49 protein-coding genes and 1 pseudogene (1 of these 50 running past the window's edge) are annotated in these 57,671 nt (G+C 65.4%); 20 read left to right on the forward strand and 30 right to left on the reverse strand.

Going from position 1 to position 57,671, the window contains the following annotated elements; translation table 11 throughout:
• The first annotated feature begins 571 nt into the window (after nt 1-571).
• Genes HH308_RS25905 through HH308_RS25920 form a run of 4 tightly spaced genes read left to right on the forward strand, consistent with a single transcriptional unit; the run spans nt 572 to nt 7,678 of the window.
• Nucleotides 572-2,203 (forward strand): flavin-containing monooxygenase, encoded by a 1,632-nt coding sequence (locus HH308_RS25905; RefSeq protein ID WP_170197167.1) that lies wholly within the window; start codon nt 572-574, stop codon nt 2,201-2,203.
• A gap of 55 nt (nt 2,204-2,258) precedes the next feature.
• A complete protein-coding gene (gene lipP1, locus HH308_RS25910; RefSeq protein WP_170197168.1) occupies nt 2,259-3,203 on the forward strand; it encodes a LipP1 family hormone-sensitive lipase in 945 nt (314 codons plus the stop codon).
• 54 nt (nt 3,204-3,257) lie between these two features.
• Nucleotides 3,258-5,996 carry a winged helix-turn-helix domain-containing protein gene (locus tag HH308_RS25915; protein ID WP_170197169.1) on the forward strand — a complete coding sequence of 913 codons (2,739 nt, stop codon included), beginning with the start codon at nt 3,258-3,260 and terminating at the stop codon, nt 5,994-5,996.
• A 53-nt stretch (nt 5,997-6,049) separates the two neighbouring features.
• A complete protein-coding gene (locus tag HH308_RS25920) occupies nt 6,050-7,678 on the forward strand; it encodes an AMP-binding protein (protein WP_170197170.1) in 1,629 nt (542 codons plus the stop codon).
• Between the two features lie 320 nt (nt 7,679-7,998).
• Here the strand turns inward: HH308_RS25920 and HH308_RS25925 are convergent, their stop codons facing one another.
• Genes HH308_RS25925 through HH308_RS25940 form a run of 4 tightly spaced genes read right to left on the reverse strand, consistent with a single transcriptional unit; the run spans nt 7,999 to nt 12,804 of the window.
• Nucleotides 7,999-9,165: an acyl-CoA dehydrogenase family protein gene (locus HH308_RS25925; protein WP_170197171.1), complete on the reverse strand. Its 1,167-nt coding sequence runs from the start codon at nt 9,163-9,165 to the stop codon at nt 7,999-8,001.
• Nucleotides 9,166-9,171: 6 nt separating this feature from the next.
• Nucleotides 9,172-9,945, reverse strand: coding sequence for an enoyl-CoA hydratase/isomerase family protein (locus HH308_RS25930; RefSeq protein ID WP_170197172.1), 774 nt, complete (start codon nt 9,943-9,945; stop codon nt 9,172-9,174).
• On the reverse strand, nt 9,945-11,606 hold the full coding sequence (locus tag HH308_RS25935) for a long-chain-fatty-acid--CoA ligase (protein ID WP_170197173.1): 1,662 nt from the start codon (nt 11,604-11,606) through the stop codon (nt 9,945-9,947). Before HH308_RS25935 ends, HH308_RS25930 begins: the two co-directional genes overlap by 1 nt.
• 7 nt (nt 11,607-11,613) lie before the next feature.
• Nucleotides 11,614-12,804: a thiolase family protein gene (locus HH308_RS25940; RefSeq protein ID WP_170197174.1), complete on the reverse strand. Its 1,191-nt coding sequence runs from the start codon at nt 12,802-12,804 to the stop codon at nt 11,614-11,616.
• 100 nt (nt 12,805-12,904) lie between these two features.
• Here HH308_RS25940 and HH308_RS25945 point away from each other — a divergent pair, with 100 nt between their 5' ends.
• The gene (locus HH308_RS25945) at nt 12,905-13,498 is read left to right on the forward strand and encodes a TetR/AcrR family transcriptional regulator (protein WP_170197175.1); all 594 of its coding nucleotides are present in this window, start codon (nt 12,905-12,907) and stop codon (nt 13,496-13,498) included.
• Nucleotides 13,499-13,679: 181 nt separating this feature from the next.
• Here the strand turns inward: HH308_RS25945 and HH308_RS25950 are convergent, their stop codons facing one another.
• Nucleotides 13,680-14,864, reverse strand: coding sequence for an alpha/beta fold hydrolase (locus tag HH308_RS25950; RefSeq protein WP_170197176.1), 1,185 nt, complete (start codon nt 14,862-14,864; stop codon nt 13,680-13,682).
• Between the two features lie 104 nt (nt 14,865-14,968).
• Here HH308_RS25950 and HH308_RS25955 point away from each other — a divergent pair, with 104 nt between their 5' ends.
• Entirely contained in the window at nt 14,969-15,325 is a 357-nt protein-coding gene (locus tag HH308_RS25955) for a helix-turn-helix domain-containing protein (protein WP_312870857.1), read from the forward strand.
• 1 nt (nt 15,326) lies between these two features.
• Here HH308_RS25955 and HH308_RS25960 read toward each other — a convergent pair whose 3' ends face one another.
• Nucleotides 15,327-17,027 carry a PHA/PHB synthase family protein gene (locus tag HH308_RS25960; RefSeq protein ID WP_170197177.1) on the reverse strand — a complete coding sequence of 567 codons (1,701 nt, stop codon included), beginning with the start codon at nt 17,025-17,027 and terminating at the stop codon, nt 15,327-15,329.
• A 986-nt stretch (nt 17,028-18,013) separates the two neighbouring features.
• On the opposite strand from HH308_RS25960, the gene HH308_RS25965 reads away from it, so the two are divergent.
• Genes HH308_RS25965 through HH308_RS30590 form a run of 4 tightly spaced genes read left to right on the forward strand, consistent with a single transcriptional unit; the run spans nt 18,014 to nt 21,053 of the window.
• Nucleotides 18,014-18,553 carry a hypothetical protein gene (locus tag HH308_RS25965; protein WP_170197178.1) on the forward strand — a complete coding sequence of 180 codons (540 nt, stop codon included), beginning with the start codon at nt 18,014-18,016 and terminating at the stop codon, nt 18,551-18,553.
• Nucleotides 18,550-19,500: an alpha/beta hydrolase gene (locus HH308_RS25970; protein ID WP_246284856.1), complete on the forward strand. Its 951-nt coding sequence runs from the start codon at nt 18,550-18,552 to the stop codon at nt 19,498-19,500. Before HH308_RS25965 ends, HH308_RS25970 begins: the two co-directional genes overlap by 4 nt.
• 26 nt (nt 19,501-19,526) lie before the next feature.
• Nucleotides 19,527-20,396, forward strand: coding sequence for an SDR family NAD(P)-dependent oxidoreductase (locus tag HH308_RS25975; RefSeq protein ID WP_170197179.1), 870 nt, complete (start codon nt 19,527-19,529; stop codon nt 20,394-20,396).
• 54 nt (nt 20,397-20,450) lie between these two features.
• Nucleotides 20,451-21,053, forward strand: coding sequence for a TetR/AcrR family transcriptional regulator (locus HH308_RS30590; RefSeq protein ID WP_170197180.1), 603 nt, complete (start codon nt 20,451-20,453; stop codon nt 21,051-21,053).
• Here the strand turns inward: HH308_RS30590 and HH308_RS25985 are convergent.
• From HH308_RS25985 to HH308_RS25995, 3 genes are read right to left on the reverse strand one after another with little or no spacing between them, the layout of a single operon-like run.
• Nucleotides 21,025-22,092, reverse strand: coding sequence for an NAD-dependent epimerase/dehydratase family protein (locus HH308_RS25985; RefSeq protein WP_170197181.1), 1,068 nt, complete (start codon nt 22,090-22,092; stop codon nt 21,025-21,027). The two genes, HH308_RS30590 and HH308_RS25985, sit on opposite strands and share 29 nt — an antisense overlap.
• Before the next feature lie 8 nt (nt 22,093-22,100).
• The gene (locus HH308_RS25990) at nt 22,101-23,684 is read right to left on the reverse strand and encodes an FAD-dependent oxidoreductase (protein WP_170197182.1); all 1,584 of its coding nucleotides are present in this window, start codon (nt 23,682-23,684) and stop codon (nt 22,101-22,103) included.
• The gene (locus HH308_RS25995; protein WP_170197183.1) at nt 23,681-25,009 is read right to left on the reverse strand and encodes a cytochrome P450; all 1,329 of its coding nucleotides are present in this window, start codon (nt 25,007-25,009) and stop codon (nt 23,681-23,683) included. The genes HH308_RS25990 and HH308_RS25995 overlap by 4 nt, the downstream gene beginning before the upstream one ends.
• A 128-nt stretch (nt 25,010-25,137) precedes the next feature.
• On the opposite strand from HH308_RS25995, the gene HH308_RS26000 reads away from it, so the two are divergent.
• Nucleotides 25,138-26,370, forward strand: a complete 1,233-nt coding sequence (locus HH308_RS26000) for a PucR family transcriptional regulator (protein WP_170197184.1) — start codon at nt 25,138-25,140, stop codon at nt 26,368-26,370.
• 117 nt (nt 26,371-26,487) lie between these two features.
• Complete coding sequence (locus HH308_RS26005) at nt 26,488-27,051, forward strand: hypothetical protein (RefSeq protein ID WP_170197185.1); 564 nt, start codon at nt 26,488-26,490, stop codon at nt 27,049-27,051.
• A 1,020-nt stretch (nt 27,052-28,071) separates the two neighbouring features.
• Here HH308_RS26005 and HH308_RS26010 read toward each other — a convergent pair.
• The 4 genes from HH308_RS26010 to HH308_RS26025 all read right to left on the reverse strand — a co-directional run bounded on the left by HH308_RS26010 (nt 28,072) and on the right by HH308_RS26025 (nt 32,339).
• A complete protein-coding gene (locus HH308_RS26010; RefSeq protein ID WP_170197186.1) occupies nt 28,072-29,739 on the reverse strand; it encodes an AMP-binding protein in 1,668 nt (555 codons plus the stop codon).
• On the reverse strand, nt 29,736-30,203 hold the full coding sequence (locus tag HH308_RS26015) for a MaoC family dehydratase (RefSeq protein ID WP_170197187.1): 468 nt from the start codon (nt 30,201-30,203) through the stop codon (nt 29,736-29,738). Before HH308_RS26015 ends, HH308_RS26010 begins: the two co-directional genes overlap by 4 nt.
• 107 nt (nt 30,204-30,310) lie before the next feature.
• A complete protein-coding gene (locus HH308_RS26020) occupies nt 30,311-30,625 on the reverse strand; it encodes an EthD family reductase (protein ID WP_170197188.1) in 315 nt (104 codons plus the stop codon).
• A gap of 79 nt (nt 30,626-30,704) precedes the next feature.
• Nucleotides 30,705-32,339, reverse strand: coding sequence for a flavin-containing monooxygenase (locus HH308_RS26025; RefSeq protein WP_170197189.1), 1,635 nt, complete (start codon nt 32,337-32,339; stop codon nt 30,705-30,707).
• 422 nt (nt 32,340-32,761) lie between these two features.
• Here HH308_RS26025 and HH308_RS26030 point away from each other — a divergent pair, with 422 nt between their 5' ends.
• Nucleotides 32,762-33,694, forward strand: coding sequence for a LysR family transcriptional regulator (locus tag HH308_RS26030; RefSeq protein ID WP_170197190.1), 933 nt, complete (start codon nt 32,762-32,764; stop codon nt 33,692-33,694).
• A 77-nt stretch (nt 33,695-33,771) separates the two neighbouring features.
• Here HH308_RS26030 and HH308_RS26035 read toward each other — a convergent pair whose 3' ends face one another.
• Nucleotides 33,772-34,428, reverse strand: a complete 657-nt coding sequence (locus HH308_RS26035) for a TetR/AcrR family transcriptional regulator (RefSeq protein WP_312870858.1) — start codon at nt 34,426-34,428, stop codon at nt 33,772-33,774.
• A 392-nt stretch (nt 34,429-34,820) separates the two neighbouring features.
• Here HH308_RS26035 and HH308_RS26040 point away from each other — a divergent pair, with 392 nt between their 5' ends.
• Both HH308_RS26040 and HH308_RS26045 read left to right on the forward strand, forming a co-directional pair.
• Complete coding sequence (locus tag HH308_RS26040; RefSeq protein ID WP_170197192.1) at nt 34,821-35,732, forward strand: alpha/beta hydrolase; 912 nt, start codon at nt 34,821-34,823, stop codon at nt 35,730-35,732.
• 45 nt (nt 35,733-35,777) lie between these two features.
• Nucleotides 35,778-36,266, forward strand: a complete 489-nt coding sequence (locus HH308_RS26045; protein WP_170197193.1) for a VOC family protein — start codon at nt 35,778-35,780, stop codon at nt 36,264-36,266.
• A 945-nt stretch (nt 36,267-37,211) separates the two neighbouring features.
• Here the strand turns inward: HH308_RS26045 and HH308_RS26050 are convergent.
• The 4 genes from HH308_RS26050 to HH308_RS26065 are packed head-to-tail and all read right to left on the reverse strand — an operon-like array spanning nt 37,212 to nt 40,638.
• Nucleotides 37,212-37,652 (reverse strand): nitroreductase family deazaflavin-dependent oxidoreductase, encoded by a 441-nt coding sequence (locus HH308_RS26050; protein ID WP_170197194.1) that lies wholly within the window; start codon nt 37,650-37,652, stop codon nt 37,212-37,214.
• Nucleotides 37,649-38,449, reverse strand: coding sequence for an alpha/beta fold hydrolase (locus tag HH308_RS26055; RefSeq protein WP_312870859.1), 801 nt, complete (start codon nt 38,447-38,449; stop codon nt 37,649-37,651). The genes HH308_RS26050 and HH308_RS26055 overlap by 4 nt, the downstream gene beginning before the upstream one ends.
• The gene (locus HH308_RS26060) at nt 38,442-39,380 is read right to left on the reverse strand and encodes an oxidoreductase (RefSeq protein WP_170197195.1); all 939 of its coding nucleotides are present in this window, start codon (nt 39,378-39,380) and stop codon (nt 38,442-38,444) included. The genes HH308_RS26055 and HH308_RS26060 overlap by 8 nt, the downstream gene beginning before the upstream one ends.
• Nucleotides 39,381-39,399: 19 nt before the next feature.
• Entirely contained in the window at nt 39,400-40,638 is a 1,239-nt protein-coding gene (locus HH308_RS26065) for an NADH:flavin oxidoreductase/NADH oxidase family protein (RefSeq protein ID WP_170197196.1), read from the reverse strand.
• 79 nt (nt 40,639-40,717) lie between these two features.
• Here HH308_RS26065 and HH308_RS26070 point away from each other — a divergent pair, with 79 nt between their 5' ends.
• Nucleotides 40,718-41,743: an adenylate/guanylate cyclase domain-containing protein gene (locus tag HH308_RS26070; RefSeq protein ID WP_312870860.1), complete on the forward strand. Its 1,026-nt coding sequence runs from the start codon at nt 40,718-40,720 to the stop codon at nt 41,741-41,743.
• 4 nt (nt 41,744-41,747) lie between these two features.
• Here the strand turns inward: HH308_RS26070 and HH308_RS26075 are convergent, their stop codons facing one another.
• Together HH308_RS26075 and HH308_RS26080 are read right to left on the reverse strand one after the other, a co-directional pair.
• Nucleotides 41,748-42,176, reverse strand: coding sequence for a PNPOx family protein (locus tag HH308_RS26075; RefSeq protein WP_170197197.1), 429 nt, complete (start codon nt 42,174-42,176; stop codon nt 41,748-41,750).
• A gap of 131 nt (nt 42,177-42,307) precedes the next feature.
• On the reverse strand, nt 42,308-43,798 hold the full coding sequence (locus tag HH308_RS26080) for an MFS transporter (protein WP_170197198.1): 1,491 nt from the start codon (nt 43,796-43,798) through the stop codon (nt 42,308-42,310).
• Between the two features lie 135 nt (nt 43,799-43,933).
• Here HH308_RS26080 and HH308_RS26085 point away from each other — a divergent pair, with 135 nt between their 5' ends.
• Entirely contained in the window at nt 43,934-44,455 is a 522-nt protein-coding gene (locus HH308_RS26085; RefSeq protein WP_211188866.1) for a TetR/AcrR family transcriptional regulator, read from the forward strand.
• Between the two features lie 294 nt (nt 44,456-44,749).
• Nucleotides 44,750-45,454 (forward strand): DUF3800 domain-containing protein, encoded by a 705-nt coding sequence (locus tag HH308_RS26090; RefSeq protein ID WP_170197199.1) that lies wholly within the window; start codon nt 44,750-44,752, stop codon nt 45,452-45,454.
• Between the two features lie 315 nt (nt 45,455-45,769).
• On the opposite strand, the gene HH308_RS26095 is transcribed toward HH308_RS26090, so the two are convergent.
• Nucleotides 45,770-46,888: an acyl-CoA dehydrogenase family protein gene (locus HH308_RS26095; RefSeq protein ID WP_170197200.1), complete on the reverse strand. Its 1,119-nt coding sequence runs from the start codon at nt 46,886-46,888 to the stop codon at nt 45,770-45,772.
• A gap of 18 nt (nt 46,889-46,906) precedes the next feature.
• On the reverse strand, nt 46,907-48,079 hold the full coding sequence (locus HH308_RS26100; RefSeq protein WP_170197201.1) for an acyl-CoA dehydrogenase family protein: 1,173 nt from the start codon (nt 48,077-48,079) through the stop codon (nt 46,907-46,909).
• Between the two features lie 66 nt (nt 48,080-48,145).
• Between HH308_RS26100 and HH308_RS26105 the strand changes: the two genes are divergently transcribed.
• Nucleotides 48,146-48,745, forward strand: coding sequence for a QsdR family transcriptional regulator (locus tag HH308_RS26105; RefSeq protein ID WP_170197202.1), 600 nt, complete (start codon nt 48,146-48,148; stop codon nt 48,743-48,745).
• On the opposite strand, the gene HH308_RS26110 is transcribed toward HH308_RS26105, so the two are convergent.
• From HH308_RS26110 to HH308_RS26120, 3 genes are read right to left on the reverse strand one after another with little or no spacing between them, the layout of a single operon-like run.
• Entirely contained in the window at nt 48,721-49,440 is a 720-nt protein-coding gene (locus HH308_RS26110; protein ID WP_170197203.1) for a hypothetical protein, read from the reverse strand. The genes HH308_RS26105 and HH308_RS26110 overlap by 25 nt on opposite strands.
• A 58-nt stretch (nt 49,441-49,498) precedes the next feature.
• Nucleotides 49,499-49,837 (reverse strand): DUF1801 domain-containing protein, encoded by a 339-nt coding sequence (locus tag HH308_RS26115; protein ID WP_170197204.1) that lies wholly within the window; start codon nt 49,835-49,837, stop codon nt 49,499-49,501.
• Between the two features lie 28 nt (nt 49,838-49,865).
• Nucleotides 49,866-50,870, reverse strand: coding sequence for an isopenicillin N synthase family dioxygenase (locus tag HH308_RS26120; RefSeq protein ID WP_170197205.1), 1,005 nt, complete (start codon nt 50,868-50,870; stop codon nt 49,866-49,868).
• Between the two features lie 55 nt (nt 50,871-50,925).
• On the opposite strand from HH308_RS26120, the pseudogene HH308_RS30750 reads away from it, so the two are divergent.
• Nucleotides 50,926-51,057 (forward strand): annotated as a pseudogene (locus tag HH308_RS30750) (VapC toxin family PIN domain ribonuclease); the annotation flags it as partial.
• Here the strand turns inward: HH308_RS30750 and HH308_RS26125 are convergent.
• From HH308_RS26125 to HH308_RS26145, 5 genes are all read right to left on the reverse strand, one after another.
• Nucleotides 51,054-51,785, reverse strand: coding sequence for a TetR/AcrR family transcriptional regulator (locus tag HH308_RS26125; protein WP_170197206.1), 732 nt, complete (start codon nt 51,783-51,785; stop codon nt 51,054-51,056). The pseudogene HH308_RS30750 and the gene HH308_RS26125 sit on opposite strands and share 4 nt — an antisense overlap.
• Nucleotides 51,786-51,790: 5 nt before the next feature.
• Complete coding sequence (locus HH308_RS26130) at nt 51,791-53,284, reverse strand: FAD-dependent monooxygenase (RefSeq protein WP_170197207.1); 1,494 nt, start codon at nt 53,282-53,284, stop codon at nt 51,791-51,793.
• Nucleotides 53,281-54,933: a (2,3-dihydroxybenzoyl)adenylate synthase gene (locus tag HH308_RS26135; protein ID WP_170197208.1), complete on the reverse strand. Its 1,653-nt coding sequence runs from the start codon at nt 54,931-54,933 to the stop codon at nt 53,281-53,283. Before HH308_RS26135 ends, HH308_RS26130 begins: the two co-directional genes overlap by 4 nt.
• A 289-nt stretch (nt 54,934-55,222) precedes the next feature.
• Nucleotides 55,223-57,544 (reverse strand): hydantoinase B/oxoprolinase family protein, encoded by a 2,322-nt coding sequence (locus HH308_RS26140; protein WP_170197209.1) that lies wholly within the window; start codon nt 57,542-57,544, stop codon nt 55,223-55,225.
• Nucleotides 57,545-57,563: 19 nt separating this feature from the next.
• Nucleotides 57,564-57,671, reverse strand: the final stretch of a protein-coding gene (locus HH308_RS26145; RefSeq protein ID WP_170197210.1) for a hydantoinase/oxoprolinase family protein. Its footprint extends 2,046 nt past the window's final position; only the last 108 of its 2,154 coding nucleotides appear in the window; its start codon lies beyond the right edge, outside the window — the gene reads right to left on this strand; the stop codon is at nt 57,564-57,566.

Genomic DNA, 57,671 nt, shown 5'->3' on the forward strand with positions numbered 1-57,671 from the left:
AGCGGAGCGGGTGCCATCGGTGGATCCAGGTTGAGCGAGGCGAAGCCCACCCCCTGCCGGTTGAGCGAGGCGATGCCCACCCCCCCCGCTGGTTGAGCCACCCCTGCCGGTTGAGCGAGGCGAAGCCCACCCCTGCCGGTTGAGCGAGGCGAAGCCGAGTCGAAACCCCGATCCGACGACAACGAGCGTGCGAGTCGAAACCACAGCGGCACAACGGGTTTCGACTCGCTGCGCTCGCTCAACCAGCGGGAAAGGGCCCCCTCAACCAGCGGCAGCTTCGCTCGCCCAACCAGCGGCAGCTTCGCTCGCTCAACCAACGGTAAAGGGCCCTCAGCCAGCGGCTGCGCTCGCTCAACCAGCGGTAACGGGCCCCCTCAACCAGCGGCAGCCGGCCCCCACAACCGACCCCCAACAACCCGACCCCCGACGACGGACCTACCCACCCACCCCGCCGCAAATGACTACCCGAGGGGGTGGGTGACCGGCATTACATCTTCCTAGTGTTTGTGACGCACCAATCAAGCGGCGGCGGATCCGACCTTCCCCGGCTGCATCACCTAGGAGGATACGAATGACCAGTGTGCAAGAGACCGCACCGACCGCAGGCACCGTCGACGTCGACGCCGTGGTCGTCGGCGCCGGCTTCTCCGGCCTCTTCGAACTGCACCGGCTGCGCCAGCTCGGTATGTCGGTCAAGGGCTTCGAGGCGGGATCCGACGTCGGCGGCACCTGGTACTGGAACCGCTACCCCGGCGCACGCTCCGACTCCGACAGCACCGTCTACAGCTTCTCGGACCTGTTCGACGCCGATCTGCTGCCGCAGTGGCGCTGGAGCGAACGGTACCCGTCGCAGGCGGAGATCCTGCGCTACCTGAACTGGGTCGCCGACCGCAAGGACCTGCGCCGCGACATCAGCTTCGGCACGCGTGTCACCGGTGCGGAGTTCGACGCCGCGACACATCGCTGGACCATCACCACCGACGACGGCGAGACCGTCACCGCGCGGTACTTCATCCCCTCGGTCGGCGTGCTCTCCAAGCCCAACCTACCGAGCTTTCCGGGCCTCGATTCCTATGGCGGACAGTGGTTCCACACCTCCCGGATGCCCGCCGAGCCGCTCGACTACACCGGCAAGCGCGTCGCCGTGATCGGCAACGGCGCCACCGCGGTCCAGATCATCCCGGTCGTCGCGCACACCGCAGAGACCGTCTACGAGTTCTCCCGCAATCCGTATCACTGCCTCCCCGGGCGGAACCACGAACTCGACGAGGAGGATTGGAAGACGATCGAGTCCAATCATCTCGAGATCTTCGACCACGCACGCCAGAATTTCGGCGGCTTCCCCTACGCGGAGGGCGTCGAGGGAGCATCGCTGTCGGAGCAGGAGCGCCGCGACGCTCTCGAGGCGGCATGGCGCAAGGGCGGTCTGGCCATCGCGTTCTCGACCTTCGCCGACGTCGCGGTCGACAAGAGCGTCAACGACTCCGCGCTGGCCTTCATCCGGGAGAAGATCGCCGGGATCGTCCGCGACCCGCAGCGTGCCGACCGCCTCACCCCGACGTCGCCGTTCGTCGGCAAGCGTCCTCCCATCGAGCACGGTTACTACGCGGCATTCAACCGTGACAACGTCGGTCTGGTGGACATGAAGGACAACCCGATCGAACGGATCTCGGAGTCCGGCATCGTCCTGGCCGACGGCACCGAGTACCCGGTCGACATCATCATCTTCGCCACCGGCTTCGACGCCTTCACCGGTGCGCTGTACGAGATGAACATCCGCGGCGCCGACGGCCGTGACCTGCGGGAACGCTGGGAGCAGGGACCCAGCACCTACCTCGGTATGGCGGTGCCGGGATTCCCGAACATGCTGCTGCACTACTGCGGCCCGCACAATCCCGCGATCCTGACCAACGGCCCGACGCTCATCGAGCAGCAGGGGACGTGGATCGGCGACTTCCTCGCCCGGATGAACGACGCCGGCCACACCTACTTCGACGCCACGTCCGAGGCGGAAGCGGGCTTCATGGATCTGCACAACCAGATCTCCGACATGACGCTCATCCCCGGCACCGCGTCGTGGTGGACCGGTACGAACGTCGACGGCAAGCCCACCGGGCTGCTCTCGTGGGCCGGCGGTTTCCCCGAATACCGCCGCGTCTGCGACGAGGCCGCCGCCGACTACGCCGGATTCCAGTTCGCCTGATTCCCCGCTCGACCATCGAACACAATCAATCGCAGCACAGAATCGAGGACTAGAAATGCCTTTGGATCCGCAAGCGCAAGCATGGCTGGCGGGACTCGCCGGAGTCCCAGCGCTCAACGAGATGTCGGTCGACGACGCCCGCGCCACCTATCGGGCCGTCGTCGAGCAGTGCGGGCTGGCGCCCGAAGAGGTCGCCGACATCACCGAGCGTGTCGCCCCCGGCCCGCGCGGCGACGTCCCGGTGCGCGTCTACACCCCGAAGGGCAGCGGACTGTTCCCCGTACTCGTCTACTACCACGGGGGCGGCTGGGTGATCGGCGACCCCGACGTCGTGCATGGGCCGTCGACCGTGATCGCCAACCGCGCGCACGCCGTCGTGGTGTCCGTCGACTACCGGATGGGTCCGGAGGATCCGTTCCCGGCCGCGGTCGACGATTCCATCGCGGTACTCGAGTGGGTGCGTGCGAACGCGGCCGAGCTCAACATCGACCAGGATCGCATCGCCGTCGGCGGTGACAGCGCGGGTGGCAACCTGTCGGCGGTCGTCGCACTCGACGCGCGTGACAAGGGAATTCCGCTGGTGGGTCAGGTGCTGATCTATCCCGCCGTCGACTTCGACCTCGAGACCGACTCGATGCGCGAGAACGGCGACGGCTACTTCCTCACACTCGACCTGCTGAAGTGGTTCGTCGAACGCTACGCCCCGAACCCCGCCGACTGGCGGGCCGCGCCGATGGCCGCCGACGACGTCAGCGGCGTCGCATCCGCGTATGTCATCACCGCTGAGTTCGATCCGCTGCGCGATGCCGGTGAGGCCTACACCGCGCGGCTGCGCGACGCCGGGGTCCCGGTGATCCACAAGCGCTACGACGGACAGATCCACGGTTTCGCCGCCAACCTGGCGGGCGTGATGGATCAGGGCCGCGCGGCGGTCGAGAGCATCGGCGAGCACCTGCGCGAGGTGTTCCGGCTCGGCTGGACGCCCCGACTCTGGGAGTGAGAGAGCGACCAGCACGACGATGACGGGTCGAACGGGTAAGCGAGGAGAACATCGATGATCAGCTCCGACACAGGTTCGGACACGACGGTGACCGGCGGGCAGGCGACGCCGAGGTTGCTCCTCGAAACCCGATTCGCACCGTCGGCGCCGGCCCGCAAGACGATCCGTCGCGGCCGCCTGCTCGACATCCTGCGCGCGGCCGCCGACGTCCCGCTCACCCTGATCCACGCGCCCGCCGGCTTCGGCAAGAGCACGCTCGCCGTTCAGTGGTATCGGCATCTGCGTGAGTCCGGCGCCGACGTCGCGTGGCTGAGCATCGTCGGCGACGAGGGTGCCGAGTCCTTCCTCGCCCACCTGATCGCGAGTATCGGTCTCGGCGACCCCGACGTCGTCGGCGATCTCGCCGACCTGCTCGACCAGCAGGGCCCGGGCATCGAACGGATCGTCGCGACTGCGCTGATCAACGCCATATCCGAGCGCGGCAGACCGTTCACGCTGATCATCGACGACTGGCATCGGATCACGCGCACCGAAACGATCGATCTGGTGGAGTTCCTGATCGACAACGGTGGCGCTCACCTGCACGTGATGGTGACCAGCCGCGTCCGGTCGGGTCTCCCGCTGAGTCGGCTGCGACTGCACGAGAAGCTCTGTGAAGTCGACACCACCGACCTGCGGTTCGACACCGGCGAGTCCCGGGAACTGCTGGTCGACATCTGTGGTCTGCCGCTGCCCGACAGCTCCGTCGCCTCGCTGGCCAAATCCACCGACGGGTGGGCGGCGGCACTGCATCTGGCCGCGTTGTCGCTGCGCGGCAGCCCGTCGTCGTCGCTCATCGGCGACATCGCCGGCGGCCAACGTGCCGTCGGGGAGTTTCTGGCGGACAACGTCGTCAACGCACTCGACGACGACCTGCTCGACTTTCTCATGGTCACCAGCCTCACCGAGCGGATCTGCGGCTCGCTCGCGGTGGCGTTGAGCGGGCGCTCCGACGGCCCTGACGTCCTCGACGAAGTGGAACGGCGCGACCTGTTCCTGGAACGACTCGACGATCACCGCCAGTGGTTCCGCTACCACCACCTGTTCGCCGACTTCTTGCGCCACCGCCTGGCCATGGCCGACCCCGACCGGGTGGTCCGGCTGCACGCGATCGCAACGGACTGGTTCGCCGAGCGGGGAATGCTGACCGACGCACTCGACCATGCGCTGGCCGGGGGCCAGGTCGACGTCGCGGCGGATCTCGTCGAAGCCGAGGCGATGGCACTGATCGAGAACAGCCGGATGGCCGCGGTCCTCGAACTGATCGGCCGGCTTCCGGTCGGCGCGGTGGCCGAGCGGCCGCGGCTGCTGATGGCCAGCGCGTGGGCGAACTGCCTGCTGCAGCGATTGGCGCCCGCGCAGCAGTCGCTGGATCAGTTGCGCTACTCGTTCTCGCTGATCGCCGCCGACGACGGGGCGCAGGAGCTCGAATCGGAGGCCGACGTCGTGCAGGCGTGCATCGACGTGTTCGCCGACCGCATCGACCGTGCCGACCGGCTCGTCGACCAGACGATCGCCGAGCCGACTCGGGTACGGGCATTCGTCGTGGCGGTCGCCGCGAACATCCGCACCGTCGTGCTGGTCCGCAACGCCGAGTTCTCCTCGGCACGACAACTGCAGGGCTGGGCGCGGATTTTCCAGGACCGCATCACGGGCCAGTTCCCCGGGGTGTACGGACGGTGTCTGGCGGGAATCGCGGCAACCGACGAACTCGACACCGACGCGGGCGAGGCACACCTGCGCGAGGCCGTCCGGATCGCCCAGGAGTCCGCCGGAATTCGCTCGCACGCGGCCCAGCTGGCCGGTGCACTGCTTGCGAGCAGCGAATACGAGCGAGGCCGGATCGACGCGGCCGAATCGCTGGTTCAAGAGGGACGACGCTACGGAGTCGAGGGCGGGCTGGTCGAGTTCATGATCGCCAGCTATACGACGCTGGCGCGCATTCACCGATTGCGCGGCGACCCGGCCGCCGGATTGCATCTGTTGGCCGAGGGAATCGACCTCGCCGATCGGCTGGGACTCGCCCGGCTGTCCGCGTGGATGCTGCACGAGCAGGTGCGCGCGATGGTCAGTGCCGGTGACCTGCACCGCGCGACCCAGTCGGCTCGGGCGATCCCGGACGGCGAACGATTCTCCGGCGGCGTCGCCAGCGAGATCGGTCGCCTTCGGGTCCAGTCGATGGCGCTGGTCGCTTCGGCCGGCGGTCAACACGACACCGCGATCCGGGAACTGGATCGGCTGCTGGCCGACACCTGCCGACGGTCGCACCCCTATGACGAGGTCCGTGTGCGTATTCAGCTCGCCGGCGCCCAGGAACTGGCCGGCCGACGCAATCAGGCCATGCGCACCCTGGCTCCCGCGGTGCGCGCCGGAGCCAACGCCGGATTGCAGCGGTCCTTCCTCGACGCGGGCGAACCGGCGCGATCGGTGCTCGAACACATCGCCGACCTCGTCGATCACGACGCCTGGCCCGACCCCGATGTACCGATCAACTACGTCAAGCAACTGTTGGCACGCTCGGGACGGCTTTCGACGCACGCGGTGCTGAGCCCTGAGCTGAGGTCGCTGTCCGCACGCGAACTCGACATCCTCCGGCTCGTCGGCGGCGGACTGTCGAATCGGCGCGTAGCCGAGGAGCTGCACGTGACCGTGAACACAGTCAAGTGGCATTTGAAGAACATCAACACCAAACTCGGCGTCTCCAACCGGATGGAGTCGGTCGGCCTGGTCCGGCGGTCCGGGCTGCTCGATTGACGTCGTCGCCATCTCACCTCGAACACATCACCCCAGGAACGGAAATAGGCCCCATGAATCGCGCGCAAACCGCATCGGACGGACTCAACACAGCACTGACACCGCTGCACTTCCTCGAACGCTCCGCCGACGTGCATCCGACGAAACTCGCGGTGATCGACGGTGATCGTCGACGCACCTACGCTGAACTGGCCGCCGAGGTCACGACGCTGGCGAGCGCTCTGCGCCGCTCGGGTGTGCGGCCCGGAGACCGGGTGGCGTACCTGGCGAGCAACTCGCTGGAGATGCTGGTCGCACACTTCGCGGTGCCGTTGGCCGGCGCCGTGCTGGTGGCCGTCAACACCCGTCTCGCTCCCGAGGAGATCCGCTACATCTGCGACCACGCGCGGGCGGTGCTCCTCGTCGGCGACGCCCCACTGCTGACTCCGCTGACCGGGATCGACTTCGCGACGGTCGGCGAGATCATCGAAACCCCAAGCCACGACGGCGATTACGTCGACGTCGCGGTCCGCTACGACGCGCTCGTGGCGCGCGGCGACACCGACGACACGCTCGACTGGGACGTGACCGACGAGAACGCGGTCATCTCCATCAACTACACCTCCGGCACCACCGGAAAACCCAAGGGCGTCATGTACACCCACCGGGGCGCCTACCTGGCATCGCTGGGAAATGTTGTGACGCAAGGCTTCTCCACCGACACCCGCTACCTGTGGACATTGCCGATGTTCCACTGCAACGGCTGGTGCGGCCCCTGGGGGCTGACCTCGGTCGCCGCCACTCATGTCTGCCTGCGCGCGGTGCGCGGCGACGACATGTGGCGACTGATCGACACCGAGGGCATCAATCAGATGTCGGGCGCGCCAACGGTTTTGACGACGTTGGCCACCGCGCCGGAGGCACACCCGATGACCGCTCCGATGACCATCGCCACTGCCGGTGCCCCGCCGAGCCCGACGATCATCAAAGCGATCCGGAACCTCGGAATCACCATCATCCACGTCTACGGCCTCACCGAGACCTACGGTCCCTACTCGGTCTGCGAACCCGACCCCAGCTGGTCGGAGCTGTCCGGAGAGGAGCTGTCGGTCCTGATGGCGCGGCAGGGCGTCGGCATGATCACCGCCGACCGGCTGCGCGTGGTACGCACCGACTCCGGCGACAGGCTGATCGACGTCGCGGCCGACGGCGTCGAGATGGGCGAGATCGTGATGCGCGGCAACGTCGTGATGAGCGGCTATTACGACGACCCCGAACGCACCGACGAGGCGTTCGCCGGCGGTTGGTTTCACTCCGGCGACCTGGGCGTCATGCATCCCGACGGCTACGTCCAGCTCCTCGACCGCGCCAAAGACGTCGTGATCTCCGGCGGGGAGAACATCTCCACCATCGAGGTGGAGCAGGCCCTCGTCAGCCACCCGGCCGTACTCGACGTCGCCGTCATCGGCGTCCCCGACGACAAGTGGGGTGAACGCCCGAAGGCCTACGTGGTGCTCACCGCCGGCGCAGAGGCAGGCGAAGCCGATCTCATCGGCCACGTCAAGAGCAAGATCGCGTCGTACAAGTCGCCCCGGGAGATCGAGTTCGTCGATGAGCTGCCCAAAACGTCGACCGGCAAGATCCGCAAGAACGAACTCCGCGACGCGGCGTGGGGGTCGACTCGTACGCGTGTGCAGGGGTGACCGGCCCCACCCGCTCCCTGAGTGCCCAATCCCACCCAGCCCAACCCAACCACCGAAGCGACAACTCCGCTCCCCGAGTACCGAAGCGAGGAACGAGCTTCGGTGTAACGAGGGGTCCGGCGAGACGAAGAACCCAAGCCGACCCACCCGCTCCCCGAGTGCCGAAGCGAGGGACGAGCTTCGGTGTAACGAGGGGTCCGGCGAGACGAAGAACCCAAGCCGACCCGAAACAACCTGCGAGCGTGCGGCTTTCAAATCCGAGGATTGACGCGATCCCCACCGCCACAACGTCATACGCAGATCGAAGCGAAGACACTTCCCTACAGCGATCGGCTGATCAGCTCCTTCATGATCTCGCTCGTGCCACCGTAGATCTTCTGCACGCGGGCGTCGGCGTACATCCGTGCGATCGGATACTCCGTCATGTAGCCGTAGCCGCCGAAGATCTGCAGACACCGATCGACGATCTCGTTCTGTTTCTCAGTTCCCCACAATTTCGCGATCGACGCGGTCGCCGGGTCCAGCGTGCCGTCGATAGCACGTTGAATACAGTGATCCATCAACGTCTTTCCGGCGAGCACGTCCGCTTTGCACTCGGCCAGAACGTATTTCGTGTTCTGCATCGCGAGCAGCGGCTTGCCGAACGCCTCGCGCTGCTTGGCGTAGGCCACCGTCTCGATCACGGCGGCCTCGGCTGCCGCCACCCCGCTGAGTCCGATGGCCAGCCGCTCACGATGTAGCTGATTCATCAACTGGATGAAGCCCCGCCCTTCGACGCCGCCGAGGAGGTTCGCAACCGGCACCCGCATATCGGTGAACGACAGTTCGCGGGTGTCCTGGCCGTGCAACCCGATCTTCTCCAACACTCGGCCGCGCTGAAAGCCGTCCAGTCCATCGACCTCGGCCACCAGCAACGACATTCCCTTGGCCCCCTGCGACGGATCCGTCTTGCATACGATGACCAGCAGGTCGCAGTGAGTTCCGTTGGAAATGAATGTCTTCGACCCGTTGACGACGTAGTGGTCGCCGTCGCGACGCGCCATCGTCCGTACCGCCTGCAGATCCGATCCGGTACCCGGTTCGGTCATCGCGATCGCGAGCACGCTCTCACCGGACGCACACTTGGGCAGCCAGCGCTTCTTCTGCTCGTCGGTCGCATACGACATCAGGTAGTGCGCGACGATGGCCGAATGCACGGTGACTCCGACGCCGAACGCGGTGTCGTGCGCATAGGCAAGCTCCTGCAGAACGATCGCTTCGTGGCCGAAATCGCCTCCGCCGCCACCGAATTCCTCTGGCACGTCGGTCAGCAACAGTCCGGTGGCACCAGCCTTGGTCCACAGCTCCCGGTCCACGTGGTGTTGTTGGGCGAAGCGCTGCGCGTGCGGCCTCACCTCCTTCGCGAAGAAGTCTCGTGCGAGGTCACGCAGCGCGCGATGTTCGTCGGTCTCCCAGGGAGATCGGAAGTCGGGAAACAATGTGGTCACGTCGTTCTACCTTCCGGTGAATACGGGTCGGCGCTTGCCGAGGAATGCGTCCTGGCCCTCGCGGCTGTCGGCCGACCCCAGGGCGATATGAAAGTTGCGCTGTTCGTGGGCGAGGCCCTGCTGCAGGGAGGACTCGAAGCTGCGCAGCGCGGCGTCTTTGGCCAGTGCCACCGCCAGTGGCGAGTTCGCGGCGATCCGTCTCGCTATCAGCGTGGCGGCGGTGAGCGCCTCACCCTCGCCGACGACGTCGGCGACCACTCCGGTTCGCAACGCCTGCGCCGCCGTGATCATATCGCCGGTGAACAGCATCATCAGCGCCGTCGACTTCCCTACCGCGCGGATCAGTCGTTGCGTTCCACCCGCACCGGGGATCACCCCGAGCTTCACCTCGGGAACACCGAATCGTGCTGTCTCCGAAGCGATGACGATGTCACATGCCAGGGCGATCTCGCATCCGCCGCCGAGCGCATAGCCTTCGACCGCCGCGATTATCGGCTTGGGAAAGCCGGTGAGCTCCGCCCAGAACATCGTCGACGCCGACCTGTCGCCGACGACCGGCGCGGCACGCAACTCGTCGAACGCGGTGATGTCGGCACCGGCGCAGAACACACCGTCGGCCCCGGTGATCACCACGCAGCGCACGGCGTCGTCTCGGCGGATCGCCCCCAGGGCGTCGAGGATTCCCTGTTGCACTTCGATATTGAGCGCATTGCGTGCGGCCGGTCGGTCGAGAGTGATGACGGCAACGGGGCCGTCGAGCGTCGTGCTGACCGGGCTCATCACGCCTCCTGCGCGTAGATGTCGGCATGTGTCACGCGCATGACCTTCTTGTCCAGCTTGCCGACGCTGGTGCGCGGCAACGAATCCTGTCGAATCACGACGTCGGGCAGTTGCCATTTGGCGAACTTGCCGTCAAGCAGCGCGTGTACCTCGGCGAGCGGAAGGTCGGCGCCGTCCTTCGTGGCGACCAGCACCACCGGCCGCTCCTGCCACTTCGGATGTGCGACCCCGATCACCGCTGCCTCCAACACATTCGGGTGCCCGGCGATCGCATTCTCCATGTCGATGGAGCTGATCCATTCGCCGCCGCTCTTGATGACGTCTTTGATCCGGTCGGTGACCTTCAGATAGCCGTATTCGTCGATCGTCCCCACATCGCCACTGCGCCAGTACCCGTCGAGGAAGCGCGAGTCGTTGTCGTCGAGGTCGTAATAGCTTTCGATGATCCACGGGCCGCGCACCAGGATCTCACCGGCCGAAACGCCGTCGTGCGGGAGATCATCTCCCACGGCGTCGACGATGCGGATGTCGATGCCGATCATCGGAAGTCCTTGGTAGCGCTTGTGATTCCACTGCTCGTCCTCGGTGAGCCCACGCAGCGAGGGTTTGATGCCCCGATTGGTCGTGACGAGCGGGGTCGTCTCGGTGGCTCCGTACCCCTGCACGATGTCGGCGCCGACGAGGTCGTGGAAGCCCTTCATCATCGACAGAGGCGGCTCGGTGGCTCCGGACAGCATCCTTGTGTTGCTGAAATCCGGTTTGTCCGTGAGGGTTTCGATGTATCGGAGCATCGGCTCGAAGATGGCTGGAGCGCCGTTGGCGACGGTGACCTTCTCGGCGGCCATCACATCGACGAGGACCGACGTGTCTTCGGCGACGTACCGGCCGGGCAGAACGAAACGCGTCGCCGCGAGGACTCCGGACTGCGGCAGACCCCAGCAGTTGCCGTGGAACATCGGCGTGATCAGCAAGACGGTGTCGTCCGCGGTCATCGACAATACCTGCGCCTGTGCCATCGCATGCAGGTAGATGCCGCGGTGCGAGTAGTAGATTCCCTTGGGCCGACCGGTGGTGCCGGTCGTGTAACACGCACTGTAGGCGGATGTTTCACCGATCATCGGGAAGGCGATCTCATCGGTCGCCCCGGCCATCAACTCCTCGAATGAAACGACGTTCGGCAGCGTCGTGGCGACTTCCGACAACGGCTTGTCGGTCATCACGACCCAGGTCCGCACTCCGACTCCCGCGCTGGCCAGCGATTCAGCGACCGGCAGCAACGTCTCGTCGACCAAGACCACCTTGGCGTGACTGTGATCGGTCACGAACGCGAGATCCTCGGCTCCGAGCCGCAGATTCATCTGCAGCAGCACCGCACCCAATGCCGGTATGGCCCAATATGATTCGAAGTGCCGCTTGCTGTTCCAATCGAGTACGCCGACGACATCCGCCGGTCCGACGCCCAGGGTGCGAAGCACATTGCCCAACTGCCGCACTCGCCGGTAGCAGTCGGCGTAGGTATAGCGATCCCAGCCGCCGTCGGCGGTGCGGTACACGATCTCCTGCTCGGGATAGGTACGCGCGGCGTGGGTGATCAATGTGGTGGTGTTGAGCTGGTAGTGGTCGCCGTGCGTCGACGGCAGGCCCTCGATGATGTCGTACACGTCTACCTCAGATGCGTTCGATGATGGTGGTGTTGGCGGTGCCGGAGGCCTCACAGATCGTCTGCAGGCCAAAGGTTTTCGATGTCCGCTCGAGTTCGCAGAGCAGGTCGGTGAGCATGCGCGCGCCGGTCGATCCCAGCGGGTGACCGATCGCGATCGAACCGCCGTTGACGTTGAGCTTGTCGTCGGGGACGCCGAAATGCTTCGCGAGCATCAGCGGCACGCCGGCGAATGCCTCATTCACTTCGATGAGGTCGATGTCGTCGATATTCAATCCGCTTTTCTTACATGCCTTTTCGGTGGCGTCGAGGACCGCGGTGAACTGAATGACCGGGTCGGCGGCGGCCACCGACAGTGCCCGGAACCGTGCGCGGGGAATCAAGCCGTGGCGTTCGGCGAAGTCGCGGTCGGCGATCAGCAACGCTGCGGCACCGTCGGAGATCTGCGACGAGTTGGCGGCGGTGGTCATGCCGTCGTCGGCGAAAACCGTTCGCAGCGTGGCCATCTTGTCGAGATCGATGTTGGGGCGGATCCCCTCGTCGGCGGTGATCAGCGCCGACGCCGGATCGGCGGGGTCGGCGTGCATGGTGACCAGCTGGTCGGCGAAGTGGCCGGCTTGGGTTGCCGCCCAAGCCCTTTCATGACTGCGGGCGGAGAATCGGTCGAGGTCGGCACGAGTGAGACCGAATCTGGTGTTCATCAACTCCGACGACGCGCCCTGAGCCATCAACTCACCGCTTGCCGAGCCGGCTGAATATCGCGCCCGTTCACGCGGGCTGTACTGCGGCCCCAGCGGCGCTCCCGGAGTCATCGACGGCGGCATCGGCACGCGCGACATCGATTCGACGCCGCAGGCGATCACCAGATCCGCTGAATCGGCGATGATCGCCTGTGCGGCAAAGCTGACGGCCTGCTGACCCGATCCGCATTGCCGATCGACGGTGACCGCGGGAATGGATTCCGGCAGTCCGGCGGCCAACACGGCGTGCCGCGCGAGATTGCCGGTCTGTTCCTCGTTTTGGATGACGCATCCGGCGATGACGTCGTCGATCAGCGTTTCATCCACGCCGGTCCGGTCCACGAGCTCCCGCAGCGTCACCCCGAGCAGATCCACCGGGTGCCATCCCCGCAAGATGCCGCGACGCCGGCCGACCGGTGTCCGGACCGCTCCGACGATCACTGCTTCGCGCTGTGCCATGATTCTCGATTCCCATCGGCTATACATCTGTACTGGAACATGAATGAATGTACTGCAACATTCATCATCTGTATAGTGCTATCGAGAAAGGCGGTGACACATGCCAACCGGCGCTCCGATCGACATCGACCTGACAGCCAAAGCGCGGATCCGCAACGCTGCGTTGGATCTCTTTGCCGCAGAAGGGGTTTCCGCGGTATCGCTGCGCGCGGTAGCGGCCCGCGCGGGGGTCGCCGTCGGCCTCGTGCAACATCACTTCAAGACCAAGGACGGCTTACGATCAGCCGTCGAACAGTACATCGTCGATCGACACGCGGCCGCGATCGAGTCCGTTCCGGTGGGCGACACCGCGTCGAAAGTGGCAGCCGGACGCGACGCGGCGGTGCGCCAGATGTTCGACGAGAACCCCGCGATCGTCGACTACATGCGACGCGCGCTACTCGATCCGGGCAACGACAGTCATCTGCTGGCCGACCTCACCTCATTGGCCCGCGAGCAGGTATCGGGGCAACGCAGCGCGGGCAGCGCGTCGACGCGCCACACCGTGCCGGACCAGGTGGTGCGCACAATGGTGCGACAGTTGGGACACCTGTTTCTGCAGCCGATGGTCGACGCGATGTGGCTACAGCTCGACGCCCCCGCCGACGAGAAACCGACGGTGGTAGTACGAACCGCAGCAGCGGCGCAAGAGTAGGGCGGCCTTACCCACTCCCGCTGGGTGGGTGCGCCTACGCCACCTCCGCTGGTTGTGCCGTTGCCCCTTCCGCTGGTTGAGCCGTGAGGAGTGCCCAGGCTCAACCTACGGAAACGAGCGACTCACCCGGACCCCGCATACCAAGCCCGACGGCGAGCGATCGGACCGCAGGTGGATGTCCCTAAGCCTCCGACGCGGCCGCGGGCTGCGGAATGTTCTGAGCCGCGATCGCCGCGAAGACGTCGGTCCACGCACCGGCGAGCGCGGCGCGTCCCATGAACAGTCCGAGGTGGCCGCCAGGAACAGTCTGCTGGTCCTGATGCTCCGACGGCGTCGAAATGTGTTCTGCGAGAGCGAACATCTGCGCCGGCGGGGTGATGTGATCAGCCGCACCGGCCAACATGTAGACGGGACAGTCGATCGCCGAGAGGTCGACCTTACGACCGTCGACGACGAGCTCGCCTGCGATGAGCTCGTTCTTGACGAACAGGTGCTCGACGATCCACAGGTAGAACGCGCCGGGCAGGTCCTGCCCCCATTCGAACCAGTCCGCGAACTCCGTGTAGCGCTTTACCGCCTCCGGATCGTGAATGTTGGCCCACAGATCAGACAGTCGCTTGAGCTCCTCGGCGGGCTCGAGCATTTTGAATCCGTGAATCTGGTTGGCGCCACGATAGGTGCCCTTGCCCGCGTCGACGATCCATCGGTACAGGTCGACGGTGCCGCGCGGTCCGCTCATCTTCTGGACCCAATACTGCACGGCGGATTCTCCGGCGTGGAAGTCGATCGGAGCCCCTGCGGTCACCAGGCAGGTGACGGCCTCGGGCCGCAGAGCCGCATAGATCGCCGCCAACCAGCCACCCTGGCAGTCACCGACCAGGTTGACTCGACCGCCCAAGTGAGCCACGGCGTCGTCGACAATCGCGATGTAGTCGTCGATCGTGGAGTCCGACGTCTCATCGGTGGCCCCCAACCACGACAACACGTACGTCCGGCCCAGCCCGGCGCTTCGTGCGGTGCGCACCTGACTCTGGTTCTCCGAATAGTCCACGATGGTCGACGAATGTCCGGCTTGCGGCGGAAGAATCAGCGTCGGCACGCCGGCGTCGATCGGCTCGGAGAAGTCGAGCAGTTCCGCCTGCGGCCACCGCATCGCCACCGTGTGCGGTGTCGACCAGGTGGGCTCGAACCGGTGCGTCGCCGCCGACCACCACACGCCCGAATCCCGGACGAACCCGAATGAAAAGGAGGGCCCGCGTCGGAGTGCGGAAGCGGTGTATCGGGCCCAGCCGCCGACGAAAGCGAACGCGGCGTCGAACGGTGCGCGCTGCCATAGTTCACTCTGCGAGGCGGTGGTCCCAGTCATGGCAGGTCCTTTCGTAGCGGTCACGACGGTTGCGGCCGCCGGAAGCACGTTAGCAAGTTAGCTATAACCCTGCAAACATCGGCGGCGCGATACGATCGAGGATCGTGAGCAACTCCGACGCATCCCCCGGCCTCCCGCTATCCGTCGGTGACATCATTCGCCATCAGCGACTCCTCGCCGAGCTGCCGATGCGCCAGCTCGCGGCGATGGTCGGCATCTCCAATCCCTACCTGTCACAAATCGAGAACAACCTCCGCGCACCCAGCGCACAAGTTCTCAACAACATCGCCACATCGCTCGGCATGGATCCCGAGGCACTCAAGGTGACCGATCCCGACGACGACGGGGATCTGCGCGCGGCAATCCGCCGAGACTCGAATCTCACACCGGCGCAGCGTCGAGCATTATTGGAGGTCTACGGCGCTATGCTCGCGGCGAACCGCGCTGACTCAGACCGCTGATCTACCCGTGGACGTACTTGCCGGGCGCGGCGTCCATCGGCGCGTACCGGTCGTTGCCGAGCTTCTCCGGCGGGGCCACGAATTCGCCCGCGCGAGCGTCGGCCCAGCTGGTCCAGTCCTCCCACCACGACGCCGGGGTCCTCGTCGCCGACGACCGCCAGCCCTGCGGATCACCCGGAACATACTCAGATGTCTCGAACCACGCCTTCGGCGACGGCGGATTCACGACGCCGGCGATGTGGCCGCCCGAGGACAGCACATATCGCACGTCGCCGCCGAGTAGACCCGCCGAGCTGTACGACGCCTGCCAGGGGACGATATGGTCATTGATCGCACCGACGATGTAGGTGTCGGACGTTATCGCTTTGGGATCCAGGCGAGTGCCGTGAATTTCCAGAACTCCACGCGCCAATTGATTCTGATGATAGAGATCACGCAGATACCCGTTGTGCATTGCGGCCGGCATTCTGGTCGCGTCGCCGTTCCATGCGAGAATATCGAAGGGCGCCGACGTCTCGCCCATCAACCAGCGGTCGGGGATATAGCGGAAAATGAGGTCTCTCGGTCTCAGCAGATCGAAGGCGAGGGCCATGTCGGACGAGTGCAGATAACCCGATTCACTCATCCGGCCTTCGAGTCGCCGCAGTGACTCCTGATCTACGAATGCGCTGAGATCTCCCGGGTCGGAGTAGTCGAGCATCGTGTTGAGGAGGGTGAGCGTGCCGATCCGATCGTCGCCGCGCATCGCGAGAAGTGCGGCGGTCATGGCTGTCACCGCACCTCCGAGACACAGTGCCGCGATATCGACCTTGTTGGATCCGGTGATGTCGGCGACGACGTCGATCGCTGTCAGAAGGCCATTCTCGATATAGTCGTCCATGGTCAGGTCACCCATGGACTCATCCGGATTGCGATAACTGATCGCGAAGCAGTTTCTCCCGTGCTGTACCGCCCATTCGATCAGGCTGCGCCGTGGCGCAAGATCCATGACGTAATACTTGTTGATCCACGGCGGGCTGCACAGCAACGGAACACTGCGCACCTGATCGGTCTGCGGTGCGTATTGGATAAGCTCGATCAAGTCGTTCCGGAACACCACGGATCCGGGGGTAGCGGCCAGATCTTTGCCGACGACGAATGCCGACCTGTCGACCTTTTCCGGCATTCCGCCATTCGTTACGATATCTGATATGGCGAGACCGGTGGCCCGCACCAACGACTTTCCGCCGGTTTGAAATGCGCGACTCAATGCGGTGGGATTGGTCACCAGGAAGTTCACCGGCGCCAGCGCATCTAACACCAGATGGACCGCCATCGACGCCTTTAGATCCTCGATGCGATCACCTTGTCCGGCCGCCAGGACTTCATCGATGAATTGACACCACAGATCGTAGTATTGCCGCAGGCTGAAGAAATACGGATTCTCTTCCCAAGCGGGGTCGGCAAATCGCTTGTCGGAAGAGGACTTCGACGCCTCGGCGTCACCGCCCGACACGTTCAGTGCCCGTACCAATGACCGGGCGGGCAGTAGCGCGCTGCGCGATGCGAACCGACCCAGCGCCAACGCAAGCGCGTCGGGGTGTCGCAGCGATCGCTTCAGCACATTCGTGGTCGCAGGCACCCACCCCAACGGATCGACTTTGGCCTCGGCCTGGCGCACGAAGTTCGGCAGGGGCACCGGAGCCGGTTCAAACTGGTTCATCGTCAGTCCTCTGATCGTTCAAGGCCATGAGGTCTCGAAGCAACCGTAGTACCTGGCCGCCAGAGTCACGTCTACTTTGCGCCGCCATCCACAGCGCCTCCCGGCGTCGATCGTCGAGCCGCTACCTTCTCGACTCCCCGAGTGCCGAAGCTCGCTCGCAAGCGTCGGTATTGCCCCGCTCCCCGAGTGCCCATGGGAGCTCGCAGGCGTCGGTATTGCCCGCTCCCCGAGTGCCCATGGGAGCTCGCAGGCGTCGGTATTGCCCCGCTCCCCGAGTGCCGAAGCGAGCTCGCGAGCTTCGGTGTAACGAGGGGCCGGCGAGCCGAAACGCCCTATCCGCTCCCCGAGTGCCGAAGCGAGCTCGCGAGCTTCGGTGTAACGAGGGGCTGGCGAGCCGAAACGCCAACTGGGGAACGGGTTCTCGAGGAGGACCCATCTCCGCTCCCCGAGCCTGGATCCACCGATGGTGGACCCGTTTCGCTGGTTGAGCCGTGCGGAGCGTTAGCGACGAGCGTGTCGAAACCTCTCAGCCACAACGACTTTCGATGATGCGCGCCAATATCGGCGACTTTCACCCGGCAAGTGTCGCGTGCGCACCCTTCGGGTGCACACTCCTCGATGTTTGATTCCATCGCAGTTCGACTCGTGCGCTGCCATCAAATGCGTTGTGGTACAGGGGTTTCGACACGCTCGGCACTTCGACTCGGCTAGCGCCTCGCTCAGTACGGCGCGCTTACGCTCCTCACGGCTCAACCAGCAAATGGAGTGCCCGGACCGGTGAAACCAGGCTCAACCAGCGGAAGGGACACCGCCAGTCACACCAGTAACAACGAACCGTTACAACGGGACAACATCTCGCCACCGCTCCAGAACAGGCCCCGCCTACCCCACACCCCCGATGTAATCCAAGCCATAATTAGATGGTCTTCCATTTTTAGAATCAATCACATACTCTAGGTGCACGCCCACCGCACCAGGAGCCCTGAATGACTCTCACCCTCGACCCCGCCACCGTCGATCTGACCGCCCTCTCGGTCACCGACCTCATGGTCCTGTTCACTCAGCTCGACGCCCCGACCATCGCGGAGATGGACGGCGAATTCGACGCCACGCTGCTGCGCCAACCGAACATCGCGAGCACCGTCATCGGCGCGATCAAGGTTCGAAATCCGTTGTCGCCGTGGCGCGCTAAGGCATTCCGTCCGATCGACGACACGTCGGGACGCGGCTACAACACCTTTCGGCCGATCTTCTCCGACACCGACGTCCAACGCAGCCCGATGCTGACGTCGATCGCCCCGTCACGCTACGACGGGCGGCCCGCCTACCAGCTCGACTACACGCCGTTCGACGGCATCAACGGCCGCGTCAACATGGTCGACGAGATCCGCCGACTCCGTCCGGGCGTCTACCTCGGCATCGGCACCTGGGGCTTCACCGACGGCCAACGCCGTGTCCCGCTCCCCTTCCGGCTCGTCGGACCAGCCCGCCCGTACACCGCCGACCTCGGCACCCCACGCTCCTGACCCACGCCCCCCAACAATCCACCACAACAACCCACCCAACAACCGAAGGCATCGACATGACTCGCACCGACATCACCTTTCCCTCCGGCGAGACCACTTGCGCCGCTTGGCATTACCAGCCTGAGAGCGCCGAAAACCCGGGCCCGATCATCGTGATGGGCCACGGCCTCGGCGGCGTCCGGGAGGAACGGCTCGACGCATTCGCCGAGCGATTCGCCGCCGCCGGCTACGCCTGCCTGGTCTTCGACTACCGCTACTTCGGCGCCAGCGGCGGCGAACCCCGCCAGCTGCTCGACGTCAAGAGCCAGCGCGAGGACTGGAAGGCCGCGGTGGCGTTCGCACGCACACTTCCGACCGTCGACCCCGACCGCGTAGTCGTCTGGGGCACCTCGTTCGGCGGCGGCCACTCCATCGTCACCGCGGCTCAGGACAAGCGGATCGCCGCCGCAATCTCGCAGTGCCCCTTCACCGACGGCCTCGCGTCGGGCACCACGATGTCGCCGATCACCTCGGCGAAGGTCATGACGCGGGCCATCCGCGACGTCGTCGCCGCACGACTGGGCCGTGCGCCGGTCATGATCCCGACCTACGGCGCTCCGGGTTCCACCGCGCTGATGACCTCGCCCGACGCCGTGGCCGGCGTCGAAGCCCTGATGCCTCCCGGCGCGACGTACCCCAAGGGCGTCCCCGCGCGCATCGCACTGCAGATCCCGGTCAACTTCCCCGGCCGCGAAGCGAAGAACGTCACCTGCCCGCTGCACGTGGCCGTCTGCGAGCGCGACACCGTCGCACCGCCCAAGCCGACGCAGCGGTATGCCGCGCAAGCTCCTCGCGGCGAGATAAAGCTCTACGACGCAGGGCATTTCGACATCTACGTCGGAGAGTGGTTCGAGCGCAACGTCACCGACCAGCTCGACTTCCTCGCCCGCCACGTCCCGGTCGCCTGACCTCACGAAACCCGAAGGGCACCACCATGTCTCGCTACGACCTTGCCGGCCGAACCGTCGTCCTCACCGGATCCACCGGCGGCCTCGGGGCCGCGCTCGCCGCCGAATTGCGTTCGCGCGGAGCCAATCTGGCCCTGATCGACCTGCACACCGACGCCGTGGCGGCCCAGGCCGCATCGTTCGGCTCACCGGCGGTCGCGCGCGGCTGGACCGCCGACGTCCGCGACCTCGACAGCGTTCAGGTCGCGATCGACGACGCCGCAGCACACTTCGGACGCATCGACGTGGTGATCGCCAACGCCGGCGTCGGCTCGATGGCGTCGATCGAGACACTCGATCCCGACGTCTTCGACCGCGTCGTCGACATCAACCTCGGCGGAGTGTGGCGCACCTTCCGTGCGGCACTGCCGCACGTCAAGAAGCAGCGCGGCTACCTGCTCGCCATCTCGTCGATGGCGGCCTTCGTCCATTCGCCGCTCAACGGTCCGTATGTCGCGAGCAAGGCCGGGGTTTGGGCGCTCGCCGACGCGACCCGACTGGAACTGCGCCACCACGGCGTCGACGTCGGCAGCGCTCACCCGACCTTCTTCGAGACGCCGATGATGGAGGACGTTCACGCCGACGCCGCCGGACAACGACTGTGGGGCGGCAACACGAGCGGCCTGTGGAAGATGATTCCGCTGGAGCAGGTCGTCGACGACGTCGTCAACGGCATCGAGGCTCGGGCCGCGCTGATCGTCGCCCCCAAGAGCAACACCTTCCTCGCCCGCATTCCCGGTCTGCTGCGCCCCATCGTCGACCGAATCGGATTCCGCGGCAACACGATTCCCGACGCCATCGCTCTGGCCAACAGCACCGGGTGGATCAGTCCACGACATGCGACGAGCGACGCGTAAGTGCGTGGGACAATACGACCGACACCCGCACCGACGCATACCGAGGAGCCCGCAGTGCCCGCTGAGTCCCGACAGAGCCGCAAACGCGCGGCGACCCGGGAAGCGATCATCGACGCCGCCGAGGCTCTGCTGGAGACGGGGGGCCTCGACGCGGTGACCCTGCCCGCCGTGTCGGAGCGGGCCGACGTCGCGTTGCAGACCATCTACAACCGCGTCGGCACCCGCGACGCGGTGCTGCTGGCCGTCGCCGAGCGGGCGTTGTCAGCCAACCGTAAGTACATGGACGCCGCCTACGCGCGGCCGGGCACCGTCGAACAGCGAGTCTTGGCCGCTGCCATGGCTTATGCGCAGTTCGCCACCGAGCGCCCCAATCAGTTTCGGCTGCTGTCGGCTCCGCCCGATCTCCCCGAAGCACTTAATCGCATCGCCGACCTGACCGCCGAACAGAACGGCAAACTCGCCGACGTGCTGCGCGACGGAATCGCCGACGGCACGATCCGCGCCGACGTCGACCCGGACGTGACCGCAACCCTGCTCTGGGCCGCCGTCGACGGAATCCTCAACCTGACGTGGCGGGTCGACCGGCACCGGACCGACGGCAGCGAGTTGCTCGGGCTGTTCGGTGCGATCATCGGCGACGGGTTGAGGCCCCGGTAAGTCCGTCGTCGATCATCTGCTGGAAGTGTTCGGTGATGGTCTGCTCTACCGGGCGGAAGTCGATGCCGAGGTCGCCTCGGGCGCGCGAGGTGTCGAACTTCACCGGCCACCCGACGCTGCGTTCGACGGTTCGGCGTGATTCTCCACCGAGCGGTGCGACCAGTTTGACCAGCGCCTTCGGCACTTCGTTTCGGGGGAACGTCCATCGGGAACCGAATCCGCGGCGAAGTACGGCACCGATCTCGAGCAGACTGACGACTTCGGCCGTCGCGATGTATCGGCCGTGAGCCTTCGCAGTCGCACCCGCGGCGATGTGCGCGCGAGCGACGTCGCGCACGTCGACGATACCCATCTTCAACGCCGGCGCGCCGAAAGCCAGTGAGCCGTCGGTGAAATGCCCCATTGTCGTCATGCTCCCCGAGACGCTGCTCGTGGTCAGCGCCGGCCCGAGGACGAGCGACGGATTGACGGTGACCAGGCCCCACCGATCCTGCGCGTCGTGGATCGTCCACGCCTCCCGCTCGGCCACCGTCTTCGAGTAGCTGTACACCTGATGGGTCGGGGTGCTGGTCGTGTTCCAATCGGCATCGGTGAAGCGATCCCGGCCGGCCAGGTCGGCGGTGTCGCCGTACACCGCGGCAACGCTGCTGGTCAGCACGACGCGGGTCACCGATCCGGTGCGATTCACACTCGACAGCACATTGCGGGTGCCTTCCAGCGCCGGTCGCACGAGTTGCTCGTGCGCGTCGTCGAGTTTGCCGATGAGAAACGGGGACGCCGTGTGGATGACCAGCTGACATCCCGCCATCGCCTCGTCGAAGCTGCCCGCGTCGAGCAGGTCCGCGCGATGCAGACTGAGCCGTCCCGGGTGTGCGCGGGAGAGTTCGTGAAGATGGTCGAGGCCGGTCGGCTTGTGCGGATCGCGCACGGTCGCACGCACGGTTCGTCCCTCTTCGAGGAGGTAGCGGACGATCCAACTCGCCACATAGCCGCTGCCGCCGGTGACGAGGACGGGCAGGTCGGGGTCGATCTCGGTCATGGTCATTCCTATCCGGCCTGCTCGGCCACAGTCAGTAGCTCGTCGAAGTCTGTCATCTTGACCCGCACCCGGCCGGCCGCCACACCAGCCGACCGCTCGGCCGCATCGATCCGCCGCCATCCCTGCGCGTCGACGACGGTCGCGCCACGGCCACGCGCCAGCTCCGCGACGTCAAGGGTTGAGGCGGCAGTCAGTAATCCGGCAGCGGCGTCGTCGAGCAACGACCGCGCCGTCTCCTCGGCGCATCGCCGATTCGCGCCGATACCACCGCGCGATCCGCGTTTGATCCAACCCGCGACGTACCGGCCGCGAAGCCATTCGCCCGACGTCGGGTCGACGATCCTGCCGTCGCGATGCGGCACCGTACCGGTCGTGGTGTCGAACGGCACTCCGCCGATCGGTTGTCCGGCGTATCCGATCGCGCGGATGAGAAGCGACGACGCTATCGGGGTGCCGTCGGCGACGTCGAGCCCGGTGACGTGGTCGACGCCGAGAATCGCGGTGGGCGTCGTGCCGAACCGGAACACCAGTCGGCGTCCACCTCCCCTCGTCCGCGCGGACAGCGTCCGTAAGACGTCAATCTTGCTCTGCACCAACGCATCTCCGGCGGATCGCGGCAACGGCTCATCGACGATCACGTCCACGTCTCGCAGTCCTGCCAGCGCCGCGAGTTCGCCGACGGTGTACGCCGCGTCCGACGCCGCGCGCCGACCCAGCACCACTACTTCACGAATAGCACTCTCCCGCAATGCTTTCAGCGCGTCATCGGCGATATCGGTGAGTGCGAGGTCGTCAGGGTCGGTGAGGAGGACCCGCGCGATGTCGAGCGCGACGTTGCCGTTTCCGACGATGACGGCGCGCTCACCGGACAGGTCGAATCGATGGTCGGCAAAGTCGGGGTGTCCGTTGTACCAGCCGACGAAGTCGCTCGACGACACGCTGCCGGGCAGTTCTTCTCCGTTGAGTCCCAACGACTTCGGAGCAAACGCGCCGTGCGCGTAGACCACCGCGTGATAGCCCTCGGCCAGCTCTTCGGAGCTGACATGGGTCCCCACGTCGACGCCGAGCAGGTAGCGCACCCTCGGCGACGCGGCGATCGAATCGAGGACCGCGCCGACCTTCTTGGTCGACTGGTGGTCGGGCGAGACGCCGGACCGGATCAGACCCAGCGGCGTCGGGAGCCGATCGATGACGTCGACTTCGATATTCGGTTGGGCGAGAAGCTCTTTCGCGGTGTACATACCGGCGGGCCCGGACCCGACGATCGCCACTCGAGTCGTGCTCGGCACCTGTGCACGCACCGCGGGCCGGAACGGGACGAGACCGCCGCGCACGTCGTGGTCGCGATAGTAGGCGGCGTTGATGTCGATGAAAGCCGCTGCGTCGGTGGGCAATTGAGCGGCGGGTACGATCGCGTCGACCGGGCATTCGGATACGCAGGCGCCGCAATCGATACACGTCGCCGGGTCGACGTAGAGCATCTCGGCGGTGGCGAAGTCGGGTTCGTCGGGCGTCGGATGAATGCAGTTCACCGGGCAGGCCGCGACGCACCCCGCATCGTTGCAGCACGACGCCGTGATCACATGGCTCATGAGATCCGCGGCTCCACTCGGATCCGTCCGCCCGCGCCGGGCGCGAAGGGCAGGCCGCGGAAGGCGACGCGTTCGTCGGGGGCGTCGGTCGGCAGCAGACGATACGTGCTCAGGATGGTGCGCAGGATGACGGTCATCTCCATATTCGCGAAGGCCGCGCCGATGCAGCGCCGCAGTCCGCCGCCGAAGGGCGTCCACGCATAGGTGTCGGGCATGCGGCCCAGGAACCGGTCCGGGATGAACTCGTCGGGTCGCGGGAAGTTGCGCGGATCGTGGTGCGCCACCGAGGTTGCCGTGTAGATGTTCATCCCGTAGGGAATCACCCACTCGCCCAACGGCATTCGAGCGACCAGCACCCGGCGGGTGGTACCGTCGATGGTTGCGCGCGAGCGCATCACCTCGTGGATCGTAGCCTGCAGGTAGGCGGCCTCTCCGTCGTCGATCTCGGCGACGAGTCGCTCCAGCGGGTGCGGGTGCCGGCTCAACCGTTCGAACGCCCACGCCAGCGACGTCGCGGTGGTCTCGTGACCGGCGGCGAGCAGGGTGGTGAGTTGGTCGCCGATGTGGCGGTGCGTCACCGGGCTGCCGTCGTCGTAGGTGGACCGCAGCAGCAGGGACAGGACGTCGGGACGGTTCTCGAAGTCGGGGTCCGCGTAGGCGCGCGCGATGAGCCGCTCGATGATGTCGTCGAACTGCCTGCGCATCGCGAGATGGCGCCGCCACGGACTGAGCGGCCAGTCCTTCTGCAGTGGCCGCACCGCGAACAGGAACGCGCCGAAGCGAATCCAGCGCGGCGCGAGGTCACGCAGTTCCTCGAACTCCGCACCTTCGGCGCCGAACATCGCCCGCAGGATGATGTTGAGCGTGATACTCATCGTCGACGGATGAACCGGAAACTCCTGTCTCACCGGCCATTTCGCGATCTCCTTGAGCGTCTCCTCTTCGACGATCGACTCGAACGCGCGCAGGCTGCGCCCATGAAACGGCGGAGTGAGCAGTTTGCGGTGTCGCTGATGCTCGGCGGTCTGCTTACCGAAGATCGAGCCTTCGCCGAACATCACGTCGAGGCTCGGCTCGACGCCGCCCGCGACGTCGGCGGGAATATGGAACAGTTCGTTGAACATCGCGGGCTCGGTGATCACGACCGAGGTGCCGAAGGTCGGTACGGTCATCGTGAACGTCGGGCCGTAGCGGTCAGCCAGCTCGGCGAGCATCCGCGGCCGGTCGGTGAGGAATCGCACGACATTTCGCGGCCGCAGCGGCGGTCCGGGTGGAAGTCGGACGGGACCGACGAGGACGGGGTCGGCTGGTCGGGTCGTGGTCATGGATGCTCCCGCGAGTTCGATGTGCTGTGCTACCCATCGTCATGGACCACGGGTTGGCGTGGAATGTGCATGCTCACCAACATGGTCATCCTGTGGTGCAAATAGCACCAGAAGGCTAGTCTCTTCCGATGGAACCACCCGAGTGCACACCGGCGGTGAAGGATCTGATCAGGCAAGCCGCACAGCAGGCGCTCGACGCGCCCCAGAGCTGGTTCGACGAGATCGACGAGGCCGCGTTCTCGGCGTCGGACATGGAGCGCATCGCCGACGACCCCGCGTTGCGCGCCTTCACCGTGCGAAGTACTCACGCGTTGCTGCGGTATTGGGCGGCGGCGAACGTCGCTGATCCGGGCGCGTACGTGCCTCCGCTGGTCGACGACCTGACCAGCACAGCGCAGTCGATGGTGTACCGCGGTCATACCGAAGCCAACGTCGACGCGTATCGGCTCGGGCAGAACGTGGCCTGGCGACGGTGGATGAAGATCGCTTTCGCGTTGACGTCGAATATCGACGACCTGCGCGACATGCTCGACGTCACCGCTCAGACGATCGGCACGTTCGTCGACGCGACCATCTCGGCGCTGACCGCCGAGATCGCCAGCGAACGCGACCGGATGACGCGGGGACGCGAGGCAGCCCGGCTCGACGCCGTGTCGGGGTTGATCGCGGGCGGCCGGGTCGACCGGGCGTCGGCCGAACTCATCCCCGGCTACCGGCTCGACCAGGTGCACACCGCGATCGTCGTCTGGACCACCGACCCCTCGCCCCGACTCTCCGAACTCGAGCGCACCGTCGACGACCTCGCGAAGCATCTCGGTGCGGCGGGCGTGGTCCGGATCGTCGCGAGTGCCGGCACGGTGTGGGGATGGTTGGGCGGCGTCACTCAGGACCGGCTGCGCGACGTCGGGCGCATCGTCGACGCGAGGACCGACTGGCAGATCGCCATCGGGTCGACCGGGCCGGGACTCGACGGATTCCGGACGTCGCACCTCGACGCGGTGCGTACCCAGCACATGATGGCGCGGCTGGACACCGACCATTCCGTCGGAACTTTCGCCGACGTCGAGGGGGTGTTATTGCTCGCGGCGTCGCCCGACCAGGCAAACCGGTTCGTCGCACATACGTTGGGGCCCTTGGAAACCGGGTACCCGGAGCTGCGGGAGGCGGTGCGGGCGTATCTCGCCGAACAGTGCAACGCCTCGAAGGCGGCCGATCGGCTGTTCACGCACCGCAACACGCTGTTGCGGCGGATCAAGCGCGCCGACGAGCTACTGCCGCGGACGGTTGCGGACAACGCACTCAACATCGGGATGGCATTGGAGATCCGGCATTGGCGGGGCGCGACGTCGACGGCCGACTGAGTGCATTGTGCACATCAGCTGACTGCTTCTGGTTGTCCTGCACCTGGAAGTGGCGGTTGCCCGATGTGAAAGTTGTGTGACACACCCGCACAGCTTCCCAGATCAGAGGACGTACATATGACGCAAACAGCCACGCGCGCAACCGATCTCACGTCGATGACGCATGCCGAGCTGGTCGACCTGTTCGCCACCCTCGACGCACCCGCACTCACGGAGATGATCGGCGAGTTCGACGGCACACCGCTGCGGCAGCCCGATCTGGTCCGCACCGCGATCGCCGCTGTCAAGGTCCGCAACCCGCTCCACCTGTGGAAGACCAAGGGATTCCGGCAGATCGACGAGCACTCAGGACGGGGTTACAACATTCATCGGTGGGCGATCACCGGTCGCCTGGACTACCGCGATCCGATGACCACGCGTATCGCAGCGTCGCATATCGACGGACGACCGGCCTTTCAACTCGACTACCGCACATTCGACACCGTCAACGGCGCGCTGAATCTCGTCGACGACGTCCGGCGCGTGTCGCCCGGCCTCTACCTCGGATTCGGAATGCTCGGCTTCACCGACCGGCAGCGCAGCGTGCTGCAACCGTTCATGCTGGAAGCGACGGGTCGGCCATACGTCGCCGACGTCGGCGCGCTGCGCAGCGAGCAACGCCACGGGGCGAAGGTGTCCTGACTGGCTGCGGACCGCTGGCCTGGGCGTCATCCGCATGCGGTTGGATGCAGATCACGGACCGGCCCTCTATGACTCGATAAGTAGGGTGTCGCGGCTAATGGTATTGATATCCCTGCGCGCACCCTGCTTCGCCGCATCCTGCTGGTTGAGCGAGGCGAAGCCGAGTCGAGACCACTGTGACGCTGAGGGTTTCGTCATAGCCCGACCGGTGGGGTTTCGACTCGCTCCGCTCGCTCAACCGGCAGAGGAACGCAACGTCATACAACTCTTCAAATGCGACACCCGATTAGTGGATTGTCGCGGCTCAACGGTCGGAGATGCCCGGCGGGTGTTCGACCGGGGCCGCGGTTGAGTATCGGAGGTACCGTTGCCGCCCTTGGCACGGTTTGAGATGGACTCGCGCCCCTTGCGCACCATTGGTATCAACGAATCGTTCTATCCCCGGCCACCAGGGTGTGTCGACTCGCGTCTGGACCTCGCCAATGCCGCGTTTGTCGCTGCAGTAGCGCGTTCACGCGGCGGTGGTCGAACTACCACTGCGGTAACCCGTTACCGCGGACGTAACCACCGCAGCGCGAAGAGGTTACGGTGCCGCGAATTCGGTTACCGCAGTGCAACATTGGCTACTGCAGTGGGAACGACGTAGCGCACCAAGAATTCTGCGCTGCCGCCGCAGCATCGCCACAGTTCCGGCGCACGCCGGGCTGCCGAGGCCCCATCGCACCCCCCGCGGTGCCAGGGTCATTGCAACTGACACTGACACCCGCACCGAACGCTCACATGACAACCCCTAGACACAGCACCCACACAACCCCCATCCGCCCCAGCAGTCACAACGAATCGCTTCACCCTGCGACCGCCCCCAAGCACCGTCATCGCATCGATACCGGAGTTAGACGCGATACTCCACTACGGCGGACGCATCCAAGATGGAACTGACTGACGGTAAGCGCCCCACAAGTCTCTTCGCTCCTGGGTAGTGCGACGGCCCGTGTCGGCGCACATCGTCTGTTGAGTTGTTCATGTGCCGATGGCTGGGTCGGCTCGCTCTTCGGCTCGAAGACGCAGTTCGCGCCGCAGGATCTTTCCGGTGGCGGTAAGTGGCAATTCGTCGACGATCGTAATCTGCCGCGGGTACTGGTAGAACGCCAGGCGACTCTTCACGTAGGTTTGCAGTTCTGTCCGCAGCTCGTCAGTGCCGTGTATGCCGTTGTTGAGTACGACGAATGCGTGCACCGCCTCGCCTCGCAACTCGTCAGGCGCGCCGATGACACCCGCCATCGCGACAGCCGGGTGAGTCAGAAGTGTCTCCTCGATCTCCCCAGGGCCGATTCGGTATCCGGCTGAGGAGATCACGTCATCGGCCCGACCTTGGTAGAAGTAGTTGCCGTCGTCGTCCCGTGTCCCCAGATCTCCCGTATGTATCCATCCGCCGTGGCGCTTCTCCGCGGTGTGCTCCGGTCTATTCCAGTACTCGATGAACTGACCTGGATTGTCTGCCCGAACGCAGATCTCGCCCACCTGGCCAACTGCTTGCGGCTCGCCGAGCGAGTCGAGAAGCGCGACGGTGAACCCCGGGAAGGGCCGCCCCATCGAGCCCGGCGGGGCAATCCATTTCGACCGGGCAGTGCCGATGGTCATGTTCATCTCGGTTTGTCCGTAGAACTCGTTGATGGCAACACCGAATATGGTTTGGACCCAGCTCCGTAACGCCTCTCCGAGCGGTTCGCCGCCAGTTGCCAGTGACCTGAGCCGTACCCGGCCCGCGGTAGCGGCGTCGACACCGTCTCTGCGCATTTGTTTGAGGGCGGTGGGTGGCACGAACGACGCTGTGACCGCGTGTTCGGCCATGATCTGGAGGGCCCTGGTGGCGGTGAACTTGTCTGGACAGGCAACAACTGGGCGGCCCATGGCGAGGGCGGGGAAGAGAACATCGAATAGTCCGCCGATCCAGGCCCAATCCGCCGGCGTCCAGAAGATGTCGTCCGGGGTGGGGGCGTCGTCGAAAGCGATGCGCACTCCCGGCATGTGGGCGGGCAGGATGCGGTGCCCGTGCAGAGCCCCCTTGGGCGGTCCGGTCGTACCGGAGGTGTAGATGATGATGGCCGGTGACGCCGCGGTTGTGATTGCGGCGGTCCGAGATTCATCGGCCGCGGCGACGACCTCGTCGAACGTCTGGAGGTCGAACCTCGCGTTACCGTCGGCGGCCCGCTCGCCGACCACCAGTACGGTGTGAAGCGAAGGAAGGTCGGCCAGTCCGGCGTGCACTCGTGAGTAGCTTTCGCTGTCGATGACGAGGACCCGCGCGCCTGAATCTGCAAGACGGTGGGCGACTGCGTCGGAGCCGAACTTGACCGACAACGGAACGGTAACCACTCCCGCGCGGAAGCCACCGAGATGTGCGGTGAGCACCTCCACTCCTTGGGGCACCATGATTCCGATGCGATCACCCGCGGTCAGACCGAGCGTGGAGGTCAACGCGGACGCGAACCGCCGACTGAGTGCGGTCAGATCGCCGAAGGTGTATCGGTCGATGCGGATGCCGGTGTCGACGATCAGTGCAAGGTCCTCGCGGCGTTGATCGTCGGTGCATGCAGTGGCGATGTTGAATCGATCGGGGACGCTCCACGTGAACGTCGGAGCGGTGAGGTCCTGCCACCACGACGGACGCGATGTGGTGGGTGTCATCCTGCGACGACCTGCTCGTTGTCGCGACCGAGGTGTCTGCCGACGAGAAATTGGAAGTCACCTTGGAAGACCTTGGTGCCGTCCTGGTTCACCAGCCATGCACGACAGGTGACGACCGCTGTCGCTCCATCGGATCTGTCTCGGAGTCCGAGTACCTCGGAGTGCGACTGTACGCGATCACCGAAGAACGTCGGCGCGAGAAAGCGGACGTTGTCGAGGCCGTAGAACGCCTGGAAGTAGCGAGGATCCAGTTCGACGAGACCCAGTAGCGTCGACAGCATCAGTGCGCCGTGGGCGATTCGCTGTCCGAATCGGTTGGTAGCCGCGTAGTCGGCATCGAGATGCAGTGGGTGTTTGTCGCCGGTCAGCTCGGCGAAGTCGCGAACGTACTCTTCGGTGACGATGTGCCAGTCCGTCGTCGCGGTGTCGCCTACAGCGATCGCCTCGTAGGGTTTGCTGATCACTTGTGCTCCTGGTTTGGCAGATAGGGATCAAGGGCGTTGCTCGGTTCGAACTCCCCGGAGTGGGCCCCTCCTGCCGGAGGGTGCCCGCTACCGGGAGCTCGTACTGATCAGATCGGCTTGATCTCGCTGATCTGGAACGTCGGCTCGATGTTCGTGTAGTTCGCGACGTCGGCCAGGATCTCCTCGGCGTGCGGCGCGAACGCGCCTTGGAATGCCTCGACGGAGTCGAAGTGCAGATGACACAGCGCGACATAGGGCGGCTTCTCACCGGGAGTTCCGCTGGCCAGCCCCTGCTCGGCCTGGCTGTCCAGCAACGCCGAACCGAGCTTCGCCTGAACCATCGGCATGTGCTTGGTCACGTAGTAGTCGATATCGAATGAGGCGTCATCGGAGTTGGCGTAGAGCACGCTGACGGTGATCATCGTTGTTCCTTTTCGTTGAGTTGATCTGCATACGTAGATCGCCCGGCCAGTGCGTCGGCCGGGCGATCAGGCCTGGCTGCTACGAGTTGACAGTCGCCCTTTGCAGTGCGAAGCCGCGGTAGTTGTCGGCCGCGATCTCATAGCAGAGCGCCCGATACGTTGGCGACCCGCCGAGGTACATCAGCGGAGAGATTGGTTTGCCGGGGATGTTGGCACCCATGAAGAAGGACTTTGCAAGTGGGAAGAGGGTCGCGTCGGCGAGGGTGCGCACCGTCTCCACCCATTCGGTCTCGGACTCGGCGGTCGGCTCGATGGTGTCGATATCGTTGTCGACCAGATACCTGATGGTCTCCGATGCGAAGTTGACATGGTCCTCGATCGCCAGCGGATTGTTCGTCAGTGCGACATGGCTCTGAGGTCCGGTGATCATGAAGAAGTTCGGGAACCCGTGCGAGGCGATGCCGAGGTAGGTTTCCGGGCCGTCCGCCCATTTTTCGTTGAGGGTCAGTCCATTCCGGCCGACGACGCCCATCTCGAGCAACGCTCCGGTCGAGAAGTTGAAGCCCATCGCGGAGATGAGGACGTCGAACTCGTACTCGGTGTCGCCGACGCGCACCCCCTTCTCGGTGACCTCTTGGATCGGGTTCGCACGGACGTCGACGAGCGTGACATTGTCGCGGTTGTACACCTCGAAGTAGTTCGTCTCCATCGGCGCGCGCTTCGTACCGAACGGGTGGTCATGAGGCGTCAGCATCGCGGCCACCGAGGGATCCTCTACACGTTTGGCGATCTGCTCGCGCAGGTACTCGGCGAGCGTGTCGTTCGACTCCTTGTCGAAGAGCAGGTCGCCGTAGGTTCCGACGAGGATGTGGAACCCGCCTACGTCGTAATACATCCGGTCATAGGCCGCCTTGCGTTCTTCTTCGCCAGCGGCTTTTGCCGACTCGCCAGGCTCGTCGGAAACGATGCCCATGAAGTTGTGGAGCGCGCCCTCACGGATATCCGGATAGTTCTTGACACGCTCCTCGTGCTCGGCCTCGGAGACCGGCCGGTTGCGCAGCGGGCACGCGAAGTTCGGGGTGCGCTGGAAGACGGTGAGGTGTCCGACCTCGGACGCGATCGTCTGGATTACCTGAATACCGGAGGCACCCGTCCCGATGATCCCGACTCGCTTGCCTGCCAGGTCGACCGGCTCGTGCGGCCAGCGGTGTGTCGAGATCAGTTGACCCTTGAAGTTGTCGATTCCGGGGAACTCCGGCTTCTTCGGAATACTCAGGTTTCCAGCTCCGGAGACGATGAAGCGAGCAGTCGTCGTCTCGCCGGCATCGGTGCCGACGTGCCACACGGATGCAGCATCGTCCCACACCATAGAGGTTATACGCGTGTTGAATTGAACACTGCGGCGAATATCGAATTTGTCGGCGACGTGATTCAGATAAGCGAGGATCTCCGGCTGGGCCGCATAGCGTTCGCTCCATTTCCACTCACTCTGGAGCTCTTCGGAAAACGAATACGAGTAGTGAGCGCTCTCGATGTCGCAGCGCGCGCCCGGGTACCTGTTCCAGAACCACGTGCCCCCCACATCGGAGCCGGCCTCGAAAGTGCGTACCGCGAGTCCGAGCTGGTCACGCAGATAATGAGTGGCGTATATCCCGACGAATCCGGTGCCTACAACTACTACATCGACGTCGGCTTGTTCATTGAATTGAGTCATAGGTCACACTGTAGATTCAGATTTTCCAGCCTTGGTAATACCGATTTCTTATTGCCCCGCGACCGGTATTCGACTTCCCGGAATGCACTGGCGCGGCTCGTCCACGCGCCGCGGAACAACTCCCGTCCGTCGACGCCGCAGGGCCGGCGAGCCAGAGCGGGCGCGATGATCGAGCTGGGAGGTAACAGATCCCCCGCGCGGGTGTCGGCCTGAGCGCTGGCCCGCGCGGTCATCCACGCCGATCAACTGATCGGCAGACCTCTCTGACCTCATGCGATGGGGCTCGCCAGGACCTATCGAGTGATCGGTTTTGCTTGACTGCGCCCCATGTCATGGGTACCCTCTGTTGTGCCGACGGGATCTCTATCACTTGTGTGATCAAGAGTGTTGCAGTTCAGAACCGAACGCCTAGGAGTCGATCAATGGATGTCCGCACCCTCCGCTACTTCTTGCTCGTCGCCGAAGAGGGAAGCATCCACGGCGGAGCCCGCAGAGCAATGGTCGCGCAGCCGGCTGTCACCGTCGCGATCAAGAAGCTGGAGTCGAGACTCGGTCATCGGGTGTTCGTCCGGTCCCCGCAAGGAGTCGAGCTCACCCCCGCCGGGCGGACACTATTGGTTCACGCGCGAGACCTTTTGCGGCGCATCGACGAGTTCGAGCGCGATGCACACGAGCTGACCTCGCAACCGCCCACCTTTACAGTCGGGTTGCTCGCAGGTCCCGCATCCGCGGGCGAGTTGAGTCTCCCGATCATCGAGACTTTCCGCGCAAAGCGGCCAGACCTCGACCTGCGTGTCAGGCAACTACGCTTCGATGACCATTTCGATGCCATCCTCGACGGAGCCGTGGACGTAGCGGTCGTCCGATCTCCCTTCATGCACGACGACCTCGACTTCTCTCCGCTGTTCGACGAGCCGACAGTGGCGGTGGCAAGCGTGGAACATCCGTTCGCGCAACGTGAGGAAGTCACGATGGACGACGTGCTCGGCGAACGGCCCCTCGAGGTGGCTCAAGCGCCGACAGTCTGGCGCGATTTCTGGAGCTTCGCAGACTACCGATCGTCGACTCTAGGCGCGATCAATTCCAACGCAACGACGGTAATGGAGTACTCCGCCGACGTACTCAAGAACCGCACCGTCAGCCCAATGGCCCTAAGCGGATGGCGGCTCGGAGGTATCAGCGGGTCGAATGCCCTGCGCGCCATGCGAATCGTGGATGCTCCACGCAGCGTGATTGGCGTTGGGCGACGCGCCGGCGACTCTCGCGACGACGTGCTTGACTTCGTCACGGTCGCCCACGACATCTCGGCGCGCCTGGTCTCGTGGGTTCCCGATGCCGAAACAGTGAGCGCCTGAGCCCGCCTCGGCGAGACACCCTACGATCCATCCGTGAGCATTCTCGGCGAGCTCATTTGCTCACGGGAAGGGAGGCGTCAACGTCGCGCGACAGTGCCGATACCCCAGACATCAGTGAAACGTGAGTCTGGTTCGCTGCTCAACCGGCGGGGGGTTTCGAGGAACTCGACGCCCGCGATCTCGTCGCGATTGATCGACACCATTCGACATGCAACATTTACGAAGAAGTTCTGCACTTCCACCAATTGAACGCGCCCGTCCGGCCTGTACCAATGAGCAACGCCGGTGCACATTTCGAGAATGGCTAGTCTGCTCAATCCGACATCTAACAGATCGAAGGCGCCGAAACGCTGCCCCCTCTCCAGTACTTGCCCGAACATAGACTCGTACTCGTCGCGCATCTTCTGCATCTCGACCCGATTGACCTCAGTCAAGCCGCGCATCTCGTACTCCGCTACTCGGCACGTGAGCGGGTTGACCGCTGTGATGCCGACGTGGGAGCCAACCAGCCCTGCCAGTTGAACCGCTGGATCGGCGCTGCGTCGCATGGCCCGTACTCCGGCCTCGGCCAATTCGAGCAGACACTCGTTAATGATCGATGCGAGCAGCGATTCCTTATTCCCGAAGTAGTGATAGATGGTCGCCGAGGTAATCCCGGCTTCCGCGCCCAACTCACGAATCCCAGTCGCGGCAAAACCTCGACGCGCAAAGAGCGAGACGGCGGCTTGCTGCACCCCAGACGGGTCCATCGCTTGGCTCTCCCTCTTGTCAACGATGGTGCCAGGCCACGGACTCAGCCGTCCGACTACCGATCGATCTTGATTGGTGAATGCGCTTGCGCCTGTGCACGTGATCATACCGCTGCAGATCGATCGATTGGCAACCTTCCGATGCGGTGTCCCGCACTCCCTTCGACGCCGGTGGGGTAGCTGGTCTGCGGGCCATTGACGGTCGGCGCAGCGTCGAGCGATAGGGCGATAACCAAACGGCATTACCCGGCTCTACTCGTCACGGTGTGACACTCGACACGCGTCCGATTGCGGGTTGCGACTTCGCAGCCGAGGCCGCCGCTCACCGCACCGGAAACACATTCCGTGATGTCTTCTCTATGAAAGGTTGAGGTCTCATGCCGAACTCCGATTCGAGTCTGTTGGCCAACGAGTTCCGCGCACTACGCGAACTCATGGCCGCTGATCCGGCGATGGAACTGGAAATCCTGCGGGCCCTGTTCGAACAGCTCGGAAGGGCCACCGCCGAACCCACGGACGTGACCTATTCCGAGGTGGACGCGGGCGGCGTCAATGCTCTGTGGTGTCTTCCCGTCGACAGGGACACCTCCAAAGTCCTCGTGTACACCCACGGTGGTGGCGCGGCCAACACCGCGTCGAGCCACCGCAAGTTCGCGGCACATCTCGCCAAGGCCAGCGGTGCCGCCGCACTGGTCGTCGACTTCCGGCGCGCCCCCGAGCACCCCTTCCCTGCCCAAATCGAGGACGCCACAACAGTTTACGACTGGCTCCTGGAACAGAATCCGACCGCCGCAGTCGCCGTGGTCGGTGACTCCGCAGGCGGAAATGTGGCCATCGGCTCGGTACTGCGGCTGCGAGAGCTCGGGCGAACCCTGCCCCAGGCGGTCGCCGTCTTTTCGCCGTTCCTCGACATGGAGAACACCGGTGCCACTCTCGACGATCCAGAAGGCAAGGACGTCTTCATCGACCGTGGACTCGTGGAGCTGATGTCTGCGCTCCTTCTGGGCGCCGACAGTACGCCAACCGATCCGATTGCGAACCCGCTGCACGCCGATCTCACGGGATTCCCTCCCACGTACGTCGCGGTCGGCGGGGCCGAAGCACTGCTCGACGATAGTCGACGCTTCGTCGACCGAGCACGTGCGACAGGCGTCGAAGTCGAATTCGAGATCGCCCCGGAGGAGCAGCACATCTACATGTTCGCAGCAGGTCGTGACGCGACGGCTGATGCCACGGTCAAAGCAATCGGCGACTGGCTGCGCGCCACCCTCGACCGACCCCACGACTGAACGACCCCAAACCACCCACAAAAAAGAGAGAAGTAAGGAACTGTAATGAAATACCACCACATCGCGGTTTTCGTCAGTGACGCCGAAGAATCCCTCAAGCTCTACCGAGATATCCTCGGGTTCAAGGTCGTCACCGATACGATCATTCCCGACCGCCCCGAGGGAACATTCTTCGATCAGAAAACGCTGGACGACATCTTCAAGGTCGAAGGGTCGAAGTCGCGGATGGTCCTGCTCGCTCCCCCAGAAGTCGACGGCACCTTCCTCGAATTCCAGCAGCCTCTCAACCCACCGGTCCAACGCAAGCCGAAGGAAACACTTCGGTATGCCCACACCGGCATCTCCGAACTCGGCTTCGAGGTCACCGACATCGACCAATGGTTCGAGAAGGTCAGAAGCGCAGGATACGAGACCCAGACAGAGTACGTCTGGGAAGCCGGGGGCATCGTGCGCTCGTTCCTCTTCTACGATCCCGACGGCAACATGGTCCAGCTCTGCGAGAACCTCGTCGACATGAAGGCAGCCTTCGCCTGAGGTAGTTCGTGGACGCCGAGAGTATTGGGCTCGTCGTCCGTCAATCACCGAGAACCCTCGACACCTCCGTAGCCACTCGACCTTGGCGTTGACCGTCGGAATGCAACGATCTACGGGCATCCGACGGTCCGCCAGGGGACGTCATTCGACGCTTCGAGACTGTTGGACGATGTATCTCCAGTCGATTGCGCGAGTGGCGAGTCACCCCACCTACTGTGAGCTGTCCCGAAATCCCGTTCCCCAGTAAGGTTTTCGGGTCACCAGCCCCTCGTTACACCGAAGCTCGTTCCTCGCTTCGGCACTCGGGGATCGGGGAGGCGCGCTTCCGGCTCGGCGATCAGGGGTGTTGCGCCCGACGTAAACCACCGCTCCCGAGTGCCGCAGCGAGCTTCGGTGTAAACCACCGCTCCCCGAGTGCCGCAGCGAGCTCGCGAGCATCGGTGTAAACCACCGCTCCCCGAGTGCCGCAGCGTTTTGACGAGCTTCGGTGTAAACCACCGCTCCCCGAGTGCCGCAGCGAGCTCGCGAGCTTCGGTGTAACGACGGGTCGGCGAGCCGAACACCAAAGCCCGCAACACGATGTCGATCCGACTCGCGGTACGTCATTCGACATTTCGAGACTGTTCGACGATGTGTCATCCGTCGAATCTGCGGGCGGCGAGTCGCCCGCCCACTCCGAGCTGTCCCGAAATCCCGTTCCCCAGTATGGTTTTCGGGTCACCAGCCCCTCGTTACACCGAAGCTCGTTCCTCGCTTCGGCACTCGGGGAGCGGGGAGGCGCACTTCGGCACTCGGGGAGCGGGGAGGCGCACTTCCGGCGCTCGGGGAGCGGGGAGGCGCACTTCCGGCTCGGGGAGCGGGGAGGCGCACTTCCGGCGCTCGGCGAGCGGGAGCGCACTTCGGCACGCAGAGAGCGGACGCCGCCCAGTACGCGCGGCGCAGTGTCTACCCGACGATGTCGCAGATCACCACGGGGATGTCGCGGTCGGTTCGCTTCTGGTATTGCGCGTAACCTTTGTAAGCAGACACGATCTGCGGCCACAGGACCGCCTTCTCGTCCGCATCGGCTGTGCGCGCCTTCACTTTTCGGCGTTCGCCGCGGATCACGATCTCGGCGTCGGGGGTGGCCTGCAGGTTTCGGTACCAGTCGGGGTTGCGGTCGTCGCCGCCCTTCGACGCGACCAGCACGATCCGGCTGGAGTCGTTCACCGGCGACGTCAGGTAGCACGACCGCGCCAACCCCGACTTGCGCCCGACGGTATGCAGCTCCACCGTCGGCATCCCGAAAGGTGTCGTGAGCAACCTGTTTCCGCTGACCTTGAGGATCAGCCGGTGACCGTGATTCATCAGTTTCGCACTGTAGTCTTTGACTGCGTTCGAATTCATTGCGATGCCTTTCGTTGTTGCGCTTGATAATTAAGGGATCCGACGTTCTGCCACCACGTGATCGTCTTCGCCACGACGACCTCCGGCGTGCGTACCCATCCGACGTGATCGTTCGACGCCCCGTCCGGCACTTCGTCGCCGCCATAGTGCCAACGCGTCGACGACGATGAATCAAACAGTGCCGCAAGGTGATCGACGGCACCCGCCGGGGACATCCGATCGTCGCCGAGGCTGACGATCAACGACGGCGTCGAAATCGGTGCGGCCGTTGCAAATGGCGCTCGCCCGGTCAGCACCATCCGTGCCCACTCGCGCATCAAGGTCCGTGCACCCGGCGCGCCGAAGGCCGGTTCGGGCAGGTAGCCGAACAGCGAAGTCGTCACGGGCACAACGACTCCCGCCATCAGCGCCAGTGGAGCTCCGCCATAGGCGAAATGCCGGAAGAACGGCACGGCCCCACCGACGGTGACGACACCGTCGACGGGCGGTTGCGTCAACTCGTGCCCGACCACGAGCTGCCCGCCCAGACTGTGCCCCAGCAGAATTACCGGCCCCTCCGACGACGCGCGCGCCGTCGACACGGCCGCAGCGATATCGGCGATCTCGTCGGCATAGCTCCAGTCGACGTCGCGACTCGCGCGTGGCCGGTCGCGCTCGAATCCGCGTCGACGCAACGCCCGTGCCTGCCATCCCCGACGTTCGAATTCTTCGACGAGCGGGCGGTAGTAGCCCGAACCGATCGCCATTGCCGGGGCGATCAGAACGGTCGGCGCGGCGTCGACTGGCAGGTCAGGCACGACGCGCCTGCGCGGCGACGTCGAGCGGTACACCGGTCAACCTCTCGGAGATCTCCCACAGTCGACTGATCCCCTCGTCAATGCCGAAGGGTGCCAACGGCTTACGCACGGGAGACCCGAAGCTCACGAACAACGGGCCGTACAGCGAACCGCCCTGTGCCGTCGGATCGGTCGCCGCGCGGAGTTGACTCAGCGCACCGCGTTCGACGCTCATGCCGAACACATCCGTCGCACGGCCACCGAGTCGGCCGAAGAGTCCGCCGCCGCCGGCCGACGCGGTGGTGGTCTGCAGATCGGAGTCGGTCCAGCCCGGATGGGCGGCAAGCGCGATTGCGCGCGAACCCGCGGCCTGCAGTCGGCGATTGAGCCCGATGGCGAACTGCAGGTTGGCGAGTTTGGAGTTGCCGTACGCGCGCCATGCGTCGTACCGACCGTCCAGGAACGGATTCGCCGGATCGAGATTGCGACCCTGATGCTGCGCGATGCTGGTGAGCGTGACGACGCGCCCCGCATCGGCGGCGAGCACCGCGGGCAGCAACTCGGCGGTCCAGGTCCAATGCCCGAGGTGGTTGGTGCCGAGTTGAGTTTCGTACCCGTCGACGGTGCGCCCCTCCGGCATCGCCATCACGCCTGCGTTGTTGATCAGCAGATCGATTCGGCTGTGGCCGGCCAGAACGTCGGCAGCGGCCCGCTTGACCGACTCCTGCGATGACAGGTCGAGCGGTACGATCTCCACCGTCGCATTCGGTGCGGCGGCCCGGATCTGATCATGCGCGACCCGCGCCTTGGTCTGGTTGCGCGCGGCGAGCACGACGTCGGCGCCCTGGCGCGCCAAGGCTTTTGCGGTGGCGAGTCCCAGTCCGCCGTTGGCTCCGGTGATGACCGCGACTCGGCCATGCTGAGACGGGATGTCGTTTTCTGACCAGCTCATGATTGTCTCCTCGGTGATGTCAGGCGGCGCGCTTGCGCAGCCACTTGCGGTATTGACGCAGCGCTTGTTCCTGGCGAACGGTCTCGACCACGAGCGCTACTTTGGGATTGCTGTTCGGACGCGTGGGTCGGCCGGCGCCGATCAGGCGCAGTTGCCGACGAACGCGGGCCATACCCGCGGCCGATGCCACCGCCTTGTCCTTGATACCGACCGGAGTCAGTTCGACCTTGGCGTCGGCGTCGGTTCGCCACTTGTTCGGCAGATCGGGGTCGACGGCGAGGGCGCTGCCCATTCCGACGATCGCTACACCACCGGCCAGAACTTCCTCCGCGACCGGGCGCCGAACGATGCCACCGGTCAGCATCAGCGGAAGCGGACTGGCCTGTGCCAATTCCTCTGCGAGAGTGAGGAAGTACGCTTCCCGCGACCGCGTCCGGTCGTCGGCGGCCTGCCCCGTCATCGCCGGAGCCTCGTAGCTGCCACCGGACAGTTCGACGACGTCGACGCCGAGCGGGTCAAGCATGGCAATGACTTTCGCGGCGTCGTCGACGTCGAAGCCGCCGCGCTGGAAGTCGGCGGAGTTGATCTTGACGGCCACCGCGAACGTCGGCGACACCACTGCGCGTACGTCTCGCACGATGTCGAGGAGCAGCCGCGCCCGGTTCTGCAGGCTGCCGCCCCACTCATCGGTGCGCTGATTGGACAGCGGTGAGAGGAACTGCGAGAGCAGATACCCATGTGCCGCATGGATTTCGACGCCGTCGAAGCCCGCTTCTTCGGCTCGACGCGCGGTCGTGACGAAGCGCTCGACGGTGTCGGCGATCTGGCTGGCGGTCATCGCCTCCGGCGTCGCGAAACGCTTGCTGTTGCGGCCGATGTCGATGCGGGTCGGCGACGGGGCCCACGCGACGCCGGGCATGTCCGCCCGAACCTGCCGGCCCGGATGGTTGATCTGCATCCAGACCTTGGCTCCCCCGCTCTTGGCGGCGGACGCCCAGCGCCGGAAGGGTTCCAGCGGCGACCTATCGTCGAGCACGACGCCCGCCGGTCCGGTCAGCGCCTCGGCATGGACCATGACATTGCCGGTGATCAGCAGTCCGGCGCCGCCGGATCCCCACCGCTCGTACAAGCGGACGAGGGTGTCGCCGGGGAGTTGGCCGGTAGCCGCCATGTTCTCCTCCATCGCGGCTTTGGCCAGCCGGTTCGGGATGACCGCACCGCTGCGCAGGGTCAATGGGGTGAACAGAGTGGATGACATCGAATCCTCCGGGACGCTTTATGTTTACGGTGCTTACAACCATAAGCCGCCCTGTTAGCAGCGTCAACATCAGTAGTGTGTGACCGCCATCACTCACGTCACCGAGCAACCACCGAACGAGGCCGACATGGACGCAGACTTCGACGCGCGTACTTTCGCCGAAGCCATCGAAGCGCGGCTGCTCGGCGGCCCACGAACCTTGAGCCCGCGTGGCTTATCCGAGCGAGCCGGCCTCGATCAGGATTCCGCGCGCCGCCTCTGGCGCTCGATGGGGTTCGCCATCACCGACGACGACGAGGTAGCACTCACCGATCAGGACCTCGCGGCGTCGCAACGGGTCAAGCGGGCGATCGACCTCGGAATCGTGAGCTTCGACGAAGTGGTCTCGATCGCGCGCCTGACCGGCCAGGTCTTCGCGCAGCTCGCCGACAACGCCGGCGCCGCCTTGGCACGAATTGCATTGAGCCACAGCGAAACTGATTTCGACGGCGTCGTCGATCTGCTCGCCGACGAAATCCTTCCACTGCTCGAAGACCAACACCGGTACGTCTGGCGCCGTCAACTCGCGGCTTATGTGGCGCGCAACGCCGCCCGCTACGACCGCGATGGTCTCGACGACGCCGCCGTCACCGTCGGGTTCGCCGACATCTCCGGCTACACGTCCCTGTCCCGGCACACCAGCGAATCCGGTCTGGCCGGGTTACTGGAGTTGTTCGAATCCGTGGCGACCGATGCCGTCGGTGCGCACGGCGGGCGCGTTGTGAAGCTGATCGGCGACGCCGTGCTGTTCACCACAGCGGAGCCGACGTCGGGCGCCGACGTCGCGGTCGACCTGCTCGACGCCTGGCCCGCCGATCAACCGTCGGTGCGGGCAGGCGTCGCCACCGGCCCGGTTCTGCGGCGCCTCGGCGACGTATTCGGTCCGACGGTGAACGTCGCCAGCCGGCTGACGTCGGTGGCCGAGCCGGGCGAGATCCGCATCGACGAGGCGACGTACGGAGTTCTCGCCGCGGATCGGCGGTTTCGCGTCGTCGAGCAAGCACCGAGGGACGTGCGGGGGTATGAGCAGCTGAAGTCGTGGACGGTTCGACGCACCGCGGATTGACCGCTCACCCGTCCGCACCCGACCACCCGGTCACTCCGACGACACCGAACACCAGGATCCGATGGAACGGCCGGTCAGCGTACTGCGGAACGGTCCGCGACAGGCGCTCGGCGAGGTCGTCGACGACGGTGCGCTCGGGACCCGGCAGGTAGGAGAGTTGGGCCTTGACCCACCACAGCCGTGACCAGTCCTCGATCTCCCAATGCTCGACGAGCAGCGTCGCACGCGGATCGGCCGCGAGGTTCTGCTCACGCTTCAACCGGGTCGACGTCTTGGGCTTCACCGAGTCGATCGGTATGCCGACGTACCCGTCGTCGCTGACGGTGTAGACGACGGGCTGTGGGTCGGCACCGCGATCAGGGTGCGTGGTGCACAGGACGCCGTGGAGGTTCGCGGCGAAACGGGCGTGGGCCGCGGCGACCGTGAGTTTCATCGTTGTGTCATAACACGCCGCATCATCCGGCGCATCGAGGCGTTTGCAGAGGTTTCGACTCGGACTCGACTGGCGCCTCGCCCGGCACGCCAGCGAGAGACGGGGGCCGCGGCGACTTTTCACGCCCTATGTCACTCTCGGATCTCGTCGCGAAGATGGGCGTCGGAAGCCGTCGCCGGAATCGCTGCCGCAATCAAGGCCGCCAATCCGACGACGGCCGCGGAGACCAGGAACGCCGTCTTGTATCCGGCTTCGGTCGGCGGGCCATGGGAAGTTGAGCTGGCCGCGACGATCGCCACCGCGATCGCGCTCCCCATCGCGCCACCGACAGTCCGCAAGATCGTGTTGATGCCGGCGGCCGCACCGGTCTGCTCGGGCGGCGTAGCGTCGACGACGAGAGTTCCGATGCTGCCGAACGCCAACCCGTAGGCGAGCCCGAGCACGGCCCCGCTGATCGCGACATGCAGGGGCCGGTCGTGAAATGCGCAGAGGCCTAGCAACCCGACCGCAGCGAGCGTCGCGCCGGCCTGGAACACGCCACGTGCACCTTTTTTCTGTCCCGCGAGCCGTGACGTCACCGGAGCCGCGACGGTCATGCACACACCGATAGGCGCGATCAGCAGTCCCGTGCGCGCCGCGCTGTAGCCGAAACCGTAGCCCGACTGCGGCGGCGCCTGCGCGAGCAGCGGTAACAGTGTCACCGCGGCGAACATCCCGAGCCCCGTGACGACGGTCGCAACGTTGAGCGCGATGAGGCGGCGTCCGAATAACAGCCGCAGATCAATCAACGGTTCAGCCGTGCGATGCTCCACGGCGCCGAACGCCCCCGCGAACACGAGGACGGCGATCCCGAGACCGACGGTCGCCGGCGAAGCCGCTCCCCAACTGCGCGCCTGACTGATCGCGAGCAGCAAACTCACCAAGGCCGCCGCAAGCAACACACCCCCGGTGATGTCGAATCCCCGACTCTGTGGATTTCCAGCCTGATGTCGAGGCAATGCGCCCGAGCCGGCGAGCGCGATCACGCTCAGTCCGGCGATCGTCCAGAACACCGCCGACGTGCCGGCGACGTCGGCGAGCGGTCCAGCCACCACCATTCCGGCGGCACCGCCGACACCGAACATGGCACTCAGTGCGGCGATCACCCTGGGCAACCGCTGACCCGGGAGCACCTGTCGAGCGAGACCGAACGTGCACGGGAAGACGCCACCCGCAAACCCCTGAACGACGCGCCCGAGCAACGCACCCGAGTACCAGCCCGCGCCGACGCTGACCGCGGTGAGCACGCTGCCGATGGCCAACAAAGCCAGACCGGTGACGATGACTCGGCGATGCCCATGCTGGTCGCCGAGTCGTCCGGCTATGGGCGTCGCAACCGCCGACGCCAACATGAAAGCCGTCAACATCCAGGTGGCGCCGACGGCGTCGGTTCCGAACTCGCGAGCGAGGTCGGCGAGCACCCCGACCACGATCGTCTGCGCGAGAGCGACCACAAGCGCGGCGAGCAGCAACACCGACGCCACGGCACGCGACGGTGCGGAATCGTCGTCCTCTTCAGCTCTCTTCTTGAAACGCCGCACGATATGCGCCACCGACAGAACCAATACCGCCGCCACCCACATCGAGACTCCTTCAACTCTCTAATGTAGGTGACCCTAACAGATTAGTAACCGTTGGTCACTAAATTGGCCACTACGATGTAGATCGTGCAGAAACAGGCGCGGCCGCAAGGTCGACCGGCGAGATTGAATCGCGAAATGATCGTCGCCGCGGCGCTCGAGAGCAACCTGCAAACCCTGACGATGCGTGACTTGGCAGCGCGGTTGGGCGTCACCCACTCCGCGCTCTACCGATGGGTCGCCGACCGCGATGGGATTTTCGACCTCATCAGCGAGGTGATGGTCGAGCGAATTCTCCCCGCGTCCGAACCCACGGCGTCGAGCTGGCGAGACTGGCTACGTGACCTGGCGTGGAAGATGCACGACGAATTCGGCGCGGTACCCGGCTACGCTGCCCACGTCGCCGCACCTCACCGGCACAATCCGGCTTCATTCGGGCTATTGCACGACCGCGTCGTGCACGCCTTCACAGTCGCCGGCGCATCGCCGGCGATGGCGCAGCAGAGTTGGTTCGTCTTCGGGCTGGGGGTCGTACAGTGGCTCGGAGCGCAGCACGCCGGCCACGATCTCGGATCGGGCACCGCACGATTCGACCTATTCGTCGACGTGTTGCTGCGCGGCCTGCCAACCCGCGAGCCGACATCAGACCACCCGTGTTGACCGCCTGCATCGCGCAGTCAGCAGATGCATTCGACGATTCACCGCTCGCCAGGAAAATGTGGGCGCGCTCGGCGGACGCGTCGTGAAGTTGATCGGCGACGCCGTGCTGTTCTCGATCTCCCAATGCTCGACGAGCAGCGTCGCACGCCAACACGAAAGACCTCTCGCAGCCTGAACTGGAAGACACCACGAGACACTCGCGGGATCCTCTGACGATGCGCCTACGCCAAGAAGCTTCGAGGAATAGTGAACGCCGTGTGCGGAGCACCCTGAGCTGCAAGGCATCATCATGTCGTGCCCTCCCATATCGACCGCATGATCTACATCGACGACTCAGGACACCCCGCGTCCGGACTCGTCGTGTACGGCTGGATCGAGTTCAGCCCCGACCACTGGAGCACCGTACTCCGAACCTGGCTAGACATGCGCAAGATGCTGTGGCGCGAGTACCGCATCGCAGTCACCAAGGAACTCCATACAACCGACTACGTCAACGGACGCGGACGCCTCTCCAAGCGCGTCCCAGACCGCCACATCCACAATGGCGTCGAACACTGGAAAGACTTCGGCCGCGAAGTCGCTGACACCTGCCTCGACACCCTCCGCTGCACCGAAGGACTTCGACTCGGCGCCGTCTACCGGCGAGGCGAACCATCCGACCTGGCTGCAACAAAACAGAGCCTCTACGCCGACCTCGTCGCACAATTCGAGAACGAACTACGCGACAGCGACTCCCTCGCCCTCATCGTCATGGACGGAGACGGCAGTGACACCAGCTACCGCACCACCCATCGCGGACTCGAACTCCAACGCCGACGGGTCATCGAAGACGCCATCCACATCGACTCGAAGGTTTCCCAACTCGTCCAGATGGCAGATCTCGTCGCATGGACCGCCAACGCACACATCGACAAACACCCGCACAACGAATACGCCTGGAACTGGTATGCAAAATATCTTGCCGAACGCGACAACCGCCGCGAACCCCGCCCGATGTAAATAACCCCACAAACAGCTAGACCCCCTGCTCCACAGGTGTGGGGGGGTCTGCACAAGTGAGCATACCGACCGCCAATCACAAGGTCAATCAACCACTACGACCGTCATCCATCATCCGCGGACCAAGCCCGGAACGATCTGTCGAGACAGCGGCAGCTTGGGCCGGATCTTCCGAGCACACAGAGATCTCCGCAAGGAGGCTGCGATGCCAACCAGCAACGCTCAAGCGTGGTGAGTTGCGGTCTCATTCTACCCCGCAAAAAGACGGCGGAAGTCGTTGCATCGCAACAACTCCCGCCGTTCTTGAGAGAAAATCTACAGCTCGGCCAGATCGTAGGATCCGACGTTGGCCGCCAGCGCCCGCAGGTGGTCGTCGGAGCTGCCGAGCAGTCGGTCGATCGCGGCGAGTCGGCCGGTGTAGTGGCCCACCGGGTACTCGGCGGTCATACCGATACCACCGTGCAACTGGATGGCCTCCTGGCCGATATGCCGGCCCGAGCGGCCGATCTGCAGTTTGGCGCGTGATGCGATGACCGGGTCGACGGTGCCGTCGGCGACCGCCATCGTCGCGTACGCAGCCATGCTGCGGGCGAGTTCGAGCGACACGTACATGTCCGCGGCGCGGAAGGTCAGCGCCTGGAACTTCGAGAGCGTCACCCCGAACTGCTTGCGCGTCTTGAGGTATTCGGTGGTCAGGCGCAGCGCCTCTTCCATCGCGCCGACAGCCTCGGCACACAGCGCGGCCTGCGTGCGGACGTCCGATGCCGCGATCGCCGCGGTGGCATCGCCACCGTCACCGAGTGGCTCGGCGACCACACCGTCGAAGTCGAGTTGCGCGGCCCGCTGACCGTCGAATGTCTTGTAGCCACGGCGCGCCACGGCCGCGGCGTCGACCACGAACAAACCGACGCCACCGTCGGGCAGCGCGGCACTGACGACGATCCGGTCGGCGCAATCACCGTGCGGGACAGGGTTTTTACGGCCTGAGATGGTCCACACGCCACCGTCGTGCGTGGCGACGGTCGACAGCTCGGTCGACGGCCACCGCACACCGGGTTCCTGATGCGCGAAGGCCAACAGCACACTGCCCTCGGCGACGTCGGCGAGCACCTTGCGCTGCTCGACCGAACCCAGCTCGGCGATCAAACCGCCCGGGGTGAGAACGCAGTCGATGATCGGCTCCGGTGCGAGACGACGGCCGACCTCAGTCAGTACCGCGTGCACCTCGACCGGCCCGGCATCCATCCCACCGTCCTCTTCGGAGAAGGTCAGTCCGAGCAGGCCCACCTCGGCGAGCTGGCCCCACACCTCGCGGCTCCAGCCGAGCTCGGTGTCGATGACCTGATTGCGCTTCTCGGCGTCGTAGGCCCGAGAAAGCAGTGTCGCGGTGGTGTCGCGGAGCATTTCCTGCTCATCGGAATATTGGAAATCCATGTCAGTTGCTCACTTCTCTCAGAGGCCGAGGATGGTCGAGGCGATGATGCTGCGCTGCACCTCGTTCGATCCGCCGTAGATGGATACCTTGCGGTAGTTCAGGTAGGTCGGGGCGGCGTGCTGCGCCCACTCCGGCGAAGCGATGCCGTCGCCGGCGTCGAACGGGAGCGCATCCGGCCCGGCGACTTCGAGCATCAACTCGGTGGCGGCCTGCTGCAACTGGCTGCCGCGCATCTTCAACACCGACGACACCGGGTTCGGCTTGCCATCGGCCGATCCCGCGACCACCGACAGTTGAGTCAGCTCCAGCGCGAGTACTTCGTTCTCCACCTCGGCCAGCCGCGCCGCGAACAACGGATCCTCCAACAGCGTGCCGCTGCCGACCTTGGTGTTGCGCGCATGCTCCTTGACCTGGCCCAAGCGCACCTTGGTGCGCGAGACGCCGGCGATGCCGGTGCGCTCGTTGCCGAGCAGGAACTTGGCGTAACTCCAGCCCTTGTTCTCCTCGCCGACGAGTTGATCGGCGGGCACCCGGACGTCGTCGAAGAACACCTCGTTGACCTCGAAGCCGCCGTCGATCAATTTGATCGGACGGACGGTCAGCCCGGGGGTGGTCATGTCGATCAGCAGGAAGGAGATTCCCGCCTGCTTCTTGGGCGCGTTCGGATCGGTACGGACCAGGCAGAAGATCCAGTCACCGTACTGGCCGAGGGTGGTCCAGGTCTTCTGGCCGTTGACGACGTAGAAGTCTCCGTCGCGCACCGCGGTGGTGCGCAGTGATGCCAGGTCAGAACCGGCGTCGGGCTCGGAGAAGCCCTGCGACCACCAGATGTCGAGATTGGCCGTGGCCGGCAGGAACCGCTCCTTGAGCTCCTGCGAACCGAACTCGGCGATCACCGGACCGACCATGCTCGCGTTGAAGGTCAGCGGCTCGGGAACCGACGCCAGCTGCATTTCCGAGAGCCAGATGTCGTGCTGGGCGGGGGTCCAATCCTTGCCGCCCCACTCGACCGGCCAGTGCGGAACGGCCAGACCATGCGCGTTCAGAATGCGCTGGGTCGCGACGACATCGTCCCTACCGGACTCGCCGGCCAGCGTGCGGGCACGGATCTCAGCGGGAATCTCGGTGCGGTAGAACGTGCGCAGTTCCTCGCGGAATGCGGCCTCGTCGTCGGTCAGGCCAAGCTTCATGTAGGTCCTCCTAGGTCCTGCATCGAATTGTTGATTCGTTGCACCATTCCTGTTTATCATGCAACTATGGCTGGCCACAATGATGGCAAAGAACTGGCGATCGCCACCGCGCGTCGACATTTCTTTGCCGGCGACAAGATCGATCTGCAGAAGCTGGCGGCCGAACTCGGTGTCGACCGGTCGACGCTGTTCCGCTGGGTCGGCAACCGCGAACAACTTCTCGAAACCGTCATGTGGTCGCTGTCCGAGCCGACGTTCCGCGGCGCACTCGAGGAAACGACGAATATCGGCGCCGCCCGCATCGCCGACACCACCGGCGCATTCAGCCAGGCGCTGATCGACGCCCCCTACTTCCGGACCTTTCTGCGGCGTGAACCGGAGCGCGCGCTACGGGTACTCACCACCAAGGCCAGCACCCTGCAGAGCGGACTGGTCAGCGCCGTGGAAAAGCTGGTGCAACAAGAATTGGACCGCGGAAACCTGCAGCACCGCATGTCCGCTCATGACCTGGCGTACCTCATCACCCGGGTCGCCGAGTCGTTCATCTACGCGGACCTGATCACCGGCGAGCAGCCCGACGCGACCAAGGCCGCCATCGCGATCGCAGCCCTGCTCGGCGACGCCGACTACACTCCCCCGGACTACGCTTCCTCGAGATCGTCATAGTGTAAGACGGCTTGGACGTCCTGACCGAGATGTCGGTGGTAGGTGTCGAGGCCCGTTACGACATTGCGCCCGAGGTCCGCGAGATGACCGGCGAGGTCGGCCAGCGACGTCTCGCCCGCCGGATCGCTGAGCGCCTCCGGCAGGTCGAGCTCCGCGTCGAGTTCGGACAGTTTCGCCGCAAGGGCGGGCGAGCCCACCCACTCGTTGACGATGCTCAGCTCCGCCAGCAGACTGTGCGCCTCGTCCGCGGGCAACGAAAGCTCCAGTGCGCCAACGAAATCCGCGTCAATCAAGAATCCAGCCTCGACGAGGCTGATGATCTCGGCAATGTCGAACGCGGCGTCGAACGGCACGTCTTGCGCGCCGGACTCCCGCAGTGCCTCGACAATCGGAAGCACTGTGCTCGCCCAAGTCTGCAGCGCCGCGAACAGGACACCGGAGACCGCGACGAAGTCACCGTCTTCGGTGTCCTCTTCGATCAGCATCGTCGCCCACGCCGACACCGCGGTCTCGGTGATACTCAGCCGCGCCTCACGCTCCGACGTCCCGGTCGTGGTCGCGATCATCGAGATAGTCGATTCGATGAACTCGCGCGCCACATCGGGCTTGATATCGAAATCGCGGGCATCGAGCTCCGCGATGAGCAAGCTGGTGTAGGTGTCGAGCCATTTCGCGTATTGATCGTCGGGAGTCACCCGACCATCATCGCCGTCGCCGAGCCACCGCGCCCGACAATTCGACGCCGTCGGCGCGTTACCCGCCTGCCTTGGTCACCAGTTCCCGCACGCGTGCCTGGGCCTGCGGGCCGAATGCGGTGAACGTCCACGCGACGGGATGCATGTCGGCGTCGTCGGAGACCGACGGATTGCTCACCTCACCGAATCCGAAGGCGATGAAGTCCTTGTCGGGTTTGATGTAGCAGACGTCCTTGCCGTCGCGGACGTAGAACGGCAGTCCCCATCGGACGATCGGCTCCAGCGACGGCGCACATTCGCGGATGATCGCGTGCAGCTGCTCGCCGATCTCGCGGTACGGAGGTGGAACGTCATGGAGTTTCGCGAGTACGGCGGCGTCGCCCTTCTTACCGAACATTCAGATCAAGCCTCCCGGAAGTCGTGCACTACCCGACCAAGTCTGCATGATGAATCGCTGCGACGTCGGGGTGCGCGCGTAACCGGGCTTTGAGCAGGTTTTCACCGTAGCGGGAACCGAGGACATTCGACGCGTCTTGTTCGACGCCGCGTGCTCGGACGGCGAGGTCGGCGGGCAGGTCGATGCGGGGGACCTCGGCGTCGAGCCCGGGGTTGAAGAAGAACGGAATCGACAAACGCTCCGACCCGGCGACCGGTGACACGACCCGATGTTTGGTCGCGCGCAGATAGCCGTCGGTGGCCACTTCGAGGAGTTCGCCGATGTTGCCGACGAAGGCGTCGTCGACGGGCGGGACGTCGAACCAGTCGTCGTCGCGCTGCACCTGCAAGCCACCCTTGCCCGGTTCGACGAGGAGCAGAGTGAGGATGCCGGGATCTTTGTGCGCACCGACGCCCTGTCCCGCGGCGCCCTGCCCGACGTCGACCTGGCTGGGGTAGCGGACCAGCTTGAGCAGGATCGACGGGTGGTCGAAGGTGGCGTCGAAGTGGTCGGGCGAGGCACCGAGGGCGACCGACCATTCGCGGACCAGGCGGTCGCCCAACGCGCTGAGTCGCTCGATCCAAGCGTCGATGACCGGCCGTAGCCGCGGCAGCGCGGCGGGCCACTGGTTGGGGCCGTCGAGGCGCAGATAGGCGGGCTCGATCACCGTGTTGGGGCGTCGTTCGCTGCCGATGTCGATCTGTTCGCGCCAGTCGGGTGAGCCCTGGGTGTATTCGCCGCCGGTACGGGTGTAACCCCGAAACCATGGACTCTTGGTCATCTCGACGGCGAGTTTGTCCTGCTCGGGCAGGGCGAAGAAGGCACGCGTGACGTCGAAGAGTTCGTCGGTGACCGGCGTCGGGATGCGGTGGCGAAGATGGAAGAACCCCACCTCGTGGGTGGCCTCGCGCAGCTTCTCCCGGAACCGGCGAGCCGCGTCGGGGCCGGCGTCGAGGTCGGCGATGTCGAGGAGCGGAAGGTCACGATCAGACATGACTCAACGTTAGCGAGTCCGGGAGTCAGCCCGTCTCGATGCCCGCAAACGCGGAGAACGGGCCGAGTTTCGGCGGTCGTCCAGGTCTGCCGCAGAGTTCGACCAGATGAGTCTGATGTTCACCGATGTCTATCCCGACGTCCCGGTGCCTAAATCGATATGGCGATGGATCGAAGGTGCATATCACTCTTCCCCGCCCAACATCCGCTTCAACTGGCCCAGGTCTGACTCCATGCTCTTGAGCAGCCGCGGCACGCTCGGCGCCGACGCCGCCCTCGACGAATCGGCGCTAACCGACTGCACGGCCATCTCGGCCAGCTCCGACGCCGCGGCCTTCTCGTCGTCGCCGGGGTGATACCACCACGCGACCCAGTTCAACATCCCGACGATCCCCAGTGCCGCGGTCCGCGGGTCGGTTTCCCGGAATGAGCCGACCCGAATGCCGTCGCGGATCACGGCGATCAGCTCTTTCAAGACGCTTCGCCGGCTGGCGCTGTAGGTCCGCGCGAGTTCCTCGGGGAGGTCGGCCTCCGAGCGGATCATCAGCCGGAACTTGTCCGCGCTCGACATCTGGTGCAGCGCAATGAATTTCGCCATCTGACGGAGCTTCTCCCGCGGCGGCAGCTGAGCCATCGCGTTGATCTGGTGCAGCAGCTGCGCCGGTTCCTCGGCGATCTCGGCGACCAACTGCGCGAACAGTTCGTCCTTGTTCGTGACGTAGTGGTACACGGCCTGGCGTGTCATTCCGGTGGCGTCGGCGATGTCCTGCAGCGTCGTGCCCGCCACGCCGCGCTCGGCGAACAACCGTGCGGCGTTCTCCTTGATCTCACGTTCCACCAGCTCATGCCGCACACGCGGACGCCCCCGGCGTTTGCCGGGGGCTGCCGGTGTCGGTTCCCCAACGTCCGAGGTCATGGCGACTACGTTAACCCGGCACCGGTGAACACCACACCGTCGACGCGCTCACTCGCGACCGCGGCCGCGGCATCCGCGCGCAGTTCGGCGGGCACCTCCACGACGACGGACGCGCCCCGGCGTCGAATCAACTCCGCCACATCGAGACGGTCGAGCACGGCTTCGCGTTCGTCGGACCCGGTGAGCCGGTAGGCGTCGGATAGGGGCAGATCGGCGAGCAGTTTGCGCACCTCGACGCTCCACGGCCGGTCGCCGACCTCGACGTCGACCGCCGACTCCGGGACCGACTGAGCCTGCGTGAGCACCCACTCGGTGACCTCGCTCGACGCCGGGACGTCGGCGGCGGCGCAGCCGGCGAAGGCCGCCAGGCCGTCGCGCACGATGGTCTGGGCGGTCTCGGCGAAGCGTTCCAGCGACACCTTCCCGGCGCGGGTCATGTAGCCGATCATCAGCTGCGCCACCGGCATGTCGATGCGATACGGGAACTCGTCCCACCACACCATCGACCGCTCGGCGATGGACTGCAGATGCTCGACGGCGGGACGTCGTTCCACCTCGTAGGCGGCAAACGCCGACTCCAGATCGTCATTGGCGAGCAGTGCCCGATCCAGCGCGATCGCGTCTTCCATCGCGAGCTTGGTACCCGACCCGATCGAGTAGTGCGCGGTGTGCGCGGCGTCGCCCAGCAGCACGACGTTGCCCGCGTGCCACGATTCGCAGCGCACCGTCCGAAACCGCAGCCACTTGGTCCGGTTGCCGATCAGCTTGTGCCCGTGCAACGGTTCGGCGAACGCCTCCTGCAGATAGTCCAGCGACGTCTGGTCGGTCTCACCGGCGGGCGTCTGTTCGGTCGAGACGTCGAATCCGGCACGCTTCCAGGTCTGCTCGTCGGTCTCGATGAGGAACGTACTGCGGTCCGCCGCATAGGGATACGCGTGCGCCACAAAGGTTCCGTGCTCGGTGGTGGCCGGCGTGAACACCGCGCTGGGCAGCTGAAAGTCGGTGCCGCACCACAGATACAGCCCCTCGCCTTCGACGATGCTCGGCCGGAACTGATCGGCCGACGCCGTGCGCGTCGCACTGTTGATACCGTCGGCCGCCACGATCAGATCGGCGTCGACTTCAGTAACCGCGCGCCGTTCACCGAATCGCAGTTCGACGCCGGCTTCGACGGCGAAGCGCTGAAGTACCGACAGCAGCGTCGCGCGGCCGATGGCGAGCAGTTCACCGTGGGCCAGCCGCACTTCGTCGTCGCCGACCTTCATCGACATCTCGTGCGGCAGCGCGGCGTCGACGATGGCGGACAGCGACGCCTCGTCGGCGTCGCGCAGGTTGCGCTGGGTCCGCGAGGCGAGTCCGACGCCGAATCCGAAGGTCTGGTCTCCAACACCCTGCTCGTAGACGGTGACCGTGGCGTCGGGGTGACTCTTCTTGAGCAACCGCGCGGCGTACAGGCCACCGGGGCCGCCGCCGAGGACGGCGATCGTGTCGAGTTTCATGACTGCGCTCTTTCCGCCTCGACGCGCGCGACGACGTCGGCACGCAGGCTCTTCTTGTTGACTTTGCCGACATTGGTGCGGGGCAGTTCGGGCACCCACACGAGCCGTTCGGGCCATTTGAATTTGGCGACGCCGAGCGAGTCCATGTGCTCCTGGATCTGCACCATGGTCAGCTCGGTTCCGTTGCTCGCCACCAGGTAGGCACACGCGCGCTCGCCGAGCCGCTCGTCGGGTGCCGCGACGACAGCGGCCGACGCGATCGCCGGGTGCTGCATCAGCAGCAACTCGACCTCCTCGGCGTTGACCTTCTCACCACCGCGGTTGATGAGGTCCTTGATGCGGCCCTCGATGGCGAGGTAGCGCCGGCCGTCGAACTCGTGCCACGCCGCGAGATCGCCGGTGCGGTAGAAGCCGTCGGAGGTGAACGCGTCGACGTTGTGATCGGGAGCGTCGAAGTAGCCGGGAATCGTGTACGGCCCGCGGCAGCACAGCTCGCCGACCTCGCCGTCGGGCAGCTGTTGTTCAGTGCCCGGGTCGATGATGCGGATCTCGTCCGACTTGGCGATCGGCACGCCGACGGTGGACGCGCGGGCCGACGCGGGAGCGTCGAGGGGCGTGACCAGGAACATCCCCTCCGACATGCCGAACATCTGCCCGGCCCAGCGTCCGGTATCGACGCGGGCGAACAGTTCCGGCGACACCTTGGCGCCGGAGAGCACCGTGTGCCGAAGGGTCGGAAGCACAGCGTCGAACGCGGATGTCTGGACCGCCTGGTAGTGCCCGTGTCCGATGAGGACGTCGGTCACGTCGCTGCGGGCCATCAACTCGAAGGCGGGTCCGGCGTCGGGGTTGGCCAACACAAGCGTCGCCCCGACGGCGTGCGTCGCGTGCAGAGCGCAGCTGATGCCCGCGTTGTGGATCACCGGAATGAGGTGCGCGACCGTCGAGTCCTCGGTCCAGCCGAGCGCCCGGGCATAGAACAGTGCGTTGTTCCAGTATTCGGCGTGGATCCGCGGGATCACCTTCGGCACGCCGGTGGTGCCGCCGGACAGCTGAAAGACTGCGACGTCTTCCGAATCAGTTTGCGCCTCAATGCTTTCCACGAATTCACGAGCCTCGGTGGGCGGGATGTCGAGGCCGAGGTCGTCGATTCCGGACTCACCTCCAATGGTGAACAGGTGGCGCATCGTCGGGTGACCGTCGGCCACCTCCCGGGCGAACCGGACGAGGTCGAACGACAGTCCGGCTTCGACGATGTGCCCGACGGCCCCGACCTTGCGGCTGATGTGGCCGATCTCGTGCATCCGATGTTGGGACAGCGTCGCCACCGGGACGAGCCCGGCCTTGAGGCAGCCGTACCAGGCGAGGACGGTCGCCGCGCGGTTGGTCACCTGGAAGATGACCGGGTCACCTCGGCGCAGCCCGACCCGGCCGAATGCCGCGGCGATCTGGTCGGTCCGCTCGTCGAGTTCACGGTAGGTGAAGGTCGCCTCGGCGGTGATCAGCGCGGTGCGATCACCGAACCGGAGTGCCGACTCGTGGAGCCGCCCACCGGTCGGTACTTCACTCCACTCGCCGCTGGCGCGGTAAGCCTGCGCGCGTTCGGCCGGGTACGACACGAGACGGCCGTCCCAATCGAATGCATTCACGTTGTTCTCCTCTATTTGACGTAGTTTCCGCCGGTTGAGGCCGGGACGAAGCGCTAGCGAAGTCCCCACCCCCGCCGGTTGAGCCGGGACGAAGCGCTAGCGAAGTTCCGTGTCGAAACCCCCGGTGTCCGGCTTCGGATCGTCGGGTTGCGGGGTTTCGACTCGCTCCGCTCGCTCAACCAGCTGAAGTGGTCCGCTCGCTCAACCAGCGGAAGTAGTCCGCTCGCTCAACCAACGGAGATGGTCCGCCCGCTCAACCAGCGGAGGTAGTCCGCTCGCTCAACCAGGGTCAGTGCGACGGCGCGGCGGTGAGCAGACTGGTCAGCTCGCCGATGTGGTCGGGGTGGTCGGAGGGCACGATGCCTGAGTACACCGCGGTGAAGCAGCCCGGGCAGCACTGCTGACGGAACACGACGTCGGCGTCGACGTACTCGCCGGGCGCGGAGGTGACCTGCGGTCCGGCCTCGCTCGACGGTCCTTCGTAGTGTGCCAGCGACAGCTTGCCCGACTTGGTGTCACCGAGGATCCGGCCGCAGTGCGCACAGGCGATCACCTTGGCGTCGCCGACGGTGACCTGCGCGAGGTTGTCGTCGACGCGGCGGGCGCCCGTCAGATCGACCTTGGCGTCCTGCGATGCCGGAACAGCGGAGCGTTCCCGACGCTGCGTGAGCAACGCGTCTCGACGCTCGACCGTCGCGTCGGCGTCGAGCTGATCGCCATCGACGACGACGCCGTAGTTCCGCAGCGCACCGTCGACGGTCACCTTGCCGTTGACGACGTCGGCGGCCACCGACGCCGGGTCGCGGCGCAACGGGTCACCGTAGCCGCCGCCACCCTGCCAGTGCATGTAGAGCACTTCGCCGGGGGCGAGGTAGCTTTCCGCGTAGCAGGCGCCGGTCTCCTTGGTGCCGTTCAGATCGTCGAGCGAGCCCGGGACCTGCCCCGATGCCAGCAACTCCTGGACTCCCGAGTCGCGAGCGAGGATCTCCAGCCCGGTGTTGCCGGGGAGTCCGCCTGCGAGTCCGCCGTTCTGGGCGACCGCTTTACCGGCCGACGCGAACACGAGTCCCATCGGCAGGCTGCTGCCGTACGGGGTGACCGCGAGCGACGCGCTCACGCCGCCGCGCATGCGGCCGGGGCCGCCGGAGTCGGGCTCTTCCCGGCGCCACAGGGTCAGCAGCGGGTAGAGGAATTCGGTCATCTCGGTGTCCGGGATGCGACCCATCGGGATGCAGAACAGACCACCGGTGTCCATGCCGTCGGCGACCGGGCGAGCGCCGTAACCGCCGGCCATCGGCTCCATCATGATGTTGAGGAACGGAACGGGCTGCTCGCCGCGCTCGTCGAGACCCGCGACCACCGCGGTGTCCCAGGTGCCGCAGCACGACGCCTGGACGTTCTTGCCGAGTTCGATGTCCTGGTCGAGCATCTGCGCGAGACATTCGGCGATGAGGTTGCCGGTCAGCCAAGCGGGCCCGATCGGTCCGCGGCTGACGGCCGCCGGGAAGGTCGCGTTGTTGATGGTCCCCTCCTCCGAGATCAGCTCGAAGCAGCGCATCAGACCGCCCGCCGACCAGGGGATGTCGCCGGCGAGGATCGGCAGCAGGGCCAGCATCACGCCGCCGCGCATGCCGGCGTAGGTGCAGTTGATGACGCCGGTCTGCGGGTCGGTGCCGGTGAAGTCGAAGGTCAGATGATCCTCCGACTTGGTCATCGCGACGGTGATCTTGTGCAGGCCACGGTCACCGACCGCCGCCTGGTCCTGGTAGCCGGTGGCCTTCCAGGTGCCGTCGGGCAACGACGTCAGCTTGTTGCGCAGGCGGCCCTCGGCGTCGTCCATCATGCGCTTCATGACGGCCTTGACGGTGTCGGCGCCGTACTGCTCGATGACGGCGAGCAGTCGGTTGCGGCCGACGGTGTTGGCGCCGATCTTGGCGCGCAGGTCCAGGCCGACGAGCATCGGGACGCGGGAGCGGCGGGTCCAGGCGTCGGCGACGTCGCGCTGCAGGACGTGGTCGCGGACCACCTTGATCGGCGGCGTCGGGAGCGACTCGGAAAAGACGTCCTTGGCCGCCGGATCGAAGGAGCCCAGGCCCGATCCGCCGAGGTCGGGTTCGTGGCAGATGGCCGACGTCCAGGCGAACAGTTTGCCGTCGTGGAAGATCGGCTGATAGACGATCACGTCGCTCTGGTGCAGACCGCCGCCTACCCACGGGTCGTTGCAGAGGAACATGTCGCCCTCGGCGATGCCGGGGTTGTCCGAGCGGTTCTTCAGGGTCCAGTAGATGGCGAGGTCGACGGCGCCGACGAGCATCGTGTTGTACAGGCCAACCTGGACTTCCTGGCCGACCTCGTCGCTGACGGCGAAGTCGAAGTCGTTCGCGTCGGTGACGATCGGCGAGCCGGACATGCGCTTGAGCGCTTCGCCCATCTCGTCGGTGACCGACCACAGGCGGTGGCGGATGACCTCGTAGGTGAGCGGGTCGACGGCGTCGATCTGCTCCTGGGTGACGGTGTGCAGCGGAACGTGTGCGCCGACGGCGCGGGCGAGTTCGGCGGGATCGAGCGGGCGGCTGGAGAAGATCTCTGAGCCGGGGATGGGTGCGGTCATGTCAGTGCTCTCCTGTGTCTCAGGCGTGGGCCAGGGCGGCGTCGGCGACGGCCGTGATGTCGGTGTCGGGACGGTCGACGGCGATATGCAGGTTGCCGAGCCGGTCGATGGTGCCGGTGGTGTCGTG

Source organism: Gordonia asplenii (assembly GCF_012933505.1).
GTDB lineage: Bacteria > Actinomycetota > Actinomycetes > Mycobacteriales > Mycobacteriaceae > Gordonia > Gordonia asplenii.

Bases quoted from the DNA above. Each gene is read 5' to 3' on its own strand.
- HH308_RS26065 (WP_170197196.1), bottom strand. From the start codon at position 40,638: ATGTCATCCACTCTGTTCACCCCATTGACCCTGCGCAGCGGTGCGGTC.
- HH308_RS25965 (WP_170197178.1), top strand. From the start codon at position 18,014: ATGACTCTCACCCTCGACCCCGCCACCGTCGATCTGACCGCCCTCTCG.
- lipP1 (WP_170197168.1), top strand. From the start codon at position 2,259: ATGCCTTTGGATCCGCAAGCGCAAGCATGGCTGGCGGGACTCGCCGGA.
- HH308_RS26120 (WP_170197205.1), bottom strand. From the start codon at position 50,870: ATGTCTGATCGTGACCTTCCGCTCCTCGACATCGCCGACCTCGACGCC.
- HH308_RS25905 (WP_170197167.1), top strand. From the start codon at position 572: ATGACCAGTGTGCAAGAGACCGCACCGACCGCAGGCACCGTCGACGTC.
- HH308_RS26140 (WP_170197209.1), bottom strand. From the start codon at position 57,544: ATGACCGCACCCATCCCCGGCTCAGAGATCTTCTCCAGCCGCCCGCTC.
- HH308_RS25930 (WP_170197172.1), bottom strand. From the start codon at position 9,945: ATGAGCCCGGTCAGCACGACGCTCGACGGCCCCGTTGCCGTCATCACT.
- HH308_RS26115 (WP_170197204.1), bottom strand. From the start codon at position 49,837: ATGTTCGGTAAGAAGGGCGACGCCGCCGTACTCGCGAAACTCCATGAC.
- HH308_RS25920 (WP_170197170.1), top strand. From the start codon at position 6,050: ATGAATCGCGCGCAAACCGCATCGGACGGACTCAACACAGCACTGACA.
- HH308_RS26060 (WP_170197195.1), bottom strand. From the start codon at position 39,380: ATGAGCTGGTCAGAAAACGACATCCCGTCTCAGCATGGCCGAGTCGCG.
- HH308_RS26105 (WP_170197202.1), top strand. From the start codon at position 48,146: ATGGCTGGCCACAATGATGGCAAAGAACTGGCGATCGCCACCGCGCGT.
- HH308_RS26125 (WP_170197206.1), bottom strand. From the start codon at position 51,785: ATGACCTCGGACGTTGGGGAACCGACACCGGCAGCCCCCGGCAAACGC.
- HH308_RS26000 (WP_170197184.1), top strand. From the start codon at position 25,138: ATGGAACCACCCGAGTGCACACCGGCGGTGAAGGATCTGATCAGGCAA.
- HH308_RS26025 (WP_170197189.1), bottom strand. From the start codon at position 32,339: ATGACTCAATTCAATGAACAAGCCGACGTCGATGTAGTAGTTGTAGGC.
- HH308_RS25975 (WP_170197179.1), top strand. From the start codon at position 19,527: ATGTCTCGCTACGACCTTGCCGGCCGAACCGTCGTCCTCACCGGATCC.
- HH308_RS26020 (WP_170197188.1), bottom strand. From the start codon at position 30,625: ATGATCACCGTCAGCGTGCTCTACGCCAACTCCGATGACGCCTCATTC.
- HH308_RS26100 (WP_170197201.1), bottom strand. From the start codon at position 48,079: ATGAAGCTTGGCCTGACCGACGACGAGGCCGCATTCCGCGAGGAACTG.
- HH308_RS25985 (WP_170197181.1), bottom strand. From the start codon at position 22,092: ATGACCGAGATCGACCCCGACCTGCCCGTCCTCGTCACCGGCGGCAGC.
- HH308_RS26005 (WP_170197185.1), top strand. From the start codon at position 26,488: ATGACGCAAACAGCCACGCGCGCAACCGATCTCACGTCGATGACGCAT.
- HH308_RS26030 (WP_170197190.1), top strand. From the start codon at position 32,762: ATGGATGTCCGCACCCTCCGCTACTTCTTGCTCGTCGCCGAAGAGGGA.
- HH308_RS25940 (WP_170197174.1), bottom strand. From the start codon at position 12,804: ATGGCACAGCGCGAAGCAGTGATCGTCGGAGCGGTCCGGACACCGGTC.
- HH308_RS26075 (WP_170197197.1), bottom strand. From the start codon at position 42,176: ATGAAACTCACGGTCGCCGCGGCCCACGCCCGTTTCGCCGCGAACCTC.
- HH308_RS26085 (WP_211188866.1), top strand. From the start codon at position 43,934: ATGATCGTCGCCGCGGCGCTCGAGAGCAACCTGCAAACCCTGACGATG.
- HH308_RS25915 (WP_170197169.1), top strand. From the start codon at position 3,258: ATGATCAGCTCCGACACAGGTTCGGACACGACGGTGACCGGCGGGCAG.
- HH308_RS26045 (WP_170197193.1), top strand. From the start codon at position 35,778: ATGAAATACCACCACATCGCGGTTTTCGTCAGTGACGCCGAAGAATCC.
- HH308_RS26050 (WP_170197194.1), bottom strand. From the start codon at position 37,652: ATGAATTCGAACGCAGTCAAAGACTACAGTGCGAAACTGATGAATCAC.
- HH308_RS26040 (WP_170197192.1), top strand. From the start codon at position 34,821: ATGCCGAACTCCGATTCGAGTCTGTTGGCCAACGAGTTCCGCGCACTA.
- HH308_RS25990 (WP_170197182.1), bottom strand. From the start codon at position 23,684: ATGAGCCATGTGATCACGGCGTCGTGCTGCAACGATGCGGGGTGCGTC.
- HH308_RS25945 (WP_170197175.1), top strand. From the start codon at position 12,905: ATGCCAACCGGCGCTCCGATCGACATCGACCTGACAGCCAAAGCGCGG.
- HH308_RS25960 (WP_170197177.1), bottom strand. From the start codon at position 17,027: ATGAACCAGTTTGAACCGGCTCCGGTGCCCCTGCCGAACTTCGTGCGC.
- HH308_RS25995 (WP_170197183.1), bottom strand. From the start codon at position 25,009: ATGACCACGACCCGACCAGCCGACCCCGTCCTCGTCGGTCCCGTCCGA.
- HH308_RS25950 (WP_170197176.1), bottom strand. From the start codon at position 14,864: ATGACTGGGACCACCGCCTCGCAGAGTGAACTATGGCAGCGCGCACCG.
- HH308_RS26130 (WP_170197207.1), bottom strand. From the start codon at position 53,284: ATGAAACTCGACACGATCGCCGTCCTCGGCGGCGGCCCCGGTGGCCTG.
- HH308_RS26095 (WP_170197200.1), bottom strand. From the start codon at position 46,888: ATGGATTTCCAATATTCCGATGAGCAGGAAATGCTCCGCGACACCACC.
- HH308_RS26010 (WP_170197186.1), bottom strand. From the start codon at position 29,739: ATGACACCCACCACATCGCGTCCGTCGTGGTGGCAGGACCTCACCGCT.
- HH308_RS26080 (WP_170197198.1), bottom strand. From the start codon at position 43,798: ATGTGGGTGGCGGCGGTATTGGTTCTGTCGGTGGCGCATATCGTGCGG.